The sequence below is a fragment of the Microbacterium aoyamense genome (assembly GCF_023155855.1).
Classification (GTDB): domain Bacteria; phylum Actinomycetota; class Actinomycetes; order Actinomycetales; family Microbacteriaceae; genus Microbacterium; species Microbacterium aoyamense.
Window position 1 is genome coordinate 324,846 of sequence record NZ_JAKNUT010000001.1, and the last position, 57,671, is coordinate 382,516.

The window sequence follows — 57,671 nt, forward strand, 5'->3', positions numbered from 1 at the left end:
AACGCCGATGCTGGGCAGAGCGGCCGCCTGATCCATCGTGAGCACTCCGGCATCCTCGCTCTCGAGTTCCACCGTTCCGGGCGCGATCACCACCTCGCCAGACTCCAGTCGACCCCCGGCGCGCCTCCAGGCCGCCAGCCCTCCGTCGAGCACTCGGACGTCCACGCCCGCGCGGCTGAGCAGCCACCAAGCGCGCGCCGCCCCGAGGCCGGTGCCCGCGTCGTAGGCGACTACGGCTTCGTCGCCCCGGAGTCCCCAGCGTCTGGCCGAAGCCTGCAAGTCCTCCTGTGAAGGAAGGGGATGCCGGCCTTCGTCCGGCTCGCCGGGGCGAGACAGTTCGTTCTCGAGGTCGACCCACACCGCTCCCGGGATGTGCCCGGACAGATAAGCGGAGCGGCCATTCGTCTCCGCGAGGCTCCAGCGGACGTCCAACAGCCGCACGGGGTTTCGCGCAGCCATCAGGTCAGCGAGTTGAGCAGCGGAGATCAGGCGGCTCACGAGGCCTCGGAATGTTCGCGCCGCACGTGAAAGTCGAACACGTTCTGGTCGAAGCGACTGTAGCCCTGGTAGTCGATGAGGTCGTAGAGGTCGGCGCGGTGCTGCATCTCGTCCAGTTTCGACGTCAGGTGCCCGTCCTCGACGAGCGTGTCGAGGGCACGGGATGCCGCGCCCATCCCGATGCGCAGGAGCGACACGGGCCACACGACGATGTTCACGCCGACATCGCGGAGCTGGTCGACGGAGAAGAGCTCCGACTTGCCGAACTCGGTCACGTTCGCGAGCATCGGCACATCGACCGCGGCGCGCATCGCCGCGAACTCCTCGAGTGACCGCATCGCCTCGGGGAAGAGCGCGTCTGCGCCGGCATCGACGAGGGCCTTCGCGCGATCGATCGCCGCGTCGAGTCCGTCCACGGCGCGGATGTCGGTCCGCGCCATGATGAGGAAGTTCGGGTCGCGCCGCCCGTCCACCGCGGCGCGGACGCGCTTGACAGCCGTATCGGCATCGACGACAGACTTGCCGTCGAGGTGGCCGCACCGCTTGGGGTTGACCTGATCCTCGATGTGCATGCCCGACAGCCCCGCGTCCTCGAACGTCTGGACCGTCCGGGCGACGTTCATGGGCTCGCCGAAACCCGTGTCGGCGTCGATGATCGTAGGCAGGTCGGTCATCCTCGTGATCTGCTGCCCTCGTGCAGCGACCTCGGTGAGAGTGGTCAGCCCGATGTCGGGAAGCCCAAGATCAGCCGATATCACAGCGCCCGAGATGTACACGCCGTCGAACCCCTTGCTCTCGATGAGGCGTGCTCCAAGGGGGCTCGGCGCCCCTGGGAATCGCAGGAGATCACCGGAGGCGAGTCGCTCGCGCAAGATGCGACGTTTCTCGGCGGCCAGGACGTTTGAGTAGAGCATCGAGCAGTCCTCTCTCGGCGCGTGTCGACCGGCTAGGCCTGAACCCGCGCAGCTCGGATCGGATCCAACATCGCGGAAAGGTCGTCGAGCTTCTCGATGTCGGCGATCGCCGCCTTCACCTCGGCTGCAGCCTCGTCGCCGATGGCGCGCCCGGCGAGGATGTCGTACTTCGCCTCGATGTCGCCCTCGGCGGGCGGGTTCTCGGCGGTGCCGCGGCGGTGCCAGATCTCGCGACGATGACGGGCGCCGTCGCGCGTCGTCACCTCGACGACGGCCGCATGCCGGGCAGCGCGGCCGCGACGCACGATCTCGTCGTCGGTGCGTGCGCTGATCCTTCCGATGAACTCGATGATCCGAGGATCGTTCAGCAGCTCCTCGCGATACTGATCGATGAACGCGTCGCCTTCGAGTGCGACGGCCGCGAGGCCGTAGAACAGGTTCATCTGCGCGGCGGTCACACCCTGGGCGGCATACTCCCACGCGCAGTGGACCATCGTGAGCTCGCCGAGCCCCACGTCCACGTGCGCGATGTCGGCCTCCGTCAGCCTCTCGTCCCGCATGATCGACCTCAGCCCGTCGAGCGAGGTCTGGATGCTCGCGACCGTCGCATACGGCTTGTAGTAGTTGTTCTCGGTCTCCCACGTCTCACCGAGCCCGCGGAGCAGATCGTCAGGTGTGGGGGCACCGCTGATCGCCGACAGGAATCCTCCGAATCCGGCTTCGACGACGTTCTGGATGCCGGTGAACCCGCGCTCCGCAAGGAGGGCGCCGTAGACGCCGGACTGCGCCGCGCGTCCGGAGTGGAGGCGTTTGACCATCGCCCCCTCCTGCGCCGCCATGAGGCCTGCCGCCTGCGTGCCGGCCACGCCGATCGCATCGAGCATGCCGCGCGCATCGAGTCCGATGATCCGGCCGGCCGTGGCCGCCGCCGCGAACGGCCCGACGACTCCCTGCGGGTGGAAGCCGCGGAAGAAGAGGGCAGGGAATCCCGCCATGCCGACTCGGCAACCGACTTCGTAGCCCGCGACGGCCGCGGTCACGAGATCCTTGCCCGAGACGGCGTCCCTGGACTCGGCGACGGCGAGCGCCGTCGGCCAGATCATCGAACCCGGATGGAAGCCGGCATCGCGATGCGTCTCGTCGAGCTCGAAGGCGTGCCCAGCCATCGCATTCGCGAGGGCGGCGAGGGCGGGCGAGGTGCGCTCCGCCGAGCCGAACACCGTCGACACGCCTCGCGCGCCCTCGGCCTCGACCATGTCCTGCACCAGCCGCGACCACGGCAGTGTGGAGCCGAACAGAGCCACCCCGACGTTGTCGAGCATCAGGAGCTTCGCGAAGCGGACGGTGCGGTCGGGAATGTCGTCGAACGTCAGCCCCGCAGCGAATTCGGCGAGGATCGCCGTGCCGTTCTCGGGCGAATCCTCATGAACCACGACACCTTGACCACTCATAGGAGACCTCTTCTCACTGGATGGGTATAGAACGCGCTGAGGCGTTCAGATCTTGACTTGGAACGGATCGCGCTCGAGGTCGGAGTAATCGAGCATCACGTTCTTGACGTACGTGTACTCCTCGATCGCGTCCTCACCGCGTTCACGTCCGTAGCCGCTGCGCTTGACACCGCCGAACGGGGCCTGCGCTGCGTTGCTGCGGTAGGTATTCACCCAGACGACGCCGGCATCGAGCGAGTCGATGAGGCGGTGGGCGCGCGAGATGTTCTGCGTCCACACACCCGCGACCAGGCCGAACTCGGTCGCGTTGGCGATCCTGATCGCGTCGGCCTCATCCGTGAAGGGGAGGATCGACAGCACCGGCCCGAAGATCTCCTCCTGAGCGATGCGCATGTCCTCGGTCACGTGGCCGAACACCGTGGGCTCGATGAACAGGCCCCGATTGAGCTCCCCGCCGCTCGCGGGCCCGCCGCCTGCCACGACCGTCGCGCCCTGCTCGCGGCCGACCTCCATGAGCGCGAGGATGCGGTCGTACTGCGGCCGGTTGGCGATCGGACCCATCTCGGTCGCCGGGTTCTTCGGATCGCCGACCTTGATCCTGCCGGCGAGCTCTCCGAGCGCGGTGAGGACCTGGTCGTAGACGCCCTGCTGCACGAGCAGACGCGAACCGGCCACGCACGTCTGGCCCGCGGCCGCGAAGATGCCCGCCACCGCCCCGGGGATCGCCTTGTCGAGATTCGCGTCGTCGAAGATGATGTTGGGCGACTTGCCGCCAAGCTCGAGCGTGACCGGGATCGTGCGGATCGCGGCGTTGGCGGCGATGCGCGAACCCGTGCCCGAGCCGCCCGTGAAGCTGATGATGTCGATGCCGGGATGACGCGTGAGGTAGTCGCCGACCGCGCCGTCGCCGTTCACCACGTTGATGACCCCCGGCGGGAAGCCCACGTCGAGTGCGAGCTTGGCGAAGTCGCACGTCGTGTACGACCCGTGCTCGGACGGCTTGACGACCACCGTGTTGCCCGCCGCGAGTGCAGCGGGAAGCTTGTTGGCGAGTGCCGCGATCGGCGAGTTCCAGGGCGTGATGAGAGCCGCGACGCCGTAGGGCTCGCGGACCGTGTAGTCGAACATGCCCGGCTTGTCGAGGGGGATCGTCCGGCCGTAGATCTTGTCGGCGCAGCCCGCGAAGAAGCGCAGGTTGCGGGCCGTGAAGTGCATCTGGGTCGTCGTCTCGCGGATGATCTTGCCGTTGTCGGTGGTCTCCAGGTCGGCGAGGCGCGCGGCATCCTTCTCCACCGCGTCGGCCAGCGCATTCATGAGGCGTGCGCGCTCGACGCCCGGCGTCTTGCGCCACGTCGACACGAAGCACTCCCGCGCCGCGGCCACGGCAGCGTCCACGTCGGCCGTCGTCGCCTGGGCGACGGTCGCCCACGTCTCGCCGGTGAAGGGGTTGACCGCGTCGAAATGCACGTCGGAGTCGACGAGATCCGCTCCGATCACCATGCGGGCCACGTTCATGCGTTCTCCTTCTTCTTCGTCAGGTCGAAGCAGTCCTTCGCGACTTCCTCGTATCTGCGGAGCACGGCCGGATCGTGACCGGGCACCAGGTCATAGCCGGGGCGCGCGTCGAGCTCACGCAGCCCGTCGTAGGAGTGCAGCATCTTCTCCATGTCGGTGAACGCGACGAACGGGCGGTTGAGCAGTCCCTCGTCGTAGTAGTGCATCGTGTCGGAGGCGAGGACGACAGTTCCGTCGGGGTGGTCGATCTCGGTCACGAGTGATCCCGGTGTGTGGCCCGGGAAGCACGTCACCCGCACACCCGTCGTGCCGATCTCGGCGCTGTCGTCGACGAGCACGAGCCGGCCCTCCTCCTTCAGAGCCTCCACCTGCCGGACCTCACGGTCCTCGACGGTCCACGAGAACGCGGTGTTGTCGCGGAACGGCCCCGTCCAGTACTCGAATTCGGCGCGCCCCATGTAGAAGGTCGCATTCGGGAAGAGGTGGATGTTGCCGACGTGGTCGAAGTGCATGTGACTGAGGATGACGTGCTGCACCTCCTCGGGCTCCACACCCATCCGCTGAAGGAGCGTGGTCGGCGGCGTTTCGATCCAGCGGTTGCGGATCGGGCCGAGGTGCTCGGCGAATCCGCAGTCGACGACCACCGACTCCCCGCCGGCTCTGATGAGCCAGAAGAAGTAGTCCATGCCGATCGTCGAGTCGGGTTCGTGGTACAGATCGTGGCGGTAGTACGCCTCGCCCGCAGTGGCTTCGGGCCGCGATGCGTAGTGCAGCGCGAAGACCGACGTGTCGTCTGACATCTTTGTCTCCTCTTGCGCTCCCGGTGCTGTCGGGACCGCGTGGCGGTGTCGATCAGCGGAGGACTCGATTGGCCGTCTCCGGGGTCGATCCCGATGCTAGTGAGGGCGTCGCGCGTTCGTCAATACTTTGTCGACATGTTGGCGAAACCCGTGGACGGCCCCGCACGCACGCGCCCGTCGCCGCTCGGGAGGGGCGTGCGCGGGCGACGGACCGCGCTCAGTCCAGCTCGGATCCGTTCTGCCCCCACTGCTCGTACATCCGCAGGATCGCGACGATGTCCTTGCCCGCCTGACCTTCTACACGGGCCATCGCGTAGAGGTCCCGCGCCAGCGATGCCGTCGGAACCGGCATCTGCCGCGACCGCGCGAGCTGCTGCGCGAGCGCCAGATCCTTCTCGCCGAGCTCGATCGAAAAGCCGGGTTCGAAATCGCCGGCCAGCGCCTTGGGGAACCGCTTCGTGAAGTGGCTGGACGTCCCCCCGCTCTGAGAGAGGATGCCGTAGAGCACATGCGGATCGACGCCCGCCGTGACGCCGAGCGCGAATGCCTCCGCGGCGACGAGCACGTTGCCCATGCCCATCATGTTGTTGACGATCTTCGTGATCTTGCCCGAGCCGAGGTCGCCGGTCCTGCGCGTCGTGCCGACGAGCGCCAGGGTGTCGGCGATGCTCTCCACCACCTCGTCGTCGCCACCCACGAGCAGGGTCAGCGTGCCCGCGCGCGCCTCGCCCGGTCCGCCGCTGACGGGGGAATCGACGACCCCGATTCCTCGCTCGCTCGCGGCCGCTCCCAGTGCGCGCATCGTGTCGGGGTCGATCGTGCTCAACTCCACCAGTACCGCGCCGGGATCCGCGAAGGCGATGATGCCGTCCGTGCCCAGCCAGACGCGGCGCACGATGTCGGAGTTGGGCAGGCTCGTGAAGACGACCGACGCACCGCGGACCGCGTCCTCGAGCGTCGACGTGGCAGTCACGCCCTCGGCGGCGACCCTCGCGCGGGCCGCGGGATCGAGGTCGAAGCCCCGGACCTCCACATCGGCGGCCTCGCTCAGGCGGATCGCGGCCGACCCTCCCATGAGACCGAGTCCCACCACTGCAATGTGCGACATCTCGTCACCCTTCGTCGTCGTCTGGCGCGCGATCGATCGGCTCCGTCGCGCTCACCTCACCCTGCCGCTTCCGGCGCCGGTCCGCGATGCGATCCTCGGGCTCGGGCCGCCTCGTCCATCACGTTCGCTTCCTCGCTGCGCGTCATCGCGGTCAGGATCGTCTCCCACTCTCGGCGAGGGTCGTCGGGCTCTGCGGGTACACAGGAGGCTACTGAGGTCGCCTACCGAGGTCAAGGCTTTGTCGACAAGTCGGCGACCTGCGGGTAGCCTGCAGTAGCGGTGCGACGACGCGCCGCGACTCGGCGGACAGGTGCGCCGAGCACGGACAGGAAGAGGCTGCATGAACGAGCATTCGACGGCGAGTGCCTGCGTGACCGCCGAAGGGGTGCGGATCCGATGACGACGACGGTGCATGCACGGGTGACCGCAGGGCCGAACGAGCCGTTCACGCCCACGCGCATCGAGCGACGCGACCCCGGGGCCCACGATGTCGCGATCTCGATCCACTACACCGGCGTGTGTCATTCGGATGTCTCGCATGCCCGCAGCGAATGGGGCCACAACCCCTTCCCACTCGTGCCCGGTCACGAGATCGCCGGCATCGTCACCGCCGTGGGCTCGGCGGTGACGAGGTTCGAGGTGGGTGCGCGCGTCGGAGTCGGATGTCTCGTCGACTCGTGCCGCGAGTGCCGCAACTGCCTTCTCGGGCACGAGGAGCAATGCATCCCCGGCAACACCAAGACCTACGGTTCGACCGATCGCGACGGTACTCCGACCTACGGCGGGTACAGCGAGGCCATCGTGGTGAACGAGGACTTCGTGCTCGCCCTGCCCGATGGCATCCCCCTCGAGAACGCCGCGCCGCTGCTGTGCGCCGGCGTCACCGTGTTCGCTCCCCTCAAGCGATGGGGGGCAGGTCACGGCAAGCGGGTGGGCATCGTCGGCCTCGGCGGACTCGGCCATCTCGCGGTCCGCCTCGCGAGCGCGATGGGAGCCGAGGTCACCGTGTTCGACCTCGCCGCCAACAAGGAGTCCGACGCGCGCGCGCTCGGCGCGCAGGACTTCTTCACCGTCTCCGATCCACAGGTGTTCCGCGACCTCGCGCAGACTCTGGATCTGATCATCTCGACGGTGCCAGCGAACGTCGACCTCGATGCCTACCTCGGCCTGCTTCTGCTCGACGGCGTCTATGTGAGCATCGGCGTCCCGAGCCGACCGCTCACGCTCGACGCGTTCTCCGTCATCGTCAACCGCCGAGCCGTCGCGGGCTCCCGCATCGGCAGCATCGCCGAGACGCAGGAGCTCCTGGACTTCTGCGGCGTGCACGGCATCGGAGCCGAGATCGAGCTGATCGACGCCGACCAGATCGACGTCGCCTTCGATCGCCTGGTGAAGGGCGACGTGCGCTTCCGCTTCGTGCTCGACACAGCGACATTGGCACCCGTCGAGCCCGTGCCGGCGATGAGGTAGTCCTCCTTGCGCGGTACTCACACTGCAGGGCTCGCTCCGTCGGCCTGCACGCGGTTCGCCGCTCCTGCGGGCGGCTAGTCGCTGTCAGCGGACGGCCTAGATGTACCCGGTCAGGACCTTGGTCGCAGGCGGCTGGCGACGGTCGCGATGAGCCGTCACACGGTGGAGAATCCGCCGTCGATGAGGTAGTCGCTCCTCGTGATCATGGCTACGTCGTCCGTTGTGAGGAAGGCGATGAGCGCGGCGATCTGCTCCGGCTGCGCGATGGCGCGCATCATTTCCAACTAGGCACTCGTCGTCTCGAAGCAGTACTCAAACGACTCGCGTGCGTCGGAGGCGAACACGCGCCGCCACTGGTCAGTCAGTGCCCTCACCCAGTTCGCACTGCGAGTTGGTCGGGGAGGATGGCCCTGACGGCGCGCGTGACAGCGGCTGCGTCGAAGTCTGGGTAAACGATCGCCAAAGGGATGCCGCGTCGGCGCATCTCACGGCGTGCGGGTTGCGTGACAGGCCCGACGGAAAGCGCGGCATCCGCTCCCACGCGACGGAGGTTCTCTTCTGTCGCGTGGGGGAGCCAGAGAACGAACCCACCAACCTGCCCGATGGTCGCGGTGATCTGCTGCAGCACCACGAAGACTCTGTCTGGTGTCCGTGCCATCAGACGGGTGTCCGGAAGGATGCACACTGTGCTCGACGAGCCGGTGCGGAGAGCGAGTGCCCGTGGATCCGGTCCTCGGTAGCCCAACTCTTCGGCCGCAGCGAGCACTCGAAGTTTGGTCGTCTCCAGGACCGATGGTCGGTCGTTCAGGGCAGCGGAAGCTGTTGACGCAGCCACTCCCGCGCGAAGAGCCACATCCGCCAGTCGAACGCGGCGGCCGACCTCGCCCGCGGGATGGAGCTCCTTTGATGTCATTGCAAGGCCCTCACGGCAACGTGCGCGCAAACGGGTCGAAGTCAACCGGCACGGCTGGAATCGGCGCGACTGTGCTTTCGACGTCGATAAAGCTGCCCGACTGCGCAGACTCATCAGCGGCGATCATGGTCTCAAGTACGTGACGGCCCAGCTCGCCGGATGCGAGGTGTGGGCGCTCTTCGGCGATTGCTCGCACCATCTCGAGCAGACCGAGCCCACGTCCAACCACCACGCCCTCTTCCGGAATCTCGATCCAGGGCTGATCGAAAGCTTCTCCGTCGCGGAAGGTGAGCAGCGGCTTGACGACAGCAGTGCGACCCGAGAAGCGGTTGGGGTCTGGGACGATGATGGACCCCTCGGTGCCGTGCACCTCGATTACTCCGTGACGCTCGAGCGCGGAATCGAAGCTGAACGTGCTCTGCGCCTGGCGACCCGACTCGAAGATCGTGATCGCCTGGAGCGTCGTCGGGACCTCGACAGGGAAGAACGACCCCGCGTTCGGTCCCGTACGGATCTCCCGCTCGGTCCGTGCTCTCATTCCGGCCGCGCCGACGCGGGCGATGGGACCAAGCAGGCTCACGAGGGCGCTGAAGTAGTAGGGCCCCATATCGAAGAGGGGGCCCGCACCGCGCGAGAAGAGGAACTGCGGGCCCGGATGCCACACATCAGGCCCCTGCGTCTGGAATGTGGTCTGGGCGAAAAGTGGTTCGCCGATACGACCCGACTGAATGGCACGCTTCGCCGTTTGCAAGCCGGGCCCGAGCACAGTGTCGGGAGCCGACCCGATCCGCAGACCTCGCTCTGCCGCGCGCGCGAGGAGCTCGTCGACGCCGTCCAGCTCGAGGCCGATCGGCTTCTCCGTCCAGACGTGCTTCCCCGCCTCGATCGCCTGCGTCGACACCTCGACGTGGGCGGCGGGAATCGTGAGATTGACGACGACCTGGACGTCATCCGATGCCATGACATCGGCCGCGGTACCCGACCGGGGCACTCCATGCTTCTCTGCTTGCGCGCGTGCCCGCTCGGGATTGAGATCGCCGACTACCTTGACCTCGACATCCGGGAAGCTTCCGAGGTTCGCCAGGTAGGTGTCGCTGATCACACCGCTCCCGACGATGCCGACGCCGACGGCGCTCATCGGGCGTACCCGCCTTCGCGGAGGAACGCGAGACTTGCGGCGATGTCCTCGAAGACGTCGCCCGGTGCGTTGTCGTACTCGATGACCGCATAGCGGATCGACTCGGAGCCGGCCGCGAGCGCCGCGACGAGCGGGACGTCCCCGTCACCGGCGTGACGCTGATCCAGCGAGTCCGATGAGAATGCGGGCGCCTCCGGTGCGAACGGGTTGCTCGATGGAACGACGCCGTCCTTCACGTGCACGGCGATCAGTCGCTCGCCGAGCTTCGAGACCAGCGCCGGGACGTCCTGCCCTCCCGCGAGCGCCCAGAAGAGGTCGAGTTCGATCTTCACTCGCTCGTCGGTCAGCGCGATGAATCGGTCGTACGCGGTCTCGCCGTCGAACGATGCGACGAACTCCTGCGAGTGGTTGTGATACCCGACCTGGAGTCCGAAGGTTGCAGCGACATCGGCCGCGCGGTTCAGGCGATCCGCGATGTCTGCCACGCCGTCAGCCGTCACCCACCGCTCCACCGGGACGTACGGGTCGATGACCACCTGCATTCCGATGGTCGCCGCCGCCTCGAAGACCACTTCGGGTGCCGGCGTCGGGATGGATCCATCCGGCGTCCACAGTTCGTCTGAGAGCAGCGGGGCGTGCCCTGTCGGCGACGAGAGTCCTGCGGCTCCCAGCGCATCACGGATGAGTTCGGGACGCCGGACGAAGTCAAAAGCCTCGACGTTCGCAAGCCCGATCTCGGCAAGACGTTGCAGCGACGCATGAGGATCGGCGGTGAAATCAGCTGCCAGGGTGTAGAGCTGGACGGATGCGACGGGAAGGGACATCGGTGTGCTTTCGTTTGGATGGTCGGTCAAGCCACGCCGGCGAAGCCCGGCGAGTACCAGTCGCCTGCGGGAACTTCGATGACGTGGAGGAGAAGGTTGTCGCGTGGGATGCCGATCTTCTCGATCTCATCGGCGATCGCGACGAGGGCTTCGTGCTTTTTCGCGGTTGACGCGTAGCCGATGCTCGCGAGGATCTCGATGAAGATGATGTCTTCGCGGTTGGGCTCCGGGTAGGCGGTGCCGAAGACGAGTTCGCCCTTCTCGTGCAGTCGGAAGATGTGGAACAGATCGGTCGCGGGCATGTCGAAGCCCTTGACCATTCCGGCGAGCAGCGCCTCGCTCAGTTGGGGCAGGCGATCGCGATAGGTGCTGTGCAGATCTACACGGGCGTGGGGCATGGGTCGTACTCCTTTTGTGATAGGTGGTGGTTCAACGCACGTAGGCGTCTAGTTCTGCGCGTCGACCCAGTGCTTGGGCGCGGGCCGAAGCGCCTCGACGCGGTTCCAGAAGTCATCCGGAATCGGACGCGACACAGCATCCAGCGTCCACTCGACGCGCTCGGGACGGCTCATGCCGACGAGCGTGCAGTCGACGAGCGGTTCCCGCAGCGAAGCCTGGATCGCGGCGGCGCCAAGCTCGATGCCGTACTCGTCGCAGAGATCCGCCATCGCGGAGATGGAGGCAAGGAGGACAGGCGACGCGGGTCGATACGCGTAGGTGTCGCGTCCGGCGCGCGGCGCGGCGAGAATGCCACCACCGAACACGGCGGCGTTGAAGACCGCCATCCCCCGGCGCTTTGCATCCGCGGCAACAGTCTCAGCACTTCGATCCACGAGGGTGAGGCGATTGTGAACGAGAAGCGCGTCGAAGACCCCGAGATCGACGTAGCGCTGCATGGTAGGCGCGTGTCCGCCCGCGACCCCGATGGATCCGATGCGCCCCTCCGCTTTGAGTGCGACGAGTGTATCGACGGCGCCGCCGGGCGCTGTGATCTCTTCGAACTCGAAGAACTCAGGGTCGTGGAGATGCACGAGAGGAAGGAAGTCCATGCCGAGTCGCTCGGCGCTCTCGTCGACGGACTCTCGAACCCGGGTGCCCGAATAATCGCGTCCGCGTGCATCCACCTTCGTCACGATCAGCGTGGACGTTCCGCCATCCGAGCGGCGAAGGGCCGCGCCAATCCGTCGTTCGCTCTCGCCGTCGTTGTAGCCATTGGACGTGTCGATCACAGCGATCGGGCTCCGAAGCACCGCCTCGACGAGATCCACTGCGCGGTCCCTCGGAACCTCGTAGCCGAGCACCTCGGGCATGCTCGAAAGGGGGGCACCGCCGAGTCCGAGCGCAGTCACCGTCAGACCCGTCGCACCCGCCGGCCTCAACCACCGCATACCGCCCGGCGCGAAGTCGGCGGCAGGGGTAATCGTGGCGTCTTCGAAGGTCATGATTCTCCAGGGTGTATTTGGCCGGTTCAGCCGGCTGATGCGATGTCGATAGGTGCCTGAGATCCCGCACGATCTCGGCGAGTGGCACCCAGTCGCTGATGGATCACAAGCGATGCGGCGCCCACTGCGGCCGCGTCGCGACCAGACTCTGAGACACGAACGTCGATCAAGTGCACGTTCCTGGCGAAGGCCCGCTCGGCGAGCGCCACTCGCACGGTGTCGGCGACCAGACCGCCGATGTGATCCAGCGCGGGTCCGGTCAGGACGACTCTCTCCAGGTCGAGGATGTTCGTGATCGAAACCAGCGCTACAGCGAGCATCTGCGCCGCTTCGACGACGAGGGCCCGTGCACCCTCGTCGTCACCCGCAGCAGCGATGGCGATCCGCTCGAAGTTGGACCACATGGCGTCTCGTTCGCCACTCAGGTCGAGGTGTGCCGCCAGGATGTCATCGCTCATCGCCCGCCGCACGATATTCGCCGGTGACGCGTACAGTTCGAGGCATCCACGGCTTCCGCACGGACATTCCGGGCCGTTCGCGTCGACCACGACGTGGCCGAGTTCACCCACATTCGACGTGGCACCACGGTAGACATCGCCGTCTGTGACGAGCCCGAACCCGATTCCCGCTGCGACGGTCACGACCGCGAGATCCTTGGATGCGGGGGCGCGGCTGATCCAGAACTCGCCAATGGCTCCGCATGTCGAGTCGTTCTCGATCGCAACCCACATGCCCGTCGACGCGGCGAACTCCTGCTGAATCGACACCCAGTCCCATTCAACCCAGTCCTCGGGCTGGGTGCCCGTCAAGTACTTGTTGACCTCCTGACGGCCAGGGACAGCGATCCCGATGCCGAGGAGGGTGTCTCGATCCACGCGGGCGGCCGACAGCAGCGCGGTAATGGTCTCCTGCGCTTCGGCGATCGCCTCGCTGCGCACGTGGTTCACGATTCCGCCGGGTGACTCGCACTGGGCAACGACGCGACCGGCGAGATCGGTCAGCACATACCGGGTGCGGTAGTTGCTGATGTAGATCCCCACCGCGTGGCGGGAAGCGCGATTGAGCTGCAGGAGAGTGGGCCGCTTGCCTCCGGTCGAGGTGCCTCGACCGGTCTCGGCGACCACGCCGTCCGCGATCAGAAGTTTGACGATTCGGGAGATGGATGCCTCAGTCAGGCCGGACTGCTCGGCCAGTTCGACACGGCTGATGATGCCGGCGGACCGAATCAAGTCCAGCACTGCACCGCTGTTGTCGCGCACCGCCATCGGTGCCACCTCCTCGTGTTCGTGTCCACAACGACTTAGTTACGTACTGTATCTAAGTTTTGATTTCTGTGCTAGCTTTCCGAAACAACGTCAACCGACGGCACATCTCAGAGGTGAGAAAGAGAGAGACAATGTTGTTTCAGCGTTCGAGCAACGGCTCGATGAAGCGACTGGCAGCGATCACTGCGATCGTCGGCGCAGCCGCACTGACACTGACCGCATGTGGGTCCTCCGGTGGAGCTCAGACGGGTTCTGCTGACGAAGGATCGATCACATGGTGGGGATGGACTCCTGACACGAGCGTTGCGGATGCGTACATCGCCGCGTTCAATGAGGAGTACCCCGACATCGAGGTCACGTACCGCAACTTCGAGAACGGCGACTACAAGGCAGCGCTACGCGCCGGCCTCCAGTCGAACTCGGGTCCCGATGTGTTCGACATCGCGCTTGGCGGCGATGTCGCGGACTTCGGTACGTTCGGGGACTTCGGCCTCGACCTGCGTCCCGCGCTCGAGGAGCAGCTCGGCGACGACTGGGAAGACAGCTTCAACTTTCCGCCCGATGGCCTGACTCGCGAAGACGGCTCCGTCGCCGGCCTGCCGATGGGTGGCGTCGCGGCGGGCATGATCTGGATCAACCAGACCATGTTCGACGAACTCGGAGCCAAGGTCCCGACGAACTACGACGAGTGGGTGGCCGCGTGCGACGTCTTCGCCGCAGCCGGCAAGGATTGCCTTGCGATGGGGGTGATCCCCGGTCGCAGCTTTGCCATGGAGACCTGGCGCTCCATCGTGAGCACCATCGAGCCCGGCCTCTGGTACTCCGCCCTCGAGGGCGAAGCGTCGTGGGATGACCCCGCATTCGAAGAGGGTCTGGAGGTCCTCGCGCAGATGAAGGAGGACGGCATCATCCGCGACGACGTCACCGGACTCGCCCAGTACCCGGACGCGAACAATGCCTTCCTCTCGGGTCAGGCCGCCATGGTCCAGATGGGCACTTGGTACGCCCAGTACTCCCGCGAGCAGAGTGCGATCGCTTCGATGGAAGCGGCCGGGGTGAGCAGCCCGACGCCGTTCGTTCAGGTGCCGATCCCGTTCCCCGAGGTCGGCGGCAACCCCGGCACGATCTTCGGCGAGTTGGACTACGGACTCGCGGTGAACTCGCGATCCGATGCAGTCGCCCCGGCCACCACCTTCGCACTGTGGTTGACCGCGTCTGAGCAGGGTGGACAGATCATCGCGAACGCGATCGACCTGATCCCCGGGCTCAAGGGCGTCGAACCGCAGTGGGATGACCTCGGCCTCGTCGACCCCGAGGTGCAGATCCCCGCGATCCAGAACCTGTGGGCAGAGGCTGCCGCCTCCAGCGAAAGCCGCAACCAGCTCGTCACCCCCGCGCTCGCGCAGGCATTCGACGTCGCCGTCGCATCGGTTCTCGAAGGAAGCACGACTCCCGCGGACGCGATTGCGACCCTCGTAGCCAGCACTCAGGGCTGACGATCCGTTGCATCTGGAAGAAGGACGGAAATGACTGACATACGAGTACGAGGTACTGACGCCTCCGTCCCTCCGACCGGCGCCGGGGCGCGATCAGACGATCGAGCCCCGGCGGGCCGCCGCCGCCGCTCGACGACCCGCACGTTCGGATTCCCTTGGATCCTTCCCGCGCTCGTCGTCTCCAGCGGACTGGTCTACTTCTGCATCGGATACAACAGTTGGGTCTCGCTGCTGGACTGGAACGGCATCAGCCCGATCCAGCGATTCATCGGTCTCGACAACTACCTTCGCGCGCTGTCCGACCCGATCTTCTGGGGCACGCTGCAGCACACGCTGATCTACTTCGTCGTGACCTTCGTCGTGCAGTCCGTGCTCGGCATCGCGCTCGCTGTGCTCCTGCACTCCCGCATCCGCCTAAGCGGTCTGTTCAAGGTCATCATCTTCATCCCGGTCGTGCTGGCGCCCGCCATCATGGCGCCGGTCTTCCGTATCCTGTTCGCCGGCGACGGGCCGATCAACGAATTCCTGCGAGCAGTCGGTCTCGGCTTCATTGCGCAGCCCTGGCTCGCTCAATCGAGCACGGCGCTCGGCGCGCTCATCATCATGCAGATCTGGAACACGACTGGGATCTCATTCATCCTCTACTACGCGGCGATCAGTCAGGTCGAGACCGACGTGATCGAAGCCGCTCGACTGGACGGTGCCGGAAACATCCGCATCGTGTGGAGCATCATCATCCCGTCGATCCGCGGAACGATCGTCGCGCTCGCAATGCTGAGCGCGATCGGCACCCTGAAGCTCTTCGACATCCCGTATCTCGTCACAGCGGGTGGTCCGAACTTCTCGACCGAGTTCCTCGGCACATACATCTACCGCCAGGCGGTTCCGCTCGGAGACGTCGGCTACGCGTCGGCACTGTCGATCATCTTGCTCGTCCTGGCGCTCGGAATGGCCATCCTCCTGAGCCTCCGCAGCAATGAGGAGCGTCAGGCGAAGACGAAGACGAAGAAGGGAATCCGCTGATGCTCGAAGCACGCACCTGGCTAGGTAAGTCCACGATCTATATCGTCATCATTCTGCTCACGGTGCCGTTCCTGATCCCGCTCATCGTCATGGTGCAGGGCTCCTTCGCCGGACAGGGCTGGGGCAACTACGCCGCGGTCCTCTCACTTCCTCTGCTCCCGTCGTTCTTCCTCAACAGCGCGATCATCTCGGCCCTCACGATCGCCATTGCGCTACTGTGCACGATGCTCGCGGCGTTCGGATTCGCGAAGCTGCACATCCGAGGCAAGGAATTCTTCTTCTGGGTGCTTCTCGCGGCCCTTACCCTTCCTGAGATCGTGCTCGTCACACCGCTGTTCGTCACGGCGACTTCCACGAACCTCTACAACACGTACTGGGCGGTCGTCCTGCCGCTCGCGGCTCTACAGATCCCGTTCACGATCCTCATCACGCGGACATTCATGAACGGGATCCCGGACGCGCTCATCGAGGCCGCGCGCATCGATGGCGCCAACACCTGGCGCGCGTTCTGGCACGTGGTCCTCCCCCTGACCCGTCCGATCGCCGCAGCGGTGATCGTGCTGACGCTGATCAGCGCATGGAACTCGTATCTGCTGCCGCTCATCTTCCTGCAGGATGCCGGTTCTCAGGTCGTCACGCAGGTTCCGAGCTTCTTCCAGGGGCAGTACAACGACGACCAGACGAAGGTGCTCGCCTCGGCCGTCATCACGGCGATTCCTTTGATCGTCGCGTACCTCTGCCTGCAGAAGCTCTTCGAGCGGGGTCTCTCCGCCGGCGCACTGAAGTAAGCCCCCTGCCCACTCTCTCTCAGAAGGACATCGCATGGCACGCACACTCGCGCCCGGTCAGCGCTCGCGCGTTCTGACGGTCGACGTCGACAGCGGCGAGACAACCGTCATCCACGAGTCGACCGAGATCCTCTACGAGGCGCCGAACTGGTCACTCGACGGCACGGCTCTGTTCATCAACGGCGACGGGCATCTGTTCCGGCTCGACCTCGACGGCGGGGATCCCGTCCGCATCAACTTCGGCGACCTGCCGGAGCTCAACAACGATCACGTGCTGGACCCCGATGGAGAGCACGTGTTCGTGTCCGCGAACGACTGGCACATCTATCGGGCTCCTCTCGCAGGCGGCGAGCCCGTTCGCATCACCAACGACAACGAGGATGGTCGACTCCATTTCCTACACGGGGTCAGCCCGGACGGCCGGGAGCTGGCGTACATCGGCCTGACCGCGGACGACAACGGTGTCTGGGCACCCCCGAACGTTTTTGTCATCCCGGCGGTCGGCGGCCCCGACGCGCAGCTGACCGATGACGAGTTCCCCGATGACGGCTCGGAGTACTCGCCCGATGGAGAATGGATCTACTTCAACTCGGAACGCGCCCGCACTCGACCCGGTCACGCCCAGCTTTTCCGTATGCGCCGCGATGGTTCCGAGGCGACTCAGCTCACGAGCGACGAGCGTGTGAACTGGTTCCCGCATCCGTCCCCCGACGGTAGTCGTCTCGCGTACGTGAGCTTCCCCCCTGGCACCGAGGGGCATCCCGCAGACAGGGACGTCATCGTGAGGATCTGCAACGCCGACGGCACTGGTGTGCGCGATCTCCGTCGACTGCTCGGCGGCCAGGGCACTATGAATGTGCCCAGTTGGTCGCCGGACGGCGAGCGGATCGCATTCGTCGAGTACCCGATCAACGAGAGCGAGCCGGCGTGATCCGCATCGGAATCCTCGGAGCCGCCGGCATTGCCCCGCAGGCGTTGATCCACCCTGTGCGCCGACGCTCCGACATGGAGGTCATCGCGATCGCGGCGCGCTCCCTCGAGTCCGCGGCAGAGTATGCGCGGGTGCACGGTATCCCGCGCGCGTACGACGGCTACGACGCGCTCCTGGCCGCGGACGATATCGACCTCGTCTACGTGGCTCTGCCGCCGTCGGAGCACATCCGTTGGTCGATCGCGGCGCTCGAGACGGGCAAGGACGTGCTGTGCGAGAAGCCGATTTCGATGGATGCCGCGCAGGCCCGTTCAGCAGCGGCGGTCGCCACGCGAACGGGGCGGCACCTCATCGAGGCCTTCCACGATCACTATCACCCGCTCACCGCAGCGGTGAAGGAAGTTATCGACTCGGGCGCTCTCGGCAAGATCGTGTCCATCGCCGCGTCCTTCACGGCGGACAACCCGTACTCCCCCACGTCCATCAGACACGTTCCTGAGCTGGGCGGCGGGGCCCTCATGGACCTCGGCTGTTACCCCGTGCACTGGCTGAGAGAGCTCGGCGGCGCCGAGCCGATCGTGATGGGCGCGACGTACACCCCGAACGAACTCGGAGCAGACATCACGATCGACGCGCAGTTGCGTTTCGACACCGGCCCTCACGCGGATGCAACCGGCTCACTCCACGCCAGCATGGCGCCCGGCGTCTCGTTTCGTGCTCCCGTCTTCGTGACCGGCGAGCGCGGCACACTGAGCGTGGACAATCTCGTCCTGCCTCACCTCGGCCACAGTGTTCGCACCGTGATCGATGGAGTGACACGTACATGGACCGTCGCAGGACGCGAGACCTATGATCACGAACTCGACGCCGTCGTGAGAGCGCTCGAAACCGGCGAGCCGGCCGACACCGAGGGTGACGACTACGTCGCCACGATGGAGGTCATCGACGCGATCTACGCGGCCGCCAACGTCAAGCGCACCGTCTCGGGTGCCGCAGCATGAGCAACTCCGAGTCGCTCTTCGACGGCCACAGCCTCACGGGATGGTTCGCCGCTCCGCGAATCTACGGAACAGTGCGACCAGATGGTCCCGACGTGCTCGATGTTCTCACGGCGCTGCCGCGCGACTACAACACCGTTGCCGCACGTCACCCAGCCGTATGGACGGTCGAGGACGGCGCGATCGTCGGTCGCCAGCCCGAGGACGCGCCCGGGTGGGGCGGATACCTGGTCAGCGAACGCACCTTCAGCTCCTTCGAACTCGAGCTGGAGATGAAGCCGGACTGGCCCGCGGACACGGGTGTGATGATACGCCGGCAACGCGACACGTGGGAGGGGTTCCAGGTCCTGGTCGATCACCGGCAGTCGGGCTCGATCGGGGGCTTCTACGGCAACGGCATCGGGGGCTTCCACGGCGTCCCGTTCAACATCGCCGCACGTCTTGATGCGGCCGGCAACCCAGTCGGGCTGGTGGAAGACGATCCGGCGACGACCGCCGAACCGATCACCGCGGCCAAGCGCGCGATGCTTACTCGCGCAGCGGACGCCTCGGGGTTCCTCGCCGCCTGGCGGTGGGGCGACTGGAACCACCTGCGTATCCGGTGCGAAGGAACTCCCCCGACGGTGACGACCTGGGTGAACGACGTTCTCATCGCCGAAGTGGACTCCTCTGCCATCGTGTGGCCGGGCTACGACCCGGAATCCGTGTGGTCGCTGCTCGGCGAGCGCGGGCACATCGCGTTCGAGGTGCACGACAACGACCCCGGTATGGGCCATGCGCGATGGGGTCGTGGTGCCGCATGCCGTTGGCGCAACATACGGATCAGGGAGATCTGATGGATGAAGAAGAGCGCGTCCGGACCCTTGAGAAGGTCCGCGGCGAATCGGCATTGCTGTCATTCTCTGCGCTCGACATCACGACGGCACGGAAGGTCGGGGAATCGATCGCTGCGCACTGCGATCGCGAGCTCCTATCCGTCACGATCGCGGTTCACTTCGGCCAGCAGCGGGTGTTCCATTTCGCATTCGAAGGAACGTCCGCCGAGAACGACGTCTGGGTCGAACGCAAACGGAACGCCGTCCTCAAGAGCGGTGTCTCGAGCTTCGAGGTGGCGCTCACGACTCGGTTGGCCGGAGAGAATCCAGCGTGGCTCGAATCCGACCAGTTCGCCGCTGCGAGCGGCGCGGTGCCGCTTCGGAGCGGCGACGCTCTGGTCGGCACTGTAGCGCTCTCGGGCCTGACGGACGCCGAGGAGTCAGATCATGAGGCCGTCATGCGGGGCATTCGCGCGTATCGAGGGTTGGCCGGCATGGCGTGAGCCCGAGTGCCATTACGGCTCACCGCCGCGGCGTGCCTATAGCGGGCGACACACGCGAAACGATTCTGAAGCGAAATCAACCAGAGGACGACCATGACCAATGACATCCCCCTTTTCCAGACGGGTCGGTATCCAGGCCGACAGGACCTGCAACCCCACCAGACCACTCAGATCATCGTCGCCGACGTCGACGGCGGGTCTGCAGAGGTCGTATTCGAGTCGGAAGAGCTTTTCGAGGCGCCCAACTGGACGCCGGACGGAACCGGACTCGTGCTCAACAGCCGCGGCGGACTCTACTTCCTCGATCTGCGCAGCGGCGCGCTGCACGCCATAGAGACGCCGGGCGTGACGCATGTGAACAACGACCACATCCTGTCCCCCGACGGAGAGTTCGTACACTTCAGCGCCGCGGGCACTTTGTACAGCGTGCCGATCGCGGGTGGCCCGGTACGAAAGATCTCGAACGACTTCCCCGCAGACATGACCTACTTCTACTGGCTGCACGGAGTCTCTCCCGATGGCCAGACGCTCGCCTACGTTGCGACGCATGCCGTCGGCGAAGACCCGAATCCTCGAGGACGTATCCGCCTGGCCACCATTCCGACCGCGGGCGGTGAGGACTTCTACCTCACGGACAACGAGACGGTGCACTTCGACGGCCCCGAGTTCTCAAGGGATGCGCAGTGGATCTACTACAACTCGGAAGAAGCCGCGATCGTTCCCGGCCACGCTCAACTGTTCCGGATGCGACCCGACGGGAGTGCTCACGAGCAGCTGACATTCGACGACCGAGTGAATTGGTTTCCGCATTTCGACCCCGCAGGGACGCGCGTGCTTTACCTGAGTTACGCGCCCGGGACGGAGAGTCACCCCGCCGACGTCGAGCTGCTGATCCGGATCATGAACGCGGACGGAACCGGAATCCGGGACGTCGTCACCCTCTTCGGCGGCCAGGGCACCCTCAACGTCAACAGTTGGAACCCCGACGGCACCCGTTTCGCGTACGCGGCCTACCCCATCGAGGGATACGGCGGCGGGATCGATCGGTGGAAGCGCCGCTGACCTGACGCGGTTCGCCGAGACAGCCCGACCGGCTCGAATCGTCGCAGCTCGCACGAGACGCTGCCGTCCGGTCCGTCGCCGACCCGTCCGAAACTCAGATCCAGACAGCACCGACTCCATTGATCCAGCGAACGATCCGCTCGACTGTCCGCCGCGCGCCCGGGACCTCGGGAAAGTTGAGGTGGCCGTGTTCCACGTCCCGCTCGCGAATCAAGGCGATGTCCACCCCAGCGAGAGCGAGCTGCGCCGCGAACGCCTCACCGGACGCCCGCAGTTGGTCGCGCTCGCTGTTGACGATTAACGTCGGAGGCAGATCATGAAGGTCGGCGTTCGCGGGGAAGGTGTAAGGGTGGGAGAGCATCTCCGCGGGCCCGACGTAGTTGAGATTCATCTCCCGCACCACTTCGGGTGAGTAGATCGCCTCGGGCGAGAGCAGGTCGAGCTGTCCGCGCAGTTCAGCGGACGGCTCGGGCAGTTCGGGATGCTGGACGCCGTAGATCAGCACCAGCGACTTGGGCAGCGCCTGCCGTCCATCCCGGAGCTGGAGAGCGACGGATGCCGCGAGATTCGCACCCGCGCTCCCTCCCCCGACGTGCCAGTCCCCCTCGCGCACCCCGAAGCCCTCGGACACCGCCCAATCCCATCCCGCCAGGCATTCGTCTGTGAGCACCGGGAAGTGGATGCCGTCGTTGGCGAGACGGTAGTCGATGGCGACCGTCACGATTCCGGCATCCGCGAGCAGGCCGGCGACCCAATGCGCCTCGGGGACGTTGATGTCATTGTGCGAGAACGCGCCCCCATGCAGCCAGACCAGGCCGGCGCGAGGTTTGCCGTCGGGGCGATAGACCCGCAGCGGGATGTCTCCGTGCGGGCCGGGGATGGTCGAGTCGGTTTCGGAATGGGACATGTCGCTCCTCGCGAGGCTCGGGTCTGGTCAGCTCACTCGATAGGCCGAGTAGGCGACGGTGGATGCGCGGCGCTCGGCGGCCGCGATGTACAAGGAATGCTCGAGGTGTGCCAGCCGCGGCGAGGAGGTCTCCACACGTACGGTCGTGCGGAAGTAGTAGTCCTCGGGGGCGACGATCGCCCCGCGGAGAAGAGCTGCCAGAACATCCGGCGGCCCGCTCCGCACGCCGAGCGCGTGGAGGTAGAGGAGCTCGCCGGCAGGAGTTCTCGCGGAGTAGCGGGCGTCCAGGTCGATCGCGCCGTCGGCCCGGACGATCTGCCAATCCGCGCCGCCCGGCAGGATCTCCGCATCCAGTTCTCCTTCGATCCGGCCGCCGATGATCGGGACCACCCGACGATGACCGGACCGCGTGGACCCGTGATCCTCGATCGCGCCGAGACGCACTTCGACGTCGAACGCGTGCACGAGCGCGGGGATCGGGAGTCCCTCGAACGGGGCCGACCGCATCATGATGCCGCTCCCGGTGTGAGCGACGGACGGGCGTTGAGGAGTTCCGGCAGGAAGCCAGCTGCCCGCTTGTAGCCGTTGGCGATGTCGTCGAGCTCGTCAGCGGCGATGACGTCGTGGATGTCCACGAAGCCGCGCGGTGCGCGCTCCGCAGCGATCTGCATGACCCGCTCCGGGCCCGCGCTGCGGGTGCTCGCGAGCAGGGACGTCATGGCGGGACGACGATCCAACTCGTACGCCGCGAGCGCCTCGTCGATCGAGCCGGCCGTGGCGAGGTGGAAAGCGAGCGTCCGGGCGTCGATGATCGCCTGCGAAGCTCCGTTCGAGCCGTTCGGATACATCGCGTGGGCGGCGTCGCCGAGAAGCGTCGTGCGACCGAAGGTCCAGCGCGGCAGCGGGTCTCGGTCGACCATCGGATACTCGAACAGCTCCTCGGATGAGCGGATGATCGCGGGCACATCGATCCAGTCGAACCGCCAGTCTCGGAACAGCTCGGCGATCGGGCTCGCGTCGACGGCGCGATTCCAGTCGGCGTCCGCGACGCCCGGTCCGCGCAGCTCTGCGATGAAGTTGATGCGCGAGCGCCCGGATGCGTCGGGCGCCGAGAGCGGATACGCGACGAACTTCTGTTCGCCGTCGCCTGCCATGATCATGGTGCGCCCGTCGAGGAAGACTGGCGCGTCGGCGATCCCGCGCCACAGCGTGAGCCCGCTCCACGGCGGTGCGCCCTCGGCGGGATAGTGCATCGCCCGCGCGGCGGAGTGTATGCCCTCCGCCGCGACGATCAGGTCGGCTTCGACGTCGATCTGCTGGCCGGCGCTGTCGAAGCGCGCCCGCGGCCGCTTGCCCGCGGCATCCAGATCCGTCAGACGATTATCGAGTCTGATGACGTCGCCGAGGCGCTCCTGCACCGCATCGCGGAGCGCAAGCTGCAACTCTCCCCGGTGGACCGACTGCTGCGGCCATCGATATCCCGCGGCGAGTCCGCGCGGCTCGCGCCAGATCTGCTGCCCGTGGCGGTTGTAGTACGCGAGAGCGTGGGGCGCTGTTCCGATGCCGGCGATGCGATCCGCCATGCCGATCTCGGTGAGCTCCCGCATCGCGTGCGGAAGCAGATTGATGCCCACCCCGAGCCCGCGCACCTCTTTCGCGCGCTCGTAGACCGTGACATCCGTGTTACCCGTGGCCCGAAGGCTGAGCGCGAGTGTGAGGCCGCCTATTCCGGCGCCGACCACCACGATCTTCATCAGCCGCGCCCTCTCTCAACGAGCCCGACGTCGCGTTTCCGTTCCCCCGTATGCGCCACCGCGCTCATCCCCGACACGGCGTCACACCGCGACGTCGACGGTGGAGCGGATGTCGTCGCTCGAGAATCCGACCATCAGCGCGAACTCTCCCGGTTCGACGGACCATGTACCGTCCCAGTGCGCGAATCGTCGACGCGGAATCTCCATTGCGACATCCACCGACTCTCCGGCCTCTGCCGAGACTGCCTCGAATCCGGCGAGCCACCGTTCCGGCCGATCCACGGACGACTCCGACTCGCGTCGGAGATACGCCTGCACGACGCTCGAACCGGCTCTCGGGCCAGTGTTGCGCACGGTCACCCGAACCGACACGTCGTCGCGCGCGTCGTCGACGACCTCGACGCTCTCGACGTCCCAGGTGGTGTACCCGAGACCGAATCCGAATGAATACGCCGGCTCGGCCCGCTCGCGCAGCCAGGCTCGGTACCCGACGTGGATTCCCTCCGCATAGTTCAGCACTCCGTTCCTCGGCGCGACGTTCGAGACCGGAACGCGGTCTTCGGCATCGGGCCACGTCATGGGCAACCTGCCACGCGGCTCACTTGCGCCGGTGAGGACGTCACCGAGAGCATGCCCGAACTCCTGGCCCGGAAACCACATGGACAGGATGGCCGCGACGTCGTGGCGCCAGGGCAGAGTGACCGGTGCACCCGTGTTCACGACGACGACCGTGCGCGGGTTCGCCGCCGCAATGGCGCGGACGAGAGCATCCTGAGTTCCCGGCAGTGCAAGCGTATTGCGATCAAAGCCCTCCGACTCCACTTCGGACGACGTCGACACGACGACGATCGCGACGTCCGCGTCCCCGGCAGCAGCGACGGCCTCGGCGATGAGCTCGTCGGCGGAGCGCTCGCTCGGAGGGGTGCCCACGCGGAACGACATCGCGACGCCCATCTCGCCCAGCTTCGGGACGAAACGCACCGTCAGATCGACTCTGCCGTCCTCGATCGGTGCGGTGAAGACCGCGCTCGGCGGATGCAGAACAGCAGCGGCCGGGTCGTCGGCGGCATCGAGTCTCAACTCGCCGGTGGCGATCGCGGAGCCGCCGACCAGCACCTCGAAGTCGCAGAGACCCGCCACTCCGAGGGCGACGGAGGACGATACGACCCCCGGCGCATAGGTGAGGGTGAACTCGATGAGGTCGGACTTCGCGGCGAGGGCGTGTGCGTCGAACGAGACGATGCCCGATGCGCGGCGGACCTCCTCGGCGAGCAGCGCCCCGCCCGAGTAGTACTTCACCGCCATCCCTGCGACCCCGCCCGAAGTGAAGGTCCCGTCCGCGAGGTCGGCAAGGCCCCGCTGCACGACGGCTCCCTGCGCCCAGGTGACGGATGAGTCCGGGAAGGCCGCACGAACCCCCTCCAGAGGCGTGACGACCGACGACGGGATGACGGTCGCACTGCCGCCTCCCTGCGTCCGTGCGATCACGGCGCCCTCGCCGATGACGGCGATCGACGCGGGCGCGACGAGAGGCAGGATACCGTCGTTCTTCAACAGCACCGTCCCGGCGATCGCTGACTCCCTCGCCACGTCACGCAGTTCGACCTCGGGCAGCGGTGCGGCCCGGTCGTCCGCCTCATCCACGTGCAGTGCGCCGACCCGGGCCGCGAGTCGCAAGAGCCTCACGACCTTGCGGTCGATGAGCGCTTCATCGATCTCTCCGGCGCGTACGGCGTCGATGAGCGATTCGCTCCATGCACTGCTCGGGCCGGGCATCGCGAGGTCCTGAGGGACCTTCGCACTCTCGAGCGAACGCACGGCGGTCCAGTCGCTCACGACGAGCCCGTCGAAGGCCCACTCCGCGTTCAGGGGCGTCTCGAGGAGGACGTTCTCGGACGCAGAGGCTCCGTTGACCGAGTTGTAAGCGCTCATCACCAGCCACGATCCACCATGGACGATCGGCTCTTCGAACGCCAGGAGGTAGACCTCGCGGAGTGTTCGCTCGTCGACCTGGACGTCCACGGTGAAGCGGTCGGTCTCGGAGTCGTTGGCGATGTAGTGCTTGATGGTCGCACCCACTCCGAAGGACTGCACGCCCTTCACGTACTCCGCAGCGAGGATTCCCGTGAGGACGGGGTCCTCGCTGAATGCTTCGAAGTGACGCCCGCCGTACGGTGTGCGCTGGATGTTGATCGTGGGGCCGAGGACGACGTGGACGTTCTTCCGGGTGGCCTCGCTTCCGAGAGCCTCACCGTAGCGACGTATGAGTCGCCGATCCCATGCGGCGGCGGCCGCCGTCGGCGACGGCAGGTTGATCGACGGGGAGCGCTCGTCCCAGGCGTCGCCACGCACCCCCGCCGGGCCGTCGGACATCACGATCGAGTGCAGGCCGATCTTCTCCATCGGCCACGTCGACCAGGAGTCACGTCCCGTCAGCAGCTGGATCTTCTCCTCGAGCGAGAGCTTCCCGCAGCGAGCGGCGAGCTGCTGTTCGGTGGGAACGGTCATGGCGCATCCTTTCGGCCAGGTCGCACCGCACCGGCAGCGACCGCCGGTGTCGTCGACCAACGCGGGTCAGCCCTTGATGGCACCCGAGGTCATACCCGCAACGATCTGGCGGTTGAAGAAGATGTACATCACGAGGGGAGGGATCGTGATGAGGAGGATGTCGGTGAAGAGGAGGTTCCATGTCGTCTGGAACTGGCTCTGGAAGTTGAACAGCGTCAGCTGGACCGTCGCGTTCTCCTCTCCGGGAAGGAAGTAGAGAGGGTTGGCGAAGTCGTTGAACACCGCGACGGATTGCACCACGATCGCCGTGACGATCACGCTGCGAAGGAGCGGGAACGCCACTTGGAAGAACACGCGGATCGCTCCCGCTCCGTCGATCGTCGCCGCCTCATCGAGCTCGCGAGGGATGTTCGACACGAAGGCGCGGAAGAGCAGCACGCAGAAAGACATGCCGTATGCGACCTCGATCAGAGCGAGTCCGAAGATCGTGTTGAAGATCCCGAGCGACTGCATGACCCACGCCGTGGGGACGATCGCCGGCGGGACGATGAGCCCGGCGAGGATGAAGAACGTGATGATGCCGTTCCATCGCGAGGGCCGGCGAGCGAGCACCCACCCGATCATCGCCGACAGCACGACCATGATCGAGACTGAGAGCACGGTGAGGATCGTGCTGTTCACGAACGCGGTGATGAGCATGTAGTCACGCGTCTGGAAGACGGTGACGATGTTCTCCCACAGGACGAAGTCGATCGGCCACGTGAAGCCGAGGCTCGCAGAGTCAGGGCCGGTCTTGAACGATTGGACGACGATGAAGGCGAACGGGACGAGGAAGACCACGGCCGACACGACCACGGCCGCACTTCCGATCACATGACGCCTCACGGTCGAGCTCACAGCTCCGTCTGCTTTCTGTTGAGCCACCAGAACAGCGGCAGAATGATCGCACTAACGACGACGAACAGCACCACGTTGCCGGCTGTGGACAGGCCGAAGAACCCGTAGGCGTACTGCTTGTAGATCACCGAGGCGAGCACGTCGCTCGCGAACCCCGGTCCACCACCCGTCATCACCCAGATCAACTGGAACTCTCGGAGTCCACCGATCAGAGACAGGATGATGACCGTCGTCGTCGCGGGTCGCACGAGCGGAAGGGTGATACCCCAGAACCGGTGCCACCCGTTGGCGCCGTCGACCTTGGCGGCCTCGTAGTACTCCTGAGGAATCGCTACGAGACCCGCCATGTAGATGAGGGCTGCGAGCCCGACTCCCCTCCAGACGTCCACCCCGATGATCGAGTACAGGGCGAGGCTGGGATCGGTGAGCCAACCCGGCCCGTCGATGCCGAACAGCGCGAGCGTCTTGTTGATCACTCCGTCGTAGGGGTCCATCAAGGCCTGGAACGTGATGCCGACACCGACGGTGCTCACGAGCACGGGGAAGAACACCACCGCTCGCAGGTATCCTCTGGCCGAGATGTCGGATGTGAGGAGAACGCCGATGAGCAATCCCAGCACGACTTTCAGGCCGGACGTCAGCGTGCCGAAGATGAGGGTATTCGTGAAGCCCTTGCTCAGCTGTGGGTCCGTGAAGAACGTCACGAAGTTGTCGAAGCCGATGAACTCCACTTCGAACAGCGTCCATCGCGTGAACGCGTAATAGAACGACGCGAAGGTAGGCGCGATGAACAGCACGAAGAAGATCGCTGCTCCCGGCAGCAGGAACCAGTGGGGGTACAGCCGGTTCGCGTACTTGCGTCGCGGCGGTCGCTTGCCCGGAACAGCGACCAGGGTCTCTGTCGTATCGGGAGGCGCAAGGGTAGCCATGGTGTCACCTTCGTTGGTGCCGGGGGTCGCCCTCATCGCATGAGGGCGACCCCCGGATCATTGTGGACTGGAGCTCACCAGCCGGGTAGGCCGAGCTGCTGCGCCTGCTTCGTCGCGTCGGCGTCGTAGAGTTCGGCTCCGCTCTTGCCGTCGCGCACTCCGGTGCCGATCTCGACGTCGATCTGCATCAGGTTCGGGCCCTTGACTGGTGAGAGGAACTCGAGTGCGGGCGCGATCTTGGCGTTGTCGAAGTACGGCGCCCAGTCGGCGACGATGCGTGGCGCGTCCTCGGGAACGCTGCACCCTTCCACGAGGTAGGCACCCGTGGCACCCAGAGCCTCCGTCACCGCGTCGCAGCCCTCCGGGCTCGCCACGAACGCCATGAACTGCTTCACTTCGTCCGGGTGCTCGGTGTTCGCAGGCGCATAAAGAGCGGGCGGCATCCACACCGTCATGCCGGCGTCCTCTGCCGAATCGCCCGGGATGCCGAAGAATCCGACATCCTCCAGGTGCTCCGGCCAGTTGGTCGCGATGGTCGCCTGCGCGAATCCGAGCATCGGGTAGTGCCCGGCAGTTCCCGTGGCCACCGCTTCGAGCCCATCATTGAGCAGGGCAGAAGCGAAGTCTTCGTTCATGTAGCCCCCCTCGTAGATGTCCTGCAGCTTGGTGAAGCTCTGCAGGGCGACCGGGTCGTCCGCGAAGTTCACTTCATTGGCGGTGTACTGCTCGGCCCACTCGTTGTCGCTCGCCCAGATGTTGTAGAAGTCGGCGAGCGTGATGATCTGGGACGTCCACGCGTCGCCGTACGTCTGCTGAACGGCGGTGTGCCCGGACGCCTTGATGGCGTCCGAGTTCGCCAGGAACTCGTCCCACGTCGTCGGGACCTCGAGGCCGAGTTCTTCGTAAAGCGGGATGTTGTAGAAGATTCCGCCGCCGCCGGCTGTCTGCACAGGCACTCCGAAGACGCCGTCCGCCGTCGATACGGCGGCGACCCAGGCGTCGTCCAGGCCGGCGACGAAGTCTTCGTCGGCGATGTTGAGCATCGTCTGGTCGGGGTTGAGCGCCTGGAGCAGCGAGCCGCTGTTGTACCAGAACATGTCGGGCATCTCGTTGGTCGCCAGCCGCGTCTTCATCAGATTGTCCAGCGCGGCCGAGTCGCTCGGCCCTGAGGCGTCTACCTCCACGACCACGTCGGACTGGCTGGCGTTGAAGGCATCCGCGAGCGCCTCCGCTGTCGCGATGTTGGTTTCCACGCCGGATCCTTGGAACCATTCCAGGGTCACGGGACCCTCGCTGTCGCTGCTGCCGCCGCCGGAACAGCCGGCGACCAGTGTGACTGCTGCGATGACGCCGGCCGCCGCGAGTGCGCGCGAGCGTCGTGAGACTTCGGACATCACTTACCTCTCTGTAAGCCGTCTTTTGGTGCGACGGGCACTGACCGCTGAAAACAAATCAACGATTGGTGTTAGCGAACATAAACGACGGCCAGTCGAGCCGTCAATACCTACCGGTGACTTGTGTTCGAACTGAGACAGATGCCGACGGATCGACTCCATTGGGGCTACCATGGCGCACTATGGCGGAACGAGGCCCCTACGCGAAGGGCGTGGCAAAGCGGGAGGAGATCCTCACCGTCGCGCTCGAGCACTTCGCCCGACGCGGGTACGACCGCGCCTCCGTCCGTGAGATCGCGCGCGAATCGGGTCTCAGTCAGGCAGGGTTGCTCCACCACTTCAGCAGTAAGCAGGAGTTGTTCCTCGAGGTGATCCGTCGGCGTGATGATCGCGACGGCGATCCCGTCCACCATCGGCACCTGCACTCGGTGGACCATCTGATCTCGGCCGTCGAGCACAACGTCGAAGAACCGGGCCTGGTGAGGCTCTTCGTTACGATGTCGGCCGAGAGCGTCGACGAGTCGAGCGTCGCGCGGTCGTTCTTCGAATCGCGTTACGACTGGCTTCGCGGCGAGTTGCGCGCCGACATCCAGAGTCGACAGGACGCCGGCGAAGTGCCGGCGGAGCTGGATGCCGACGACCTGGCGTCGTTGATGGTCGCCGCGGCAGACGGGCTGCAGTTGCAGTGGCTCCTTCAACCGGATCAGGTCGATATGCCCAGCCGGCTGAAGACGCTCTGGCGCCTGATGACGCAGGGTGACGACACGGAGCATCCTCCCGCCTAGGACTCGCCGCGTCGGGCGGTGATCACGTCTGGGTTTAATACCATTCATCGATTGGTATAAGGTGGCTCGCACCGCGGGTCGATCGAGGAGGATGCCTCTCCGCGAGCGCCGACGTGATCCTCATCGAACCCGGCCTCCTGCATCGCCGCTCAGATCCACCCCGACGAAAGGACGACGACGTGACGACCGCCCCCGTCGACGACATCGCACTCGCCGCGGCCGCCTTCCTGACGGCGGACACTCCCCGCAACGCGGTCGTGCGATTCCGGACGGTCTCCGCACTCGATCAACCGCGAGATCGCATCACCCGAGCGACGCTCCATGCGACGGCGCACGGCGTCTACGAGGCATCCCTCGACGGCGAGCCCGTCACGGAATCCGTGCTGAATCCTGGATGGACCTCGTACGAGTGGCGTCTCGCCTATCAGACGTTCGATGTTCGCGGACAGCTCGCCGCCGGCTCGGGCAGCGAGCTGCGTCTCGAGCTCCTCCTCGCCGACGGCTGGTACCGGGGCGATCTCGGATTCGCTCGAGCGAATGCGAACTATGGCGACGAGATCAGCGTCGCAGCCGCGCTCACGATCGAGTATGCGGACGGTTCGCAGCAGACCATCGCGACCGGACCCGAGTGGACCGCCGAAGACTCCGGGATCCGCAGCTCCCTCTACAACGGGCAGACGATCGATGCCCGCGGTGCGGCCGGCCCTCTCGAGGCCAGGGTCACCGACATCGACAGGCGCACTCTCTTCCCGCAGTCCGCGCCGCTGGTCATGCGCCAGGAAACGCTGAAGCCCATGTCGGTTCAGCTGTCGCCGAGCGGAAGCGTTCTCGTCGACTTCGGTCAGAACTTGGTCGGCTGGGTGCGCTGCACAGTCCAGGGTGAGTCCGGGCATGAGGTGACGTTGCGACACGCCGAGGTCCTCGAGGACGGCGAGCTCGGCACCCGACCGCTGCGTGGAGCCGCCGCGACCGACGTCTTCGTGCTCTCCGGTGGACTCGACACCTTCGAGCCCACCCTCACGTTCCACGGATTCCGCTACGTCGAGGTGTCGGGTTGGCCCGGCGACATCGACCTCGACTCGTTCGAAGCGGTGGTCGTCCACTCCGAGATGAAGCGCATCGGCACTTTCGAGTGTTCGGAGCCCCTGGTCAACCAGCTGATCCACAACTCCGTGTGGGGTCAGAAGGGGAACTTCCTGAGCGTGCCGACCGATTGCCCGCAGCGTGACGAGCGACTCGGCTGGACCGGCGACATCGCGGCCTATGCCGCATCGGCTGCGTTCCAGTTCGATTCCGCTGACTTCCTCGACGGATGGCTGCGAGATCTCTTCGTCGAGACGGAGCATGCTGACGGAGGCATCGTCCCATTGACGGTCCCCGATGTGCTGAAGTACGCGAACTTCCCTGACGGCTTCTCACTCCCGTGGCATCGTGCGACCGCGGTGTGGGGCGACGCGGCGGTCTGGGTGCCGCAGGCGCTGTGGCACGCGTACGGCGATCGCGAGCGGCTCGCCGCCCATTACCCGGCCATGGTGTTGCACCTGGGCTCTGCCGAGCGGGACGTCTCGGCATCCGGTCTCTGGGATCTCGGCAATCAGCTCGGCGATTGGCTCGATCCGGACGCACCGCCGGAGGATCCGGCCGCGGCGAAGGCGGATCCCTCGGTCGTCGCGACGGCCTGCCTCTACCGATCCGCATCGTTCGCCGCGGAGGCCGCGACGATCCTGGGCGCGGACGAGGATGCCGCGCGCTGGCGTCGACTCGCGGAGACGACGAGGGCGGCATTCAACCAGCACTACGTGGATGGCGGGATCGTCCTCTCCGACTGCGCGACGGTCTATGCACTCGCCATCGTCTTCGGCCTGTTGGACGATCCCGATCTCGCTCGCGCCGGCGACCGGCTCGCGGAGCTCGTGCGCGCGGCTGACTATCGAGTCACGACCGGCTTCGCCGGCACCCCGTTCGTGACGTGGGCCCTGTCCGAGACCGGGCATGTCGACGACGCCTACGCCCTCTTGCTCGAGCGCGAGTGCCCTTCGTGGCTCTACCCCATCACGATGGGAGCCACGACCATCTGGGAGCGTTGGGACTCCATGCTCCCCGACGGAACCGTCAACGCGGGCGAGATGACGAGCTTCAATCATTACGCGCTCGGCGCCGTCGCCGATTGGGTCTATCAGGTGGTCGGTGGTGTGCGCCCCGCGGAACCGGGATACTCTCGCGTGCGCATCCAGCCTGTGCCCGGTCCAGGGATCACGTGGGCACGGACACGGCTGGAGACTCCCCGCGGCGTCGTGTCGTGCGAGTGGGAACTGGTCGATGGCGAGTTCACGATTCACAGCTCTCTGCCCGATGGAGTCGAGGGTGATCTCGTCCTCCCCGATGGCAGCGCGGTGCGGACCATCGACGGCGAAACGCGGTGGCGGTGCGATCTGCGTTGACTCCGCCCGTCAGAACTGCCGCGTGGCCGCGTTGACCAATTCGGTGTCAGTCACCTGTTCGAACTCCATCACTCGTCCGTCGGCGAGGCGCCACACGTGCGCGACGCGAGCGGTGAACGCGCGTCCCGTCGTTCGATTGGTCCCGGCGTAGGTGCCGAGTCCCACCACGACATCGCCGCCGTCGACGACCTCGTCGATCGTCAAGGTGAATCCGTCCCAATCCTGTTGGATCCGGGCGAAGACGTTCTCGGCGACGGCCTGTGGGCCGACGTAGGTTCCCGCGTAGGGGAAACCGGCCGCCTCCGTCCACCGAACATTCTCGGCAAGGGGCGCGAGCATGCCCTCGAGGTCACCGCGGTCGGAGGCGGCGTAGTGGGAACGAACGATGTCGGCGTTGCTCATGAGGCTCCTCAAACAGGTTGTGCGTCGGGGTAGGAAACAGAACCGAGCGGATAGATGTGGCCGCCGGCGCGCGAGTGCTCAGCTTCACCTGCGCCGTTGAGGCCGAGGAAGATCCCCGTGGTCCTGAGCGGGTAGCCCAGATCATGGAGCCACACACTGGCGACGGCGATCCTGAACTCGCGGAAGCAGAAGAGGTAGAGGCCCTCGTCGAACTTCCAGACGGTGGAGAGATCCGTATCGCCATGTCCGCGCTGCACACCTTCGATGCACTGCCAGCAATAGCGCTCGCTCGACAGGTAGACATGCTCGTACAGGTGATTCGGGCTGTACCGGTAGACGTTGCGCTTTCCGATGAGGTCCCGACTCGCTGCCGGCGTATCGCCCCGCGCCTCGCCGCCGTCGAGGGTGCCCGCCCAGAAGACCTGACCCACCTGAGGGACGCCTTCGACTGCCTCGCTCGCGATCGTGGACAGCACCGCGAGAGCGCGATGCGTCGTCGTCGAGAACACGAGAGTGAGCGCCGTCCGGTCGCGACTGGCCAAGGGAAGGTTCACGAAGAACACCCCCTGACGCACGTGAACGGCGTCGTAGGGATCCTGCGTTCCCGAGGGTGTTGCGATCGTACCGTCAGCGCTCCACGTGACCGAGTCCGCTGCGAAGGCGAGCTCGATCGCGCTGCCGTCATCCAACACGATGCGGATCGACTGCCCGTCGAGCGACACATTCGGCAGTCGATAAGTGTCGATGCCTGCGGCGAACTCGTCGTACGTCCGCCATTCTTCGAGGGCCGGATCCGTGGATGCAGAGGTCATCAGGGTCACTCCTTTGTTCTTCGGGGTTCGAGCACGGCTTTCACGACGCCGTCCGCACGCGATTCGATGAGCGAGAATGCTCGCTCGACGTCGTCGAGTGCGAACCTGTGTGTGACGAGTTCGTGGAAAGGGAACTCTCCGCGGTTGAGCTGGGCGATGGCGGGCTCGAAGCCACCCGCTGAGAGGAAACTGGGGAGTACATCGATTTCGCGAGTGAGCAGATCCTCGTCGGCGAGCACACCGAGGGTTTGGCCGGCTCCGCAGGCACCCGCGAGAACGACGCGTCCGCCTCGCCTCACGGATCGCACGGCATCGACCTGCGCGTTCACGACTCCTGCGGTTTCGACGACGAGGTCGGGGAGCTGTCCGCCGAGGACGTCGCGGACCGCACCGGGCAGGTCCTCGACAGTGGTGGAGTCGACGATGGCGTCTGCGCCGAATCGTCGCGCCAACGCGAGTCGAGACGGACGTGTCCCGACGATGATCACGCGGCCGGCGCCCGAAGCGCGAGCAGCGGCGGCCGCCAGCAGGCCCACTGGTCCCGGCCCGATGATGACGACATCCTCCCCCGGACGCAGCCGCCCTCGTGCGAGGGCTCGGTGGGCGACCGCGAGCGGCTCGACCAGGACGGCGTGATCCCATGGGAGACCAGACGGCATTGTGTGAATCACGGCGGCGTCGGGAGCGAACAGGTACTCGGCGTATCCGCCCCAAAGTCCAGGGGCCGTCGTGCGGGGGATGTTGACGCCGTACTGGCGCCCACCGTCGCGTCCGGATGCCGGAGCGTCTTTCTCGCAGAGGTTGTAGCGTCCCTCGCGACACCGCGCGCACGCGCCACACGGGAGGAGCATCTCCACCGCGACATGGTCCCCGACAGCGATGCCCCGCTTCACCCGCGCTCCGTCACCGAGGGCGGCCACTTCACCGACGAACTCGTGTCCGGGGACAAGAGGAAAAGGGTCGCCGATGTGGCCGGCCAACAGATGAAGATCGGTGGCGCAGATTCCGACCATGGCGATCCGGACGAGCACGTCGTCGTGACCCAACGACGGCAGTCCGATCGAGTCGATCCGCACCGCGCCGACTCCGTCGAAGACGACCTGGCGTGCCGTGGTCGAAGCATCCATCAGTTCATCACCTTGCGTCCTCCGGGATCGGCGCGAGACGCGAGGCGATGCCCGCGCGTCGAGCGTGGATCTCGCGCGCGGGCACCGCGGCCTTCGACGTCATCCGAGATACGCCTTGCGGAGGCGGTCCTCGTCTGACAGCAGTTCCGCCGGCGCGCCTTGGAAGGACACCTTTCCGCCGGTGACCACCAATGCGCTGGATGCGACCCCGAGAGCGAGATGCGCGAACTGCTCGACAAGCAACACGCCGACTCCTGTCGAGGCGATCTGCTTGATCGTCGGGATGAGGCGGAGAAAGACCACGGGTGCGAGGCCGAGAGACATCTCGTCGATGAGGAGGTACTTCGGCTTCGATGCGAAAGCTCGAGCAAGCACGACCATCTGCTGCTCGCCGCCGGACAGCAGCACAGTCGGACTGTCGATGCGCTTCTCCAACTCCGGGAAGAGGTGGAGAGCGGATTCCAGATCCGCCTTGGTGCGTGAAGCGAGCCGAAGGTTCTCTCGCACGGTGAGCGAGGGAAAGATCGCACGACCTTGCTCGACATGTTTGATCCCGGCGAGCGCGCGCCTCCTCCGGGAGAGTCGTCGCACGTCGGTCGAGTCGATCGTGATCTGTCCCGAGACGCTCGGAACGATGCCAGAGATGGCTTCCAGAAGGCTCGTCTTGCCCGCCCCATTGGGGCCGACGATCGTCGTGATCTCGCCGGGTACGACTTCCATCGAGACTCCCGAGATGACGGGACCGACTCCCCTGCGGACCGTGACGTCCTCGAGCAGCAGGCTCATGAGATCATCTCGCTCTCTCCCATATAGGCCTTCAGCACTGCTGGATCGGACATGACCGCCTCGGTCGCGCCGACCGCGAGCACTTGACCGAAGTTGAGCACGACCAGGTTGGCGCACACGCTCCGGACGAGGTCGAGGTCATGCTCGACGATCAGCAGAGTGACACCGAAACGCTCCGGGACCGCGCGGAGACGATCCGCGAAAGCGAGATGCTCCTCGTGCGACAGCCCCGCGGCAGGTTCATCCAGCAGGAGCAGCCGAGGCTTGGCTGCAACGTTCGCGGCGACCTCTATGAGCCGGCGAGTTCCGACATCGACGAGCTGCAACGGCGTTGCGAGCGGCGGGCATCCGAAGAATGTCGCCACTTCCTCGACCTCGGCGCGATCAACACCCCGCCCTGCGACGAAGGACATGTAGGTGCCGACGGTCATGGTGGAGGGCACACGATCCTGCTGGAAGGTTCTGCGGAGTCCGGCGCGCGCAATCCGGTTCGGCGCCATTCGATCCAGCGCAAGGCCCTCGATCGAGATGCTTCCGGTGTGGTGTGGCAGGAACCCGGAAAGCGCGTCGATGAATGTGGACTTGCCCGCCCCGTTCGGTCCGATCAGGCCCAGGATCTCGCCCTCGCGCACGTCGACCGACACGCTCGACAACGCGGCGACCGCTCCGAACTGGACCGACAAGTCCTCCACGACCAGGAGGACGTTCGAGGCGGCCTGGGGTACGGGGGCACCGATCGGTTCGAGCGATGACAGCGTGAGTTCGGCGCCCCCTTGGCCTCGCCTCCGCTTTCGCCGAATGATCAAGCGCCGGATGTCGGCACCGAGGTTGGAATTGGTGGTGAGTGCCTGGATGCCGAGCAGCGCGAACGCGATGCTCGACCACTCGAGCGGCACCTTGAACTGCTTGAGGAGCTCCGGGATCAGGACGAACAGGAGCGCCCCCACCAGAGTCATCTCGATGAAGTGTGCGCCGACCGCTATCGCGAGCACATACAACCCGAGCGAATTGAGCGTCTGGAACGTGATGTAGTTCGCCGTCGTCACCTGACCGACCATGAGACCGCCGGCGATGCCGCCGACGAAGGCACTCACGGTGAACGCGCTCAACTTGGCGGTGGTCACGCTCGTGCCCGAGGAAGCGGTACCTCGCTCTGAGAACGCGACCGACCGCCATCCGGCGCCCCACCTGCCCCGTTGGAGGAAGAAGATCCCCAGCGCAACGACGACGACGACGACAGCGACGAAGAAGAAGTAGTAGCGGTTGCCCGAGAGGTCCGAGGCGCCGGGGATGCCGAATGGGCGCGCCACCCGGACATTGGACCACTGGTCGGGGAACGACACTTTCTGAAGGGTCATGTCCAGCGCGGCAGCGACACCGAGAGTCACGACGGCAAGATTCACGCCGCGGAGTCGCAGAGCAGGTAGTCCCACGACGAAGCCGAGCACGGCGGCGGCTACTCCACCGACAAGCATCGCCACGATGAATGCCATCCCGCCCAGCGCGTCGTAGAGGCCCGTCTGCGTCATGAGGAAGTCGAGCACCCAGCCTCCGATGGCGGCGAAGGAGAGCTGACAGAGCGCGATCATCCCGGCTGTCCCTGTCACGATCCCAAGCCCGAGGAGGGACATCATCGCGACCAGCACCGAGGTCGAGATCAGCAGCCAGTAGGCGGGCAACGTGTACCCTAGCGCGAGCACGACGACGAGGGTCGCAGCCGCGATCACCCAGGGCGCCCAGGGGCGATTCACGTCTGAGCGCGGCGATCCCGGGCCGACGGCGCTGGTCGTCGTGGTGTGGAGGTCAACGCGCGACATCCCACACCTCCTTGCGCTGGTTCCAGAGCAGGAACAGGACGATCACGATGAGGGGTACCCAATCTCGCAACAGGGTGATCTGGGGAAAGGACGTCAGCACGCCCTGGAGCCCACCGACAAGGAGCCCGCCGACGATTGTGAGCGTCAGGCTGGAGAACGCGCCGACGAGAGCGGCGGCGGCTGCGGGAATGAGCAGGACGATCATGGACGTGGCACTGGATGCTTGAGTGTTGCCCACGATGGAGATGATGAGGCCGGACAGACCTCCGACGACGCCCCACACGAGGAGCTGCAGACCCTTGACGTTGACGCCCATCAGTTCGGCGGCCGTCTGCCGATCCGAGATCGCTCGCAGACGCACCCCTAGCGGTGTCCACGTGAGAATCGCCTTCGCGAGGATTGCCACGCCGACCGCGAAGAGGAGCATTGCCGCCCCCACTTTGGTCACTGTGATGGTTCCGAAGGAGATGAGTGGGCCGATGAGCAGCGGTGGGTTGGCCTGTGGTCGAGTTCCGAAGAGGATGAACGAGAGCGACATCAGTCCCAGGAGGGTCGCTACGGTCACAGCCGATCGTGCCGTCGTGCTCGACTCGCCGAGCCACGTCGAGATGATCCAGCCGAGCAGACAGGAGATCGCCGCACTCGCGACCACGGCGATGACCACGATGGCGAAGTCGGGGAGCCCGACGGGGATGAAACGCAATGAGAGATAGGCGCCGAAGACACCTACCGCGACCTGCGAGAAGTTGATCACGCGGGTCAGAGCGGCCATGAGCGTGAGCAGTACGCCGAAGACGGCGTAGAGGGCTCCTGAGCTCAAGCCGACGATGAGGGAACCGAGGATGTCCACGTCACTCCTTCGATCTTCGTTGGCGAGGTTGAAGCGGTGCGACGCGGGACGGGATGCCTCGCGTCGCACCGCTTGGGCTACAGGTCAGCTGGCCGGCACGGTGGTGTACTGCCATCCGAGGTCGTCACCGACGAGCAGCGGACCGAGCGACTCCCACTCGCTGGTGCCGGCGCGCAGGACGACGGGGTAGGCCGTGTTGTTCGGCTGGTGGAAGTCGGCGTCGCCGAAGATGTATGGTGCCTGAGCCATTGGGGAGTCGATGGGCTCTGTCATCCCCTTCGCGGCCGCCGTGAAGGACTCGCGAGTGATGTCGCCGTCGATGGACTCGAGGATGTCGATGAAGTACTGCGCCGCGAGGTACCCGCCTTGGGCGAAGGATGTCTTCGGAACACCGTGGGCGTCCATCGTCTGTGCCCATTCCTCCACTCCGTCGATGCTGGTGTCGCCGTACGGCGCCCACTCCGCCGGAAGATAGATGTCGCCCCCGTACGCAGCCGATGCCGCGAACTGATCCGAATAGCACGAGGTCAGGACGAGGAACGGCAGCGAGATGCCCTGGTTGGAGGCCTCCCCTAGGAGCCCGATGACCGCGTCACCCACCTCGTTCATGAAGATCGCATCGCAGTCCTGGCTCTTGAGGTTGGACACGTTTCCGGCGTAGCTTGCCTGACCACGCACGAGCGAGGCGTCCAGGTAGGCCAGTTCATTGCCGGTCGCCTCGCTCCACGCATCGAAAGCCTGCTCGTAAGCCGCCTTCGACGCCGCTTCATCGGGCACGATGACGGCGCAGATGTTCTCGTAGCCGAGCTCTTCTGAGCCGTAGTAAAGCGTGGCGAAGGTGTCGAAGAATGGTCCGGTGTTGGTGGGGGCGATGTTCGGCGTGGCGAAGCAATACGGGTCGACGCCGGTGCCCTGGATCGAGACGATGTCGTTCTCTTCCCAGGTCGTGTGGTTGACGGCACAGTCCAGCAGCGATGATCCGCCGACCAAGGCGACGGCGTCCGAAGAGAGTGCGTCCTGAGCGGCTGTCGCCGATGCGGCCGGATCGGTCTTGTCGTCGAACACGTTGTACTCGATCGGTCGACCATCCAGGCCGCCCGCCGCGTTGTAGTCGTCGAAGACGGCCTGTACGGCCTGCGGTGCTTCGGGGAAGAACGTCAGCCCACTCAGAGCTGCGACGACGATGGGCTCGCCGGTGGCGGGGTTTCCTCCGTCTGATGGTGCACCTTCGCCGCCCCCAGAGCATCCGGCGAAGGTGAGGGCACCGATGGCGACGAGAGCGATCGTCCCCATCAGCTTGTGCGACTTGTGCATCTTGACTGCCTCTCGTTGTGAGTGCGGGAGAACCATGAACCGGTCAGGGTGCATGGCCGACAGATGCCTTCGTCGCGCGGTCCGAGGATGCTGCAGAGCGTGTCGAATCTCGGGTGAGTGCGACTCTGCATCCTCGGCGACGCGGTCTGCTGCGGCACCTTCGGTTCGAGGCTAAGGAGCGGCCTGCGCGAACGCTTGACCCACCGTGAAGGGCAGTTGCCTCTGCGCGAACGCTCAGCCGACGGCGCCGGCGCGGCTGACGGAGAACCCGAATCCACCGTCGCAATACCAGTCATCGCGTGGTAGCATCGGCGCGAATCGTATACGATTCGCGATCACAATGGAGTGAGAATGCCCGATATTTCCGCGACGGCGCCGACGCTGGGCGTCGTCGATCTGCAGGACTTCGAGTCCTACCGAGCTACCGTGTCCCATGCCGTCGTGGCGCTCGACGTGCACGCCAACGAGCCAGAGCGCTTCCGCGGTCGCCTCGAGGCGGGCATCACAGGAGACATCCACCTTTTCGACGTGCAGGCGAACGCGCACGCGGTCCATCGCACGCCCGCACTCATCGCCCACGCCGCGCAGCGCTATTTCAAGTTCTCCCTGATCGAACGCGGCTCCGGGATGATAGTCCAGGACGGACGAGAGACGGCGCTGAGACCGGGCGACATGGCCTTGTACGACACGGACAAGCCGTACTCGCTCGTGTTCGACGACGACATCAGGATGTCGATCGTGATGTTCCCGCGCGAGTTGCTCGACATCCCGACCGAACTGCTGAGCCGCATCACGGCCATGCGTCTGGACGGCGCCAACGGAGTGGGGGCGATGATCCGGCCCTATCTCTCCACGTTGACGCACCAGATCGGTGAGGTGGACGGGCATATCGCTCGACGTCTGTTCCGCACTGCCTTCGATATGGTGGGCACCCTTCTCGAGTCCGAGCTCGGCGATGCGACGACGACGTCGTCCCACGACGGCCTGATGCGCCGCATCCTCGACTACATCGACGAGCACCTCACCCAGCCAGATCTCAACCCGAGCGAGATCGCCGCCGCACACTTCGTCTCGGTGCGTCACCTGCACGCGCTGTTCAGCGACCAAGGCACGACCGTATCGACCGTCGTGCGGACGAGAAGGCTGGATCGCTGCTACGACGATCTGATGAACCCGCTCCTCGCAGGTCGGTCCGTCACGACTATCGCTCTCGACAACGGCTTCGTGGATGCGGCGCACTTCAGCCGGACGTTCCGCAACCACTTCGGCGTGCCGCCATCGGCAGTCCGGCGAGATCACTGAAAGACGGTGGGGCGGACGAAACGTCCAGCCCCACCGTCGTCAGCTCAGGCGTGCTCCTCGAGCAAGAAGTGCACGCCACGCTCGCCGATCAGCACCGACGGGGCGTTCGTGTTGCCCGTCGTGATGACCGGCATGATCGAGGCATCGATGACACGGAGTCCCGCGACGCCACGGACCCGGAGTCGCGGATCGACGACTGCAGCCTCGTCCACACCCATCCTGCAGGTGCCGACCTGGTGGTGGTACGTGATGGCGGTCCGGCGCACGTAGTCCTCAAGATCTGTGTCGTCTATGTCGAGTCCTGGGTAGACCTCGGTCGCACCCCACTCGCCGGCCAGCGCATCCTGTCGCCCGATCGACCGACACTGACGAACCGACGCCACGAGCGAACGCACGTCGTCCGGGTCGGTGAGAGCCGCGAGGTCGATCGCGATCGGGTCGTCGAGGCCCGGGCCGGTGAGAGTGACGGAGCCCCGGCTCTTCGGAGACACGATGCCGGCCATCAATGAGAACCCGTCATCCACCACGGGCTCCAGATCCTCGCCGAACATGGGTACGGAGAAGTTGATCGGCTGCGTGTCCGGCACCGCCAGTCCCGGCAGGCTTCGCCAGAACAGATGCGTCTGCGTGACCGACACTCCCGGGGACGGCGGTCCGACCGGCTTGGCCGTCGTCGTGAAGATGACCGGCGAGAGCAGGTGGTCGTGCAGGTTCTTCCCGACGTCGGGTGCATCCACGACGACGTCGATGCCGAGCCGCGCGAGCTCATCGGCCGGGCCGATGCCCGAGCGCAGCAGGATCGCCGGCGAGTCGAGGGCACCCGCCGAGAGGATCACATCGTCCGCGCGAAGCTCCCGCTGCTCGCCGCCCGAGCGGTAGCGGACTCCTACCGCGCGGCCGTCCTCGATGATCACCGAGTGCACGTGACTTTCGGTCTGGATCGTGAGGTTCGCCGCGTCCCGCACCGGCTTGAGGTACGCCATCCATGTGTTGACACGTCGACCGTCGCGCATCGTCACCTGCTGCTGAGAGACGCCGTCGAGGTGGTCGCCGTTGTAGTCCGGGTTGTGCTCGAGTCCCTCCTGGACGGCCGCGTCGATGATGGACGCCTGGATCGGGCTCAGCGGGTAGTCATCGGACACCGGGAGAAGGCCGTCAGCACCCCGCAGTTCAGACTCGCCGCCGGAATGGGTCTCGATCGCCTTGTATACGGGCAGCACGTCGGCCCATGCCCAGCCTTCGTTGCCGGCCGCCGCCCAGCCGTCGAAATCCTGAGGGGCGCACCGGACCCAGATCATCGCGTTGAGAGCATGAGAGCCCCCCAGCACCTTGCCTCTCGGCAGGTGAAGTCGACGGCCTCCGGCATTCTCCTGGGGCACCGTGTAGTAGTCCCAATCGTCGGGACTATGCCAAAGCTCACCCATGCGCATCGGGTCATGGATCGCGGGGTTGGTGTCCTCGCCCCCGGCTTCGAGAAGTGTGACGTCGATGCCGGCATCGACCAGGCGTCGAGCGACGACGGAGCCGGCGGATCCTCCGCCGACGACGATTGCGGTGCGTGTCATGGTCAGGCGCTCCGCTCAGCCGTTGATGATCTGAGGAACAGCTACGGCCTTGAGACCCTCGACGCCGAATTCGAGACCGTAGCCCGAGCCCTTGACGCCGCCGAACGGGATCATCGGGTGCACGCCGCCGTGAGAGTTGATCCACACGGTGCCTGACTGGATCCGCTGGGCGACCCGTCGTGCTGCCTGGCGGTCCGCGCCCCACACCGATGCGCCGAGACCCACGTCCAAGCGGTTCGCACTTGCGATCGCGTCGTCGACCTCGGTGTAGCGGATGACCGGCAGGGCCGGTCCGAACTGCTCCTCGTCCACGAGCGCCGTGCCGTCCGCGACATCGGCGACGATCGTGATCGGGTAGAACAGGTCGCCGAGCTCGGTGGCAGGCGAGCCTCCGGTCACGATGCGACCGCCGTGAGTCTTGGCATCCTCGACGAGACGGTTCACGATGTCGAACTGCTGCCGGTTCTGAAGTGGACCAAGCACATTGCCCTCGTCGAGCCCCGGGCCCATCGGCATCTGACTCGCGACGCGGGCAAGAGCATCGATGACGTCGTCGTAGATGGAGTCGTGCACGTAGAGCCGCTTCAACGCCGCGCACGTCTGACCTGTGTTGATGAACGCGCCCCAGAAGAGGTCCTCGGCGATGGCGGCGGGGTCCGTTCCCGGCAGAACGATGCCCGCGTCGTTGCCGCCGAGTTCCAGGGTCAGCCGAGCCAGGTTGCCCGCTGACGCTTCGATGATCTTCCGGCCGGTCGCGGTGGAGCCGGTGAACATGACCTTGTCGATCCCGGGGTGCGAAGCCAGGCGGGCGCCCACCTCACGATCGCCCGAAATGCCGATGAGCACGTGCGGCGGAAGGACACGATTGATGACGGACAGCATCGCGAGGACGCTGAGGGGCGTGTACTCGCTGGGCTTCACCACGACGGTGTTGCCCATTCGGAGCGAAGGTGCGATCTGCCAGATCGTGATCATGAGGGGCCAGTTCCAGGGACCGATCGCGCCGACGACGCCGACCGCCCGATAGATGAGCTCGGCGTGGACGGCGCCGTCGTCGATGATAACGTCCGGTTCGAGGGGGATCGACGCCGCCGTGCGCAGCCACGCCGAGCACGCCCCGACCTCGAAGCGCGCATTCGGCCCATTGAGAGGCTTGCCTTGCTCGCGCGAGAGGAGCCGAGCGAGCGACTCAGCGTGCGCGTCGATGGCGTCGGCCGCTTCGAGGAGCAGTTCGCTACGCCGCTGATGGCCGAGGGCCTCCCATCCCGGCTGAGCGTCGATGGCAGCGTCGACCGCGGCATCCAAGTCGGCCGTGGAGTGTCGGGGAGCGTACCCCACCAACACGCCGTTCGCCGGATCGAAGATCGCGCGACCCTCGTCTGGCGTCACCTGGACGCCGTCGAGAAGGGACTGCTCCTCGCCTTTCGACGTCGTCGAGTCGACGGCGGTCTCGGCGTCACTCAGGGTGGGCGTGGGGTCGGACATCTGGAGCTCCTAACGTTCGGAGATCACAGTCTCTCCGGCACCGCCAGCTCGGTCTTGTCTTGCAGTGCGCTGTTGATGTCCCAGGGCGAACGACCGAATCAGAAGGGTTGCACGACCCATCACTCCGCGATGTGCTGACTTCGGCGCGGACGCGCCGATGTGCGACGGGCGAACGTACTCCGAGACGTCGATCAGCGAAAGTGAGGATCCGGTGAGAGTTACTCGGTGGAGCCTCGTCGTGGACGGTCGCACAGCCGAGGCAGGCAGATGAGTCCGACACAGCCCGGCGGTCGCGACAGCAAGTCCACGCAGGCGTACGAGTGGATTCGCGCTCGCATCTCCAGTCACGAGTTCGGCCCCGGCCATCGACTCGTGCTGGGACCGATCGCCGACGCCTTGCTGATGAGTCCGGTACCGGTTCGCGAAGCGATTCGGCGCCTGGAAGCGGAAGGACTGGTCACCTTCGAGCACAACGTCGGAGCGCGCGTGGCCCACATCGACGAGGGCGAGTACGCCCACACGATGCAGACGCTCGGGCTCGTGGAAGGTCTTGCGACCGCGCTGTCCGCGCCTCACCTGACCGAGAAGGAGCTGGCGCACGCCGAGGGGCTGAATACCCACATGCGGGGCATTCTGGAGGACTTCGATCCTCTGGCGTTCACGGTGGTGAACCAGCAGTTCCACTCGGTTCTGTACCTGCCGTGCCCGAACCCCCACATCCTCGAGCTGGTGGCGCGCGGCTGGTCGCGCCTATCGGGTCTGCGCGGATCCACCTTCGCGTTCGTTCCGGGTCGCGCAGCACAGTCCGTCGAGGAGCACACGGAGCTGCTCGCGCTCATACGCGGCAGCGCTGACCCGCTCGAACTCGAGCTCGCCGCTCGGCACCACCGCTGGCGGACGATGAACGCCTACCTGCAGGCGAGCCGAGCGACAGTCCTCCCATAGTCCGCCGGCACTGCCGTGCGTGCCGTGTTCGGCCGCAGGCGCCCACCGCTGGACGCGGATCAGTCCGACCCGCTGGTCGCAGGAGGAGTCGGCACGGCATCCCGCTCCTGGAGCGCGGCCTCCACGGCATCGGCGATGCGCTTCTCCTCCGCCTCCTTGCCTCGACGGCGACGCCGACGAGCGGCCCATGCGAGGGCTGCGGCGGCGAGCGCCGCGGCCGCCACGATCCCGATCAGGAGCCAGGGGATCGCCCAGGTGCCGAGAGTGGCCGTGACGGCGTTCTCCTCCGTGCCGTCCGGTCGAACAGGGACGAGGCGGCCATCGGCCGACACGAAGATCGAAGGGATCACCCCGACGACATCGATCGTCTCCGTCCACGTCTCCCCCGGGAGAAGCTCGGGGACATCCGCCGGCTCGCTCGAGGTGCTCCACCCCAGCCCGGAGATGGTGACGGTGCCTCTCGCCGCCAGCCGCGCGTTGCCGGTGTTGCGCAGGGTCATCTGCACAGTGGCCGGGCCGATGCCGAAGGGCCAGAGCGAGGCCTCGTAGTCGACGGTGAGGCTTTCGATACTCATCGCGGGAGCGAGTTCACCTCCGACCTGCAGGTGGATCCGGATCCCGAGCCGTCGGTCGACACTCACCCCGGAATCCTGCGAGGTCTCGAGTGACGTGACGATGGCCCCGGCATAGTCTCCCGGCGATGCGTTCTCGGGAACGCTCACCTGGAACGGCACGTCCTGTGTCTCGTCCGGCTGGAGCGTGACCGTCGCCCTTTCGGTCGTCGTCCAAGCGCCGATCTGGGTGGACTCCTCTCCGGGATTGAGCACATTGAGTTGTCCACTCGAATTCGTGAACCCGTCAGCGGCGTAGATGGCGAGCGTCAACGACGTGGCGCCGTGATTGGTCACCGCGATCGTGTCGTCGATGACATCGCCGGGGTCGACCTCGTACGCGTAGTTCTGTCGGGCGGTCCCGTTGTCGTTGTCGCCCGTTCGGACACCCCATGTGACGTCATCAGCGCTCGCCCAGCTCGGCGAGACGTGGGCCGCAGCCATGCCGATGATCAGGAGCACGACGGCGATGCCGCGCACGACGGAGGGGCGAGGAGTGAGCATGGGGTTCCTGTTCTCGATGCGGGTGCGGCGGTGCCTCGGGTGGATGTCCCGAGGCACCGCCGTGTCATGCTGTCGTGGCATGCGTGCCGATCAGCTGAGCGCTGTCAGGGTCAGCGTCGCCGAGTACGTCCCCTCCCCGACCTCGATCGGGATCTTCAGCTCCAGATCCGCGCCCAGCACCGCCGACGCGCGATCGTGACCGACCTGACCGAAGCCGAGGGTCGACGACACCGACAGGCCAGCGCCGCCGTCGAAGCCCGACCCCACGACAGCGCCCGACTGCACCCGCGTGCCCGACTCGAGCAGCTTCGGACTCCATCCGAGGAACTTCCCCGAGAACGAGTCCGAGCCGGCCGCGAAGTCACTCACCGACGCCGAGATCGACCACTGCGGGCTGCCCGCACGGGTGTCGGTCACGCGAACCGGGTTCATCTCACCTGTCGCTTCGTAGTGATCGCCGCTCTCCACCGCATCACCGAGACGGACGAGCGAGTTCGAACCATCGATCGACCACACGAACTCCCCCGCAGACGCCCCCGGAACGGTCACTTCGATCTCCTGCGAGTCATCCGAATCGGTCGCGCCGACGTTCGATTCCTCCGCCTCCGCGATCGTCTTTTCCGCATCCGACTCCAGAATGTACCCGGCAGCCAACGCAGCCTCCGTGACCTCCGTCACCGCAGCCACATAACCCGCATGCGACCCATACATCTCGTGCAACTCCGCAGCGGAATACTCCGCCCATGCTCCGGCTGCTGGGCATGTCCAACCGCCGGTGTTGTGCTCGTAGCGCCAGGCCGGCGCTGCCGCATCCGCGATCTGCACTCCGCCGATCATGAAGCCACGATCATCGAGCGCGAGCGTTCCATCGGCGTTGCGCTGGAAGAAGGTGGATGCCGGAGCGGGTTGCCCACCCCGAGCCCAGGTGTCGACCGCTGCGATCGCAGCGCCGATGACTTGACCGACGTGCACCTTCGTGCCGACCTGACGGCTCGCGCAATTGCCGATGCCAAGATGCCAGTCCGTGAATGACTGGCCGTTCGGCTGCGTGCCGTCGCGGACGAACACGGCGTCCATGTACTCGTGGACGAACGCCGACCCGTGGGCGGACCCGTTGATCTCCCAGCGTCGCGTGTAGTTACCCGTGACCGCCAGGGGTCCACCGCTGTTGAGCGTCCAGGATGACAGTGACACGGCCGGCGTCGAAATGTCGGTCCGCAGCGGCACCGCACCGTCCCAGAACACGAATCCGTCGAAAACCTGGTGCGACGGGTGGAACAGGTTGTAGTACGCCGACGTGGTCGCCGCCGACTGCGACTGACCGGTGAGGATCATCTTCTCCACACCGCGAGCGGCGAACGGTGACGAGGGGGCGCTCCGCAGCGCCTTCGAGACCTGCGCGATGATGTCCCACGACATCGCGTCCCGCGGGCACGCCGCACCGCAGTCCTCAGGCTCCACCTCGAGGTCGCCGTAGCGCGCGGGCAGCGTGGCAGCGAGATTGTCGACGCCGATCTTCTGCGCGCTGACGACCGCGACGGCGTAGCCCTCGGTGAGGAGCGTGTCGTGACTCTCTCCGAAGACGAACTCGCCATCCTGACCCGTCGTGACATTCGTCCATTCGACGACGAGCGTTCCGTTGAAGATGTCTGCGGAAGGCTGGCGCACCACGACACGCGTCGTGTAGTCCCCCGCGATCTCACCCTGGACGAGCGGCACGGCCGACTGACGCTCACCGCCCCCGAACACGCTGCCGTCGGCCTTGAGATAGCGGTGCGCCTCACCGGACGCGAAGAACTCGCGCTCGACGTAGCCGTATTCGCCCACGTCGAAGGGGGCGGCCGAGATCATCGACGTGCCGGGCTTGTCAACTTCGACGAGCGTGGCCGGCGTGACGGATCCAGGTGGCTCCGCAGCGACGGCCGGCGCCGCAAGCGCTAGCCCCGCGACCGCGAGCGCCGCAGCGACACCTCCGGCGGTCAGTCTCGTAGCTGTTCTTCGGACGGGCTTCGTTGCTCGTTCCAACATGAGGCTCACTCTCCCTAGCTCGTGTGCACGGACTGCGTGCACGGCTAGCGTCGCCCTTCGTTGGCCCCAGCAACTTGACTACGACTGCAGGGGTCGCGCCATTGGGCGCATCGGATCTCGCCCCGCAACGCGCGGAACGGCCGGCGATTCGACGTCCTCGTCACGGTCGATCACGATCACGACCTGAAAATCGAGGCAACCACGCGAGATCGAGAGGTCGAATCCCACCGTCTCCGACGGTCGCCAATTTCTGGCTGGAGAAGCGAAGTGCTCACGTCGGCCAACCACGCAACGGCGAGGAAAGGTCAACCCGCGGTCTGGAGGAGGCTTCGATTCGGGTCAGTGGCGTCCCAGCCGCCGCGCCACCAACGCGCTCTCCGACGTCGCCCTCAACGAGTCACCAGGTTCCTTGGCGACTCCGATCGCGAGCTCGTTCAAATGGACCGCCCCCTCCCAGTCGCCGCTGAGTTCGCAGACGGCGGCGCCTGTGCGCACGGCGCGGTCGAGCGCGGATCCCGTTGTGCCCCGCGTGGCTCGGACAGAGAGGTATCCCGCTACGAACGCGTCACCGGCACCTACGGTGTCGATGGCTGAGTCTGTTGCGCAAGCGGTTGCCAGATCTTGCCAAAGTTGAAAGCCAGCCCCGTATGAACCGCACCCCGCGATCAGCGCGCGGGCAGGAAGCCCTCCACCACCCGATTGAAGGCCTCGGGATTCTCGAGGAACGGAAAGTGCGAGTTCGCCACGTCAGAACTAAAGATGAAGGTTCGTGCGCCAGGGATGCTCTCCGCGATGAACGACTGCGATGCCGGGGCTACGTGGCTGCCCTCGCAGCCGATCACCAAAGTGGGCACGTCCACTCTCGGTAAGACGTCACGCCAGTCCTGCGTCGCGTGATCGAAGAGAAGAGGCACGCCTGCATACGCTGGCACCGTCCGTATCTCGCGAGCGACCAGGGACCACACCTCGTCGCGAGGCTCTCCGGAGAACATGCTCCGGACAAAGCCCTCAGTCACGGCGACTCCGTTTGGACCGTTGAGTTGAGCTCCGAGCTCAAGGAGTCCCTCCACACCAAATATCGCGCCCGATTCCTCCTGCTCTTGGTGGGACATCCACGGCACTGCGGCCACAGCCGCCGGCTGGTCGACCGCAATGAAGTTCCTGATCGATCCTGTCCCGTACAGGTCTATGTAGCTCCACGTCACCGACACACCCATGGACCATCCCAGTACGTCCACGGTGTCGACATCGAGGTGCGAGATAAGATTCGCGAAGTCCTGCGCGAGCCGGGCGATGCGGTAGCCGAATCGTGGCTTGTCTGACCGCCCGTGCCCGCGCTGGTCGTAGGTGACAACCCGCCGCGAATCGCTCAAGCCCTCGAGCTGATGACGGAACATCTCCTGGGTCTGGCCCCATCCATGGATCATCACGAGTGGGATGCCGGGCCCACCCGAGTCTGTGTACTCGAGGATCACGCCGTCGTTGGTGGTGCACGTGCTCATCGTCGAGCCTCCTTCGTCTCGTGACTTCTGTGTTCTGGAGTTGTCCGGTCAACTAACGCGCATGTGCTGGCCCCCGTCCACGGGCAGGATCACGCCGTTGATGAAGGCGGCGGCATCGGAGGCGAGGAACAGGCTGGCCTCCGCGACATCCCACGGCGTGCCCATCTTTCCGTTGGGTGTCATCTCATCGCGCGCACGCACCATCTCCTCGACGGAGTCGTACTGGGCTGAGATGTCGCGGTAGATCAGAGGGCTGTGGATGATGCCCGGGGCGACGGCATTCACCCTGATCCCCGATCGGGCGTACTGGAGCGCCAAGCTGACGGTCAGTTGATTGACCGCGGCTTTCGAAGCGCTGTATGCGGGATAGGGGTAGCCGGTCTCGCGCAGGGACGCCAGCGACGAGATGTTCACAATCGCTCCCGAGTGCTGCGCGACCATGATCGGAAGCACATACTTGCTGCTCAAGAAGACCGAACCGACGTTCACCGAGAACGAACGATCCCAATCCTCGAGCGCCAACTCCGGCGGCAAGCCCATCAGAGGGAATCCGACGTTATTGTGCAATACATCGATACGTCCGAACGCGTCGACCGTACTCTGGACGGCTTCACGCACGCTTGCTTCCTCGCCGGCGTCCGCGCGGATCGCCACGCCGCGGCCGCCTGCGGACTCGATCAGTCGCACGACCTCCATAGCGGCGGTCTCGACGAGGTCTACGACTGCTACATGCGCGCCCTCTCGCGCGTAGGCGACCGCCGCTGCGCTTCCGTTCGAGTGCTCGCCGCTTCGCGCGATTCCGCCACCGAGCACCAGGACGCTCTTGCCCTCGAATCGTCGAGCGTAGTTCGGGACACCGTTCATCGAGCGACCTCCGCAACGACGCCGACCGTGCCAAGTTGCGTTCGGGCCATCTCGATCGTGGTCAGAATCTGAATGCATTCCTCCAACGTGTGCACGGGCGACTGACGAAGCCCGTCCCCAATGAACGTTGCGGCGGCGGTGATCTCCCAAGAGAGTCCGGCGTAGCGTGTCAGCCCAGACGGGTCGGTCCATCTCTCCTGTGGCGAGTTGAGATCGATGCCCCGCAGCGTGAATGACGTCGGGATGTGGGCAGGGCCGTCGATGTCGATCCGGCCCTCGGTCCCGATGATTGACGCTGCTCCGCTGGACCGGGCGAGAAGCGATGAGGTGATGCTCGACATCCGACTGCCACCATGATCCAAGACGAGGGTGCTGAAAGCGTCTACGCCCGTTGTCGCGAGTACGCCTGTCGCAAATACAGCATCAGGCGCTCCCAGCACCATCGAATCGAGCTGAATGGGGTAGATCCCCAAGTCGAGGAGGGCCCCTCCGCCCAGCTCAGGACGATACAGTCGGTGGCTCGGGTCATCGGGTATCGCCTGCCAGTGGTCGGCGATGATCCCTCGGGGCTCACCGATCCGGCCACTGGTCACGAGCTCATTGATGACAGCGGTCTGCGGGAGATACCGCGTCCACATTGCCTCCATGAGGAACACTCCGTGCTCCCGCGATGCCGCGACGAGTTCCACGGCGTCAGCGACGCTGATCGCGAGCGGCTTCTCGATCACCACGTGTTTGCCGGCGGCCATGGCGAGAAGTCCCAGTGCGCGGTGCTCGCTCGCCGGCGCGGCCACGTAGACGACATCGATTGAAGGATCCTCGACGAGCGCGTTGTACGAGGCGAAGAACCGAGGCACTTCGAACCTCGCGGCGAATTTCTCGGCGCGCTCCGCTGAACGCGAAGCCACCGCCGAGATGGACTGGGTGGTGTGAGCACGCAGTGCCGTGGCGAATGCTGCGGCTATTCCCCCGGGTGCGAGGATGCCCCAGCGCAGACGCGGTTCGCCGCTGCCCGCGGTGTAGGAGCCAGGATTCGGGAAGGGGTCGCGATAACTCACGCACTCGCCCTCTCTGTCGATCCGCGAACATCGCGGTCGGACTGCTCAACCGCCAACTGCGATACGGCATCCGCGACGAGACGGTGATCTTCATCAGAACTCAATCCCGACGCGGAAAGTACCGCCACAAGTCCGGCGCTGACCACGCGTAGCGGGAATGCGCCACCCGCAAGTGCGTATCGGTCAGTCGGCAGCCAACCCATCGCGACGGGGTCGAGGCCACGCGCGCGCATGCGAAGGGTGACCAGGGCACTGCTTTCTGCCATGCGTTCGGCAAGCGCCGCCTTTTTCGCGATCCAGAAGTCCTGATCCGGACGCGCCCCTGGGAGCGCTGCGTGGAAGAGGATTTGACTGCGACACCGGATGTCGATGGTGACCGGATGCGACTCCTCAAGGCACTTTCGCACGACCCGGGCGCCCAACTCCCATGCATCCCGTTGCGTGAACGACACGAGCGTCGCGGATCGTTCTTCCGCCTCGTGCTCCGCGATCGCGGCAAACATGCGGTCTCGTGCTTCGTCGGTCAGTGGTGCCATGCTGGTCATTCGCTCTCCCTCGCCTCGCACGACTCGACGCGATCGATGATCGCCTCCACGTCGTCGCGCGACACCGGGAAGCCGGGGAACTCGACGAGTGTCTGCAACGGCAGTTCGAGCACGGACTGACGACCAATCTCGTCGACGATCAGGTCTGCAACTCGTCCCCGCAGGCCACCTCCGCGAGTGATCGCCGCATCGAGGGCGGCGGCGGCTCCCTCGTCCGCGCGCAATTCACCCCAGGTGGACCAGATGCTCAAGGGCTGCCGGAGCGTTTCGCCCTCGAGCGCGACCTCGGCGGACAGCCGGATATCGCGAGAAGACGAGCCGACGTTAATGCCTACGACGCCACCCTCGAAGACCCACCGCCCGCTGCGTTCGCTGAAGTAGCCCAGGTCGGCGCGGCGGATCGGGATCTCCACCTCGGCGCTCTGACCGAACTCGAGTCGGACCTTCGTGAAGCCTCGCAGCTGCTGGGGAGGGGTGGATACCTGCGCGGAGTGCTCTGCGAAGTACACCTGGACGACTTCGGCGCCCGCACACGGACCCTCGTTCGTGACGATGAGGCGCACGGTGCACGCCACCTCGTCATGTCGATCGCCAACGTCCACCTGCAGGTCCGAGTAGCCGAACGTTGTGTACGACAGTCCGTGTCCGAAGGGGAAGTCAACCTCCATCGCCTTCGCGTCGAAGTATCGGTAACCGACATACACGCCCTCGGAGTACCGGACCGACCCCGACTCGCCGGGGAAGGCGAGATACGAGGGTGTGTCCTCGAGCCGGAGCGGAATCGTTTCAGCGAGCTTCCCGGACGGGTTGACCGCGCCCGTCAGGACGTCCGCGATGGCGAGGCCGTGGGCCTGGCCGGTGAGCCAAAACTCGACGACAGCCTGAACGTGATGCCGCCAGCTCGACGTCCGCACGACCGACCCGTTGCTCAGAACGGCGACGATCGGTACGTCGAGAGTCGAAAGCTCAGCCACCAATGAGAGCTGGTTCTCGGGCAAATCGATCGACGAGCGATCTCTCCCCTCGGTCTCGCTCGCCGCCGGCAGTCCCAGGAAGAGAAGGCACACGTCCGACCGGCTCACCAGTGCTCGGGTGGCTGCCAGTTCGGCCGGATCTGCAGCCCCGCCGTCGAGGTCGTATCCTGGCGAGTAGGAGATCGTGCCTCCGACCGCCCCCACTTCCTTCTGGAGAATGTTCCATGCGGTGTCGACACGAGTGGGATGCACGGCGGAACTGCCAGCGCCCTGCAGCCGTGGATTCGTCGCGAGCTCTCCGATGACCGCGATCCGCGTGCTCGAGCCCAACCGGAGGGGAAGAACACCGTCATTCTGAAGAAGCACCGCCGACTCGCCGGCGGCTCGCCGCGTGAGTTCGTGGTGTTCGGCGTGGTCGACGGCACTTACGCTCTCGCGGCGCGTTCGCTGGGCGAGGAGCGACATGCGGTCGACGACGTCGTCGATGGCGGACCCCGGGATCCGTCCGGCCTCGAGCGCCGAATGGATGCGTCGGTCGTCCGGCTGTCCGGGCATCCGCAGGTCTAGTCCTGCCTCCAGCGCTGAGACCGGGTCGTGGACGGCACCCCAGTCCGATATCACAACGCCGTCGAACCCCCATTCGTCTCGCAGGGTGTCCGTGAGCAGGCGGCGGTTCTCAGAGGCGTAGACCCCGTTGATCCGGTTGTAGGCACTCATCACCGCCCAGACGGGTCGATCTCTGAGCGTGATCTGAAAGGCGCGGAGATAAATCTCCCGCAGCGTCCGTTCGTCGATCTCGACGCTGACACGGAGACGATCGGTCTCCTGGTTGTTGGCGGCGAAGTGCTTGACGCACGCGGCCACACCCTGGGACTGAATCCCTTCGACCATCGCTCCCCCCAGTTCACCGGTGAGCAGCGGGTCTTCCGAGAAGTACTCGAAGTTGCGTCCGCAGAGAGGCGATCGCTTGATGTTGACGCCGGGTCCGAGCACGACGTCGACACCGGCTGCAGCGGCTTCCCTTCCCAGGGCTGCTCCGATCGCCGCGACTAACTCCGGGTCCCAAGACGATGCGAGCGTGACTGCCGGGGGGAAGCACGTCGCTGGCCGACTTCGGCCCAGACCGAGGTGATCCGGATTGTCGTCGTCCTGGATGCGCAGGCCATGAGGTCCGTCGGCGAGCCTGAGAGGGGGTACATGTGGCTCGTCGAGCTCCGCCGTCGCCCAGTATCCGGTGCCTGTAGTCAACGATGCCGGATGCTTCGCTGTGCGTGTCGTCATGCTTGGTTCTCCTGCTCGAGTGATCGCGCTCACGGGTGTCGTCAGGCGCGTCAGTATTCGCGGATACGCATCCCGCGCCACCTGCACACCGCTCCCGGGGCCCAGCGCGAGGTGCCCAGCGCGGCGTCATTGTCGTGGACCTCGAATGCGATGTGCCCTCGCGCACCTAGATGGCGCGCGACCGCCGTCGCGTCGTACAGCGGAGAATCGAGAGTCGCGGTGTCCAGCTGCGCGGTGAGATTGCCATTGACCCACGTGGTGATCACCGGGAGATCGCCGCCGACGCACCGCACTCTCAGCTCGTTCCACCCCTTCCAGCGCCACGCGTCGAGGAAGTCCTCGACGGAGCCCGCGAGCGAGAGCCGCGCGATCTTGTCGGGCGTTACGGGCTCGAGACTGGTTTCCGGCGCGTCAGCGCGCAGCCCGAGCGGCCGTCCCGTCTCGTCCGTCCGGGCGTCGATCGAGAAGGGGACTGCCGAGAAGCTCGCGAGTCCGTTGCCGAAGAAGCCTCCGATGCTTCCGGACGGCCGATGATCGACGAGCACCTGGAAACCCGCCCAGTCGTCGCGCCGGCGGCGGAGCATGACTCCGGTGTCGGCGGGCCAGTCCGGCCGCACCTCGACGGCGAAGTCGAAGTCGCCGAAGTCCGCATCGGAGATGAGGTAGCCGCCGTATCCGCTCCCCGGTTCACTCTGACCGCCGGTGAGTACGCCGTCGGACAGCGTCCACCTCGGAAGATGAGCCTCGGGATCTTCGACCGGTGTCACTCCGCGCTGCGCGAAGACCTCGGACATGGGGGGGCCGCCTGGATAGAGGTCTCCGTAGACGCGCGGGATGGCCGTCCATCCCATCAGCGAGTCCGGCTTGAAGAGCGGGCGATAGCCGGTCTCGTCCGAGATGTCAGGGAGCGCGTCGAGGTCGGCGATCACGTGCCTGCCCCGTCCATCGGGTAGTCGACGAACGCGAACCGTCGGCCGTCCGGCGCCCAGCTGTTGACGTTGATGGTGCCCTGACCTCCTCGGAATGCCGCGAGCGTGATCGGGTTGACCATTGTCTCGAGGTCGAGAAGACGGAGCTCGATCTGCCGTCCGGCGGGGTGCCCGGTCGTCCCGGGCTCGTAGCTGAGGTAGGCGAGCAGTCTTGAGTCCGGGGAGGGATGCGGGAACCAGTCGACGCGGGGGCCGTCGGTCATCCGCGTCAGGTCGCTGCCGTCGGCGCGCATCCGCGCGAGCTGCGCGTGACCGTCATCGTGGGTGAACTGCTCCGTGTTGAAGAAGATCCAGGAGCCGTCAGGTGAGTACTCTGGACCGTCCTTGGCGGGCGATCCGAACGTGAGCTGGCGATGAACCCCGTCCGTCAGATCGAGGGTGAAGATGTTCGCGGTTCTCTGATCGGCCTCGCCTTCGATCCCGACGTAGGCGAGTTCGGTTCCGGACGGGCTGACACCGTGGAGGAAGTGCCAGCGACAAGGACCGCCGTCGGCGGTGACCGCGACGGCCGGCCCCCCGCTGAGGGGGGCCCTATATAGGTGGAAGTCATTGCCGGTCAGGAAGATTGTCTCTCCATCCGGCGCAAGCACGTGATCGTTGTTGATCTCAGGAAGTCCGGTGAACTCGATCTGCGTCAGGTCGGCCGTCGGGATGTCGAGACGCCACAGGAGGCCTTGCCCGTTGAGCACGAGCGCCCGTCCGTCGCTGGTCCAGTTAGGCGCCTCCAGCAATAGCTCGGCGCCCTCGAAGGCTGTTGTGCACGTACCCGAATCGAGATCGCAGATGCGCACTCGGCAGGTCTCGCCGGGAGCCAGGCGACGAGGCACGACTGTCGGTCTCATACTCTTCCACCATCGAGGAGTCGCATCTCGGCGCTACGACCGCTGCCGACGACGGAACTGATCGAGCACGACGGCGATGATAAGGATGGACCCGACCGCCACGTACTGCCAGAACGGCAGTACGCCGATCGTCACCAGACCACCGAGGAGGATGCCCGCGAGGGCGGTTCCCCACACTGTGCCGATCACACTGATCCGCCCGCCGGTGAGCGCAGTACCGCCGATCACCGCCGCGGTGACCGCTGCGAGCGCGTCGTTCGCATGACCTTGCGTCGTCGTGGCCGCATACTGACTCAGGCTGATGAACCCCGACAGACCTGCCAGCATCCCGGCGAAAGAGGTCAGGCCGACGATCTGCCGACGGACCTTCAAGCCTGCCCGCTCCACAGCCAGCCGGGATGAGCCGAGAGCGAGCGTGTTGATCCCGAAGGTCGTGAAACGGAACATCGCCCAGAGCACGATCGCGACTCCGATGGCGACGAGTGCCGGCAAGGGGATCAGCCCGAACAGCCGAGCGAGCCCGAATCCGGTCTGCAGTTGCGACGGGAGCCCCGCGATGTCGGCGCCGCCCGTCAGTAGCAGCGCGAACCCGAGCCCGATGCTGAGCGTGCCAAGGGTGGCGATGAGGGAGTTCACTCGCAGGTAACCGATGAGGACACCGTTGACGATCCCGTACGCGATACCGGTGAGCACCGACGCGAGCAGCCCGAGCAGGATTGCGATCGTCGCATCGTTCGGGCTCGTTGCCGCGACGGACTTCATCGTGATCGCACCGACGACGGATGAGAGGACGAGGTTCGAGCCGAGCGAGAGGTCGAACATGCCAGCCGATAGCAGTGTCGCCATGGCCAGGGCGAGCAGGAGCGCAACGCTGCCATTCAGGAGCTGGCTCTGAAGGTTGGGAAGCGAGAAGAAGACGTGCTGCGGCGACAGCCAGGTGAACACCCCTATGAGGAGGATGTTCAACAGGAACACCCAGGTGGCGCTGCCAGCGAAGAGGCGTCGCAGGATCGAAGGCCGTGCCGTTGCGCGGTCATCCTCCAGCTGATCGACGGATTCCGTGGTGAGGGTGGAGGTCATGATGCCTTCTCCTTGCGGTAGCCGACCATCACGGAGACGGCCTCTGGAACCGTGATGTCCTCGGCCTTGGTGTCGAGCACCGTTTCACCTCGCCACAGGATGACGACGCGGTCGGCGGTCTTGATGGCTCGCGGCAGGTCGTGCGAAACGACGAGGACGCCGAGTCCTCGCGCGGCCACCGTCCGCATCAGGTCGCACACGATCTCGCTCTGTCTCGCGCCCAGGGCGGCCGTCGGTTCGTCCATGAGCAGGGCGCTACGCGACCACATCACCGCGCGCGCGACGGCGACGGCCTGCCGCTGCCCACCTGAGAGATCTCCGACCGGTATGCTCAGCGACGGCAGTTTGATGGAGAGATCTCGCAGGGCCTGGTCCGCACGCTCCTCCATCTCGGCGCGCGCCACGATCGCGAGCCTGCC

Annotated in this window: 54 protein-coding genes (2 of these 54 cut by a window edge); 13 read left to right on the forward strand and 41 right to left on the reverse strand. The window is 65.8% G+C overall.

Annotated features, from left to right (window positions below; translation table 11 throughout):
* From MA876_RS01965 to MA876_RS01990, 6 genes are all read right to left on the reverse strand, one after another.
* Positions 1–498 carry the 5' portion of a sulfurtransferase gene (locus MA876_RS01965; RefSeq protein ID WP_248145570.1) on the reverse strand. Its footprint begins 345 nt before the window's first position, so only the first 498 of its 843 coding nucleotides appear in the window; the start codon lies at positions 496–498; its stop codon lies beyond the left edge, outside the window.
* On the reverse strand, positions 495–1,412 hold the full coding sequence (gene prpB, locus MA876_RS01970) for a methylisocitrate lyase (protein ID WP_248145572.1): 918 nt from the start codon (positions 1,410–1,412) through the stop codon (positions 495–497). Before prpB ends, MA876_RS01965 begins: the two co-directional genes overlap by 4 nt.
* Positions 1,413–1,444: 32 nt before the next feature.
* Complete coding sequence (locus tag MA876_RS01975) at positions 1,445–2,863, reverse strand: MmgE/PrpD family protein (protein ID WP_248145579.1); 1,419 nt, start codon at positions 2,861–2,863, stop codon at positions 1,445–1,447.
* Positions 2,864–2,908: 45 nt separating this feature from the next.
* Positions 2,909–4,378: an aldehyde dehydrogenase gene (locus tag MA876_RS01980; protein WP_248145581.1), complete on the reverse strand. Its 1,470-nt coding sequence runs from the start codon at positions 4,376–4,378 to the stop codon at positions 2,909–2,911.
* Entirely contained in the window at positions 4,375–5,178 is an 804-nt protein-coding gene (locus MA876_RS01985) for an N-acyl homoserine lactonase family protein (RefSeq protein WP_248145583.1), read from the reverse strand. Before MA876_RS01985 ends, MA876_RS01980 begins: the two co-directional genes overlap by 4 nt.
* A gap of 217 nt (positions 5,179–5,395) precedes the next feature.
* Positions 5,396–6,286: an NAD(P)-dependent oxidoreductase gene (locus tag MA876_RS01990; protein WP_248145585.1), complete on the reverse strand. Its 891-nt coding sequence runs from the start codon at positions 6,284–6,286 to the stop codon at positions 5,396–5,398.
* Positions 6,287–6,682: 396 nt separating this feature from the next.
* On the opposite strand from MA876_RS01990, the gene MA876_RS01995 reads away from it, so the two are divergent.
* Positions 6,683–7,756: an NAD(P)-dependent alcohol dehydrogenase gene (locus MA876_RS01995; protein WP_248145587.1), complete on the forward strand. Its 1,074-nt coding sequence runs from the start codon at positions 6,683–6,685 to the stop codon at positions 7,754–7,756.
* A gap of 155 nt (positions 7,757–7,911) precedes the next feature.
* Here the strand turns inward: MA876_RS01995 and MA876_RS18885 are convergent, their stop codons facing one another.
* The 7 genes from MA876_RS18885 to MA876_RS02020 all read right to left on the reverse strand — a co-directional run bounded on the left by MA876_RS18885 (position 7,912) and on the right by MA876_RS02020 (position 13,338).
* Positions 7,912–8,034 (reverse strand): hypothetical protein, encoded by a 123-nt coding sequence (locus tag MA876_RS18885; RefSeq protein WP_275561616.1) that lies wholly within the window; start codon positions 8,032–8,034, stop codon positions 7,912–7,914.
* A gap of 92 nt (positions 8,035–8,126) precedes the next feature.
* Positions 8,127–8,783 carry a LacI family DNA-binding transcriptional regulator gene (locus tag MA876_RS19375; RefSeq protein ID WP_372491472.1) on the reverse strand — a complete coding sequence of 219 codons (657 nt, stop codon included), beginning with the start codon at positions 8,781–8,783 and terminating at the stop codon, positions 8,127–8,129.
* Positions 8,680–9,807, reverse strand: coding sequence for a Gfo/Idh/MocA family protein (locus tag MA876_RS02000; RefSeq protein ID WP_248145589.1), 1,128 nt, complete (start codon positions 9,805–9,807; stop codon positions 8,680–8,682). Before MA876_RS02000 ends, MA876_RS19375 begins: the two co-directional genes overlap by 104 nt.
* The gene (locus MA876_RS02005) at positions 9,804–10,631 is read right to left on the reverse strand and encodes a sugar phosphate isomerase/epimerase family protein (protein WP_248145591.1); all 828 of its coding nucleotides are present in this window, start codon (positions 10,629–10,631) and stop codon (positions 9,804–9,806) included. The genes MA876_RS02000 and MA876_RS02005 overlap by 4 nt, the downstream gene beginning before the upstream one ends.
* Before the next feature lie 26 nt (positions 10,632–10,657).
* Entirely contained in the window at positions 10,658–11,029 is a 372-nt protein-coding gene (locus tag MA876_RS02010) for a tautomerase family protein (RefSeq protein WP_248145593.1), read from the reverse strand.
* Positions 11,030–11,077: 48 nt separating this feature from the next.
* Positions 11,078–12,073 (reverse strand): aldo/keto reductase, encoded by a 996-nt coding sequence (locus MA876_RS02015; RefSeq protein ID WP_248145595.1) that lies wholly within the window; start codon positions 12,071–12,073, stop codon positions 11,078–11,080.
* A 26-nt stretch (positions 12,074–12,099) separates the two neighbouring features.
* Positions 12,100–13,338 carry an ROK family transcriptional regulator gene (locus tag MA876_RS02020; protein ID WP_248145597.1) on the reverse strand — a complete coding sequence of 413 codons (1,239 nt, stop codon included), beginning with the start codon at positions 13,336–13,338 and terminating at the stop codon, positions 12,100–12,102.
* A 161-nt stretch (positions 13,339–13,499) separates the two neighbouring features.
* On the opposite strand from MA876_RS02020, the gene MA876_RS02025 reads away from it, so the two are divergent.
* The 8 genes from MA876_RS02025 (at position 13,500) to MA876_RS02060 (ending at position 20,954) form a co-directional block, all read left to right on the forward strand.
* Positions 13,500–14,834, forward strand: a complete 1,335-nt coding sequence (locus MA876_RS02025; protein ID WP_248145599.1) for an ABC transporter substrate-binding protein — start codon at positions 13,500–13,502, stop codon at positions 14,832–14,834.
* 30 nt (positions 14,835–14,864) lie between these two features.
* Entirely contained in the window at positions 14,865–15,857 is a 993-nt protein-coding gene (locus MA876_RS02030; protein ID WP_248145601.1) for a carbohydrate ABC transporter permease, read from the forward strand.
* Positions 15,857–16,645, forward strand: coding sequence for a carbohydrate ABC transporter permease (locus MA876_RS02035; protein WP_248145603.1), 789 nt, complete (start codon positions 15,857–15,859; stop codon positions 16,643–16,645). Before MA876_RS02030 ends, MA876_RS02035 begins: the two co-directional genes overlap by 1 nt.
* A 34-nt stretch (positions 16,646–16,679) precedes the next feature.
* Positions 16,680–17,576 (forward strand): TolB family protein, encoded by an 897-nt coding sequence (locus MA876_RS02040; protein ID WP_248145605.1) that lies wholly within the window; start codon positions 16,680–16,682, stop codon positions 17,574–17,576.
* Positions 17,573–18,577, forward strand: a complete 1,005-nt coding sequence (locus MA876_RS02045; RefSeq protein ID WP_248145606.1) for a Gfo/Idh/MocA family protein — start codon at positions 17,573–17,575, stop codon at positions 18,575–18,577. The genes MA876_RS02040 and MA876_RS02045 overlap by 4 nt, the downstream gene beginning before the upstream one ends.
* The gene (locus MA876_RS02050; protein WP_248145607.1) at positions 18,574–19,410 is read left to right on the forward strand and encodes a 3-keto-disaccharide hydrolase; all 837 of its coding nucleotides are present in this window, start codon (positions 18,574–18,576) and stop codon (positions 19,408–19,410) included. The genes MA876_RS02045 and MA876_RS02050 overlap by 4 nt, the downstream gene beginning before the upstream one ends.
* Positions 19,410–19,892 (forward strand): heme-binding protein, encoded by a 483-nt coding sequence (locus MA876_RS02055; RefSeq protein ID WP_248145608.1) that lies wholly within the window; start codon positions 19,410–19,412, stop codon positions 19,890–19,892. Before MA876_RS02050 ends, MA876_RS02055 begins: the two co-directional genes overlap by 1 nt.
* 93 nt (positions 19,893–19,985) lie before the next feature.
* Entirely contained in the window at positions 19,986–20,954 is a 969-nt protein-coding gene (locus MA876_RS02060) for a TolB family protein (protein ID WP_248145609.1), read from the forward strand.
* 94 nt (positions 20,955–21,048) lie between these two features.
* Here the strand turns inward: MA876_RS02060 and MA876_RS02065 are convergent, their stop codons facing one another.
* The 7 genes from MA876_RS02065 to MA876_RS02095 form a co-directional block, all read right to left on the reverse strand.
* A complete protein-coding gene (locus MA876_RS02065; RefSeq protein ID WP_248145610.1) occupies positions 21,049–21,861 on the reverse strand; it encodes an alpha/beta hydrolase in 813 nt (270 codons plus the stop codon).
* A gap of 27 nt (positions 21,862–21,888) precedes the next feature.
* Positions 21,889–22,371 carry a DUF3237 domain-containing protein gene (locus tag MA876_RS02070; RefSeq protein ID WP_248145611.1) on the reverse strand — a complete coding sequence of 161 codons (483 nt, stop codon included), beginning with the start codon at positions 22,369–22,371 and terminating at the stop codon, positions 21,889–21,891.
* Positions 22,368–23,615 carry a flavin-dependent oxidoreductase gene (locus MA876_RS02075; RefSeq protein WP_248145612.1) on the reverse strand — a complete coding sequence of 416 codons (1,248 nt, stop codon included), beginning with the start codon at positions 23,613–23,615 and terminating at the stop codon, positions 22,368–22,370. The genes MA876_RS02070 and MA876_RS02075 overlap by 4 nt, the downstream gene beginning before the upstream one ends.
* 81 nt (positions 23,616–23,696) lie before the next feature.
* Positions 23,697–26,123 carry a beta-glucosidase family protein gene (locus MA876_RS02080; protein WP_248145614.1) on the reverse strand — a complete coding sequence of 809 codons (2,427 nt, stop codon included), beginning with the start codon at positions 26,121–26,123 and terminating at the stop codon, positions 23,697–23,699.
* A 66-nt stretch (positions 26,124–26,189) separates the two neighbouring features.
* Positions 26,190–26,996 (reverse strand): carbohydrate ABC transporter permease, encoded by an 807-nt coding sequence (locus MA876_RS02085; RefSeq protein ID WP_248145616.1) that lies wholly within the window; start codon positions 26,994–26,996, stop codon positions 26,190–26,192.
* Positions 26,997–27,016: 20 nt separating this feature from the next.
* Positions 27,017–27,949, reverse strand: a complete 933-nt coding sequence (locus tag MA876_RS02090) for a carbohydrate ABC transporter permease (RefSeq protein WP_248145618.1) — start codon at positions 27,947–27,949, stop codon at positions 27,017–27,019.
* A gap of 74 nt (positions 27,950–28,023) precedes the next feature.
* Entirely contained in the window at positions 28,024–29,202 is a 1,179-nt protein-coding gene (locus MA876_RS02095) for an ABC transporter substrate-binding protein (RefSeq protein ID WP_248145620.1), read from the reverse strand.
* Positions 29,203–29,555: 353 nt separating this feature from the next.
* On the opposite strand from MA876_RS02095, the gene MA876_RS02100 reads away from it, so the two are divergent.
* Entirely contained in the window at positions 29,556–30,128 is a 573-nt protein-coding gene (locus tag MA876_RS02100) for a TetR family transcriptional regulator (RefSeq protein WP_248145622.1), read from the forward strand.
* Between the two features lie 179 nt (positions 30,129–30,307).
* Positions 30,308–32,569 (forward strand): alpha-L-rhamnosidase, encoded by a 2,262-nt coding sequence (locus MA876_RS02105; RefSeq protein WP_248145624.1) that lies wholly within the window; start codon positions 30,308–30,310, stop codon positions 32,567–32,569.
* A 9-nt stretch (positions 32,570–32,578) separates the two neighbouring features.
* Here the strand turns inward: MA876_RS02105 and MA876_RS02110 are convergent, their stop codons facing one another.
* The 7 genes from MA876_RS02110 to MA876_RS02140 form a co-directional block, all read right to left on the reverse strand.
* Entirely contained in the window at positions 32,579–32,971 is a 393-nt protein-coding gene (locus tag MA876_RS02110; RefSeq protein ID WP_248145626.1) for a nuclear transport factor 2 family protein, read from the reverse strand.
* Positions 32,972–32,979: 8 nt separating this feature from the next.
* Positions 32,980–33,783 (reverse strand): MoaF C-terminal domain-containing protein, encoded by an 804-nt coding sequence (locus MA876_RS02115; RefSeq protein WP_248145628.1) that lies wholly within the window; start codon positions 33,781–33,783, stop codon positions 32,980–32,982.
* A gap of 5 nt (positions 33,784–33,788) precedes the next feature.
* Entirely contained in the window at positions 33,789–34,910 is a 1,122-nt protein-coding gene (locus MA876_RS02120; protein ID WP_248145629.1) for a zinc-dependent alcohol dehydrogenase, read from the reverse strand.
* 99 nt (positions 34,911–35,009) lie between these two features.
* On the reverse strand, positions 35,010–35,696 hold the full coding sequence (locus MA876_RS02125; RefSeq protein WP_248145630.1) for an ABC transporter ATP-binding protein: 687 nt from the start codon (positions 35,694–35,696) through the stop codon (positions 35,010–35,012).
* Complete coding sequence (locus MA876_RS02130; RefSeq protein ID WP_248145631.1) at positions 35,693–37,513, reverse strand: branched-chain amino acid ABC transporter ATP-binding protein/permease; 1,821 nt, start codon at positions 37,511–37,513, stop codon at positions 35,693–35,695. Before MA876_RS02130 ends, MA876_RS02125 begins: the two co-directional genes overlap by 4 nt.
* Positions 37,500–38,363: an ABC transporter permease subunit gene (locus MA876_RS02135; protein WP_248145632.1), complete on the reverse strand. Its 864-nt coding sequence runs from the start codon at positions 38,361–38,363 to the stop codon at positions 37,500–37,502. The genes MA876_RS02130 and MA876_RS02135 overlap by 14 nt, the downstream gene beginning before the upstream one ends.
* An 84-nt stretch (positions 38,364–38,447) precedes the next feature.
* The gene (locus MA876_RS02140; protein WP_248145633.1) at positions 38,448–39,677 is read right to left on the reverse strand and encodes an ABC transporter substrate-binding protein; all 1,230 of its coding nucleotides are present in this window, start codon (positions 39,675–39,677) and stop codon (positions 38,448–38,450) included.
* 351 nt (positions 39,678–40,028) lie between these two features.
* Between MA876_RS02140 and MA876_RS02145 the strand changes: the two genes are divergently transcribed.
* Complete coding sequence (locus MA876_RS02145) at positions 40,029–40,979, forward strand: AraC-like ligand-binding domain-containing protein (RefSeq protein WP_248145634.1); 951 nt, start codon at positions 40,029–40,031, stop codon at positions 40,977–40,979.
* Between the two features lie 44 nt (positions 40,980–41,023).
* Here the strand turns inward: MA876_RS02145 and MA876_RS02150 are convergent, their stop codons facing one another.
* Both MA876_RS02150 and MA876_RS02155 read right to left on the reverse strand, forming a co-directional pair.
* A complete protein-coding gene (locus tag MA876_RS02150) occupies positions 41,024–42,544 on the reverse strand; it encodes a GMC family oxidoreductase (RefSeq protein ID WP_248145635.1) in 1,521 nt (506 codons plus the stop codon).
* 15 nt (positions 42,545–42,559) lie between these two features.
* Entirely contained in the window at positions 42,560–44,029 is a 1,470-nt protein-coding gene (locus MA876_RS02155) for an aldehyde dehydrogenase family protein (protein WP_248145636.1), read from the reverse strand.
* A gap of 267 nt (positions 44,030–44,296) precedes the next feature.
* Here MA876_RS02155 and MA876_RS02160 point away from each other — a divergent pair, with 267 nt between their 5' ends.
* Positions 44,297–44,974 (forward strand): GntR family transcriptional regulator, encoded by a 678-nt coding sequence (locus MA876_RS02160; RefSeq protein ID WP_248145638.1) that lies wholly within the window; start codon positions 44,297–44,299, stop codon positions 44,972–44,974.
* 59 nt (positions 44,975–45,033) lie between these two features.
* On the opposite strand, the gene MA876_RS02165 is transcribed toward MA876_RS02160, so the two are convergent.
* From MA876_RS02165 to MA876_RS02215, 12 genes are all read right to left on the reverse strand, one after another.
* Positions 45,034–46,089 carry a WxL protein peptidoglycan domain-containing protein gene (locus MA876_RS02165; RefSeq protein ID WP_248145641.1) on the reverse strand — a complete coding sequence of 352 codons (1,056 nt, stop codon included), beginning with the start codon at positions 46,087–46,089 and terminating at the stop codon, positions 45,034–45,036.
* A 90-nt stretch (positions 46,090–46,179) separates the two neighbouring features.
* Positions 46,180–48,117, reverse strand: a complete 1,938-nt coding sequence (locus MA876_RS02170; protein ID WP_248145643.1) for an alpha/beta hydrolase domain-containing protein — start codon at positions 48,115–48,117, stop codon at positions 46,180–46,182.
* A 339-nt stretch (positions 48,118–48,456) separates the two neighbouring features.
* Positions 48,457–48,786, reverse strand: a complete 330-nt coding sequence (locus MA876_RS19380; RefSeq protein WP_372491491.1) for a PfkB family carbohydrate kinase — start codon at positions 48,784–48,786, stop codon at positions 48,457–48,459.
* Positions 48,783–49,619 (reverse strand): alpha/beta fold hydrolase, encoded by an 837-nt coding sequence (locus MA876_RS02175; protein WP_248145645.1) that lies wholly within the window; start codon positions 49,617–49,619, stop codon positions 48,783–48,785. The genes MA876_RS19380 and MA876_RS02175 overlap by 4 nt, the downstream gene beginning before the upstream one ends.
* Positions 49,620–49,667: 48 nt before the next feature.
* Positions 49,668–50,483: an SDR family NAD(P)-dependent oxidoreductase gene (locus MA876_RS02180; RefSeq protein ID WP_248145647.1), complete on the reverse strand. Its 816-nt coding sequence runs from the start codon at positions 50,481–50,483 to the stop codon at positions 49,668–49,670.
* A complete protein-coding gene (locus MA876_RS02185) occupies positions 50,480–51,541 on the reverse strand; it encodes a Gfo/Idh/MocA family protein (RefSeq protein WP_248145649.1) in 1,062 nt (353 codons plus the stop codon). The genes MA876_RS02180 and MA876_RS02185 overlap by 4 nt, the downstream gene beginning before the upstream one ends.
* Positions 51,538–52,086, reverse strand: coding sequence for a heme-binding protein (locus tag MA876_RS02190; RefSeq protein ID WP_248145652.1), 549 nt, complete (start codon positions 52,084–52,086; stop codon positions 51,538–51,540). Before MA876_RS02190 ends, MA876_RS02185 begins: the two co-directional genes overlap by 4 nt.
* The gene (locus MA876_RS02195; protein WP_248145654.1) at positions 52,083–54,341 is read right to left on the reverse strand and encodes a glycoside hydrolase family 3 N-terminal domain-containing protein; all 2,259 of its coding nucleotides are present in this window, start codon (positions 54,339–54,341) and stop codon (positions 52,083–52,085) included. Before MA876_RS02195 ends, MA876_RS02190 begins: the two co-directional genes overlap by 4 nt.
* A gap of 50 nt (positions 54,342–54,391) precedes the next feature.
* Positions 54,392–55,270 (reverse strand): 3-keto-disaccharide hydrolase, encoded by an 879-nt coding sequence (locus tag MA876_RS02200; RefSeq protein WP_248145657.1) that lies wholly within the window; start codon positions 55,268–55,270, stop codon positions 54,392–54,394.
* Positions 55,267–56,157, reverse strand: coding sequence for a TolB family protein (locus MA876_RS02205; RefSeq protein ID WP_248145659.1), 891 nt, complete (start codon positions 56,155–56,157; stop codon positions 55,267–55,269). The genes MA876_RS02200 and MA876_RS02205 overlap by 4 nt, the downstream gene beginning before the upstream one ends.
* Positions 56,158–56,205: 48 nt before the next feature.
* The gene (locus MA876_RS02210) at positions 56,206–57,252 is read right to left on the reverse strand and encodes an ABC transporter permease (protein ID WP_248145661.1); all 1,047 of its coding nucleotides are present in this window, start codon (positions 57,250–57,252) and stop codon (positions 56,206–56,208) included.
* On the reverse strand, positions 57,249–57,671 hold the 3' portion of the coding sequence (locus tag MA876_RS02215) for an ATP-binding cassette domain-containing protein (RefSeq protein WP_248145663.1). The gene runs 357 nt beyond the window's last position; the window shows 423 of its 780 coding nt (coding positions 358–780); the start codon falls outside the window, past its right edge; the stop codon is at positions 57,249–57,251. The genes MA876_RS02210 and MA876_RS02215 overlap by 4 nt, the downstream gene beginning before the upstream one ends.

Bases quoted from the DNA above. Each gene is read 5' to 3' on its own strand.
- prpB (WP_248145572.1), bottom strand. From the start codon at position 1,412: ATGCTCTACTCAAACGTCCTGGCCGCCGAGAAACGTCGCATCTTGCGC.
- MA876_RS01975 (WP_248145579.1), bottom strand. From the start codon at position 2,863: ATGAGTGGTCAAGGTGTCGTGGTTCATGAGGATTCGCCCGAGAACGGC.
- MA876_RS01980 (WP_248145581.1), bottom strand. From the start codon at position 4,378: ATGAACGTGGCCCGCATGGTGATCGGAGCGGATCTCGTCGACTCCGAC.
- MA876_RS01985 (WP_248145583.1), bottom strand. From the start codon at position 5,178: ATGTCAGACGACACGTCGGTCTTCGCGCTGCACTACGCATCGCGGCCC.
- MA876_RS01990 (WP_248145585.1), bottom strand. From the start codon at position 6,286: ATGTCGCACATTGCAGTGGTGGGACTCGGTCTCATGGGAGGGTCGGCC.
- MA876_RS01995 (WP_248145587.1), top strand. From the start codon at position 6,683: ATGACGACGACGGTGCATGCACGGGTGACCGCAGGGCCGAACGAGCCG.
- MA876_RS18885 (WP_275561616.1), bottom strand. From the start codon at position 8,034: ATGATGCGCGCCATCGCGCAGCCGGAGCAGATCGCCGCGCTCATCGCC.
- MA876_RS19375 (WP_372491472.1), bottom strand. From the start codon at position 8,783: ATGAGTCTGCGCAGTCGGGCAGCTTTATCGACGTCGAAAGCACAGTCG.
- MA876_RS02000 (WP_248145589.1), bottom strand. From the start codon at position 9,807: ATGAGCGCCGTCGGCGTCGGCATCGTCGGGAGCGGTGTGATCAGCGAC.
- MA876_RS02005 (WP_248145591.1), bottom strand. From the start codon at position 10,631: ATGTCCCTTCCCGTCGCATCCGTCCAGCTCTACACCCTGGCAGCTGAT.
- MA876_RS02010 (WP_248145593.1), bottom strand. From the start codon at position 11,029: ATGCCCCACGCCCGTGTAGATCTGCACAGCACCTATCGCGATCGCCTG.
- MA876_RS02015 (WP_248145595.1), bottom strand. From the start codon at position 12,073: ATGACCTTCGAAGACGCCACGATTACCCCTGCCGCCGACTTCGCGCCG.
- MA876_RS02020 (WP_248145597.1), bottom strand. From the start codon at position 13,338: ATGGCGGTGCGCGACAACAGCGGTGCAGTGCTGGACTTGATTCGGTCC.
- MA876_RS02025 (WP_248145599.1), top strand. From the start codon at position 13,500: ATGAAGCGACTGGCAGCGATCACTGCGATCGTCGGCGCAGCCGCACTG.
- MA876_RS02030 (WP_248145601.1), top strand. From the start codon at position 14,865: ATGACTGACATACGAGTACGAGGTACTGACGCCTCCGTCCCTCCGACC.
- MA876_RS02035 (WP_248145603.1), top strand. From the start codon at position 15,857: ATGCTCGAAGCACGCACCTGGCTAGGTAAGTCCACGATCTATATCGTC.
- MA876_RS02040 (WP_248145605.1), top strand. From the start codon at position 16,680: ATGGCACGCACACTCGCGCCCGGTCAGCGCTCGCGCGTTCTGACGGTC.
- MA876_RS02050 (WP_248145607.1), top strand. From the start codon at position 18,574: ATGAGCAACTCCGAGTCGCTCTTCGACGGCCACAGCCTCACGGGATGG.
- MA876_RS02055 (WP_248145608.1), top strand. From the start codon at position 19,410: ATGGATGAAGAAGAGCGCGTCCGGACCCTTGAGAAGGTCCGCGGCGAA.
- MA876_RS02060 (WP_248145609.1), top strand. From the start codon at position 19,986: ATGACCAATGACATCCCCCTTTTCCAGACGGGTCGGTATCCAGGCCGA.
- MA876_RS02065 (WP_248145610.1), bottom strand. From the start codon at position 21,861: ATGTCCCATTCCGAAACCGACTCGACCATCCCCGGCCCGCACGGAGAC.
- MA876_RS02070 (WP_248145611.1), bottom strand. From the start codon at position 22,371: ATGATGCGGTCGGCCCCGTTCGAGGGACTCCCGATCCCCGCGCTCGTG.
- MA876_RS02075 (WP_248145612.1), bottom strand. From the start codon at position 23,615: ATGAAGATCGTGGTGGTCGGCGCCGGAATAGGCGGCCTCACACTCGCG.
- MA876_RS02080 (WP_248145614.1), bottom strand. From the start codon at position 26,123: ATGACCGTTCCCACCGAACAGCAGCTCGCCGCTCGCTGCGGGAAGCTC.
- MA876_RS02090 (WP_248145618.1), bottom strand. From the start codon at position 27,949: ATGGCTACCCTTGCGCCTCCCGATACGACAGAGACCCTGGTCGCTGTT.
- MA876_RS02110 (WP_248145626.1), bottom strand. From the start codon at position 32,971: ATGAGCAACGCCGACATCGTTCGTTCCCACTACGCCGCCTCCGACCGC.
- MA876_RS02115 (WP_248145628.1), bottom strand. From the start codon at position 33,783: ATGACCTCTGCATCCACGGATCCGGCCCTCGAAGAATGGCGGACGTAC.
- MA876_RS02120 (WP_248145629.1), bottom strand. From the start codon at position 34,910: ATGGATGCTTCGACCACGGCACGCCAGGTCGTCTTCGACGGAGTCGGC.
- MA876_RS02125 (WP_248145630.1), bottom strand. From the start codon at position 35,696: ATGAGCCTGCTGCTCGAGGACGTCACGGTCCGCAGGGGAGTCGGTCCC.
- MA876_RS02130 (WP_248145631.1), bottom strand. From the start codon at position 37,513: ATGTCGCGCGTTGACCTCCACACCACGACGACCAGCGCCGTCGGCCCG.
- MA876_RS02140 (WP_248145633.1), bottom strand. From the start codon at position 39,677: ATGCACAAGTCGCACAAGCTGATGGGGACGATCGCTCTCGTCGCCATC.
- MA876_RS02145 (WP_248145634.1), top strand. From the start codon at position 40,029: ATGCCCGATATTTCCGCGACGGCGCCGACGCTGGGCGTCGTCGATCTG.
- MA876_RS02150 (WP_248145635.1), bottom strand. From the start codon at position 42,544: ATGACACGCACCGCAATCGTCGTCGGCGGAGGATCCGCCGGCTCCGTC.
- MA876_RS02155 (WP_248145636.1), bottom strand. From the start codon at position 44,029: ATGTCCGACCCCACGCCCACCCTGAGTGACGCCGAGACCGCCGTCGAC.
- MA876_RS02160 (WP_248145638.1), top strand. From the start codon at position 44,297: ATGAGTCCGACACAGCCCGGCGGTCGCGACAGCAAGTCCACGCAGGCG.
- MA876_RS02165 (WP_248145641.1), bottom strand. From the start codon at position 46,089: ATGCTCACTCCTCGCCCCTCCGTCGTGCGCGGCATCGCCGTCGTGCTC.
- MA876_RS02170 (WP_248145643.1), bottom strand. From the start codon at position 48,117: ATGTTGGAACGAGCAACGAAGCCCGTCCGAAGAACAGCTACGAGACTG.
- MA876_RS02175 (WP_248145645.1), bottom strand. From the start codon at position 49,619: ATGAGCACGTGCACCACCAACGACGGCGTGATCCTCGAGTACACAGAC.
- MA876_RS02180 (WP_248145647.1), bottom strand. From the start codon at position 50,483: ATGAACGGTGTCCCGAACTACGCTCGACGATTCGAGGGCAAGAGCGTC.
- MA876_RS02190 (WP_248145652.1), bottom strand. From the start codon at position 52,086: ATGACCAGCATGGCACCACTGACCGACGAAGCACGAGACCGCATGTTT.
- MA876_RS02195 (WP_248145654.1), bottom strand. From the start codon at position 54,341: ATGACGACACGCACAGCGAAGCATCCGGCATCGTTGACTACAGGCACC.
- MA876_RS02210 (WP_248145661.1), bottom strand. From the start codon at position 57,252: ATGACCTCCACCCTCACCACGGAATCCGTCGATCAGCTGGAGGATGAC.